46 protein-coding genes (1 of these 46 running past the window's edge) are annotated in these 57671 nt (G+C 46.6%); 12 read left to right on the plus strand and 34 right to left on the minus strand.

Going from position 1 to position 57671, the window contains the following annotated elements; genetic code table 11:
* Positions 1–185: 185 nt before the first annotated feature.
* The gene (locus tag ACSTTG_RS08465) at positions 186–1265 is read right to left on the minus strand and encodes an alcohol dehydrogenase family protein (protein WP_438474477.1); all 1080 of its coding nucleotides are present in this window, start codon (positions 1263–1265) and stop codon (positions 186–188) included.
* An 83-nt stretch (positions 1266–1348) separates the two neighbouring features.
* On the opposite strand from ACSTTG_RS08465, the gene ACSTTG_RS08470 reads away from it, so the two are divergent.
* A complete protein-coding gene (locus ACSTTG_RS08470) occupies positions 1349–1921 on the plus strand; it encodes a TetR/AcrR family transcriptional regulator (RefSeq protein WP_438474478.1) in 573 nt (190 codons plus the stop codon).
* 239 nt (positions 1922–2160) lie between these two features.
* Here the strand turns inward: ACSTTG_RS08470 and ACSTTG_RS08475 are convergent, their stop codons facing one another.
* From ACSTTG_RS08475 to ACSTTG_RS08570, 20 genes are all read right to left on the minus strand, one after another.
* Positions 2161–2553 (minus strand): hypothetical protein, encoded by a 393-nt coding sequence (locus ACSTTG_RS08475; protein WP_438474479.1) that lies wholly within the window; start codon positions 2551–2553, stop codon positions 2161–2163.
* A 642-nt stretch (positions 2554–3195) separates the two neighbouring features.
* The gene (locus tag ACSTTG_RS08480; protein WP_438474480.1) at positions 3196–4191 is read right to left on the minus strand and encodes a transposase; all 996 of its coding nucleotides are present in this window, start codon (positions 4189–4191) and stop codon (positions 3196–3198) included.
* A 583-nt stretch (positions 4192–4774) separates the two neighbouring features.
* Positions 4775–5770: a transposase gene (locus tag ACSTTG_RS08485; protein ID WP_438474481.1), complete on the minus strand. Its 996-nt coding sequence runs from the start codon at positions 5768–5770 to the stop codon at positions 4775–4777.
* 841 nt (positions 5771–6611) lie between these two features.
* Entirely contained in the window at positions 6612–7325 is a 714-nt protein-coding gene (locus tag ACSTTG_RS08490) for a hypothetical protein (protein WP_438474482.1), read from the minus strand.
* A gap of 1217 nt (positions 7326–8542) precedes the next feature.
* Entirely contained in the window at positions 8543–9007 is a 465-nt protein-coding gene (locus tag ACSTTG_RS08495; RefSeq protein WP_438474483.1) for a DUF2059 domain-containing protein, read from the minus strand.
* Between the two features lie 453 nt (positions 9008–9460).
* A complete protein-coding gene (locus tag ACSTTG_RS08500) occupies positions 9461–9736 on the minus strand; it encodes a hypothetical protein (RefSeq protein ID WP_438474484.1) in 276 nt (91 codons plus the stop codon).
* A gap of 374 nt (positions 9737–10110) precedes the next feature.
* Positions 10111–12192 carry a VIT domain-containing protein gene (locus ACSTTG_RS08505; protein ID WP_438474485.1) on the minus strand — a complete coding sequence of 694 codons (2082 nt, stop codon included), beginning with the start codon at positions 12190–12192 and terminating at the stop codon, positions 10111–10113.
* Between the two features lie 166 nt (positions 12193–12358).
* The gene (locus tag ACSTTG_RS08510) at positions 12359–13093 is read right to left on the minus strand and encodes a helix-turn-helix domain-containing protein (protein WP_438460849.1); all 735 of its coding nucleotides are present in this window, start codon (positions 13091–13093) and stop codon (positions 12359–12361) included.
* Positions 13094–13720: 627 nt separating this feature from the next.
* Positions 13721–14533, minus strand: a complete 813-nt coding sequence (locus ACSTTG_RS08515; RefSeq protein ID WP_438460848.1) for a protein-tyrosine phosphatase family protein — start codon at positions 14531–14533, stop codon at positions 13721–13723.
* A 172-nt stretch (positions 14534–14705) separates the two neighbouring features.
* Positions 14706–16013 carry a S41 family peptidase gene (locus tag ACSTTG_RS08520; protein WP_438474486.1) on the minus strand — a complete coding sequence of 436 codons (1308 nt, stop codon included), beginning with the start codon at positions 16011–16013 and terminating at the stop codon, positions 14706–14708.
* A gap of 139 nt (positions 16014–16152) precedes the next feature.
* On the minus strand, positions 16153–16659 hold the full coding sequence (locus ACSTTG_RS08525; RefSeq protein WP_438460846.1) for a P-loop nucleotide/nucleoside kinase family protein: 507 nt from the start codon (positions 16657–16659) through the stop codon (positions 16153–16155).
* A gap of 218 nt (positions 16660–16877) precedes the next feature.
* Positions 16878–17018, minus strand: a complete 141-nt coding sequence (locus ACSTTG_RS08530) for a hypothetical protein (RefSeq protein WP_438474487.1) — start codon at positions 17016–17018, stop codon at positions 16878–16880.
* A gap of 136 nt (positions 17019–17154) precedes the next feature.
* On the minus strand, positions 17155–17802 hold the full coding sequence (locus ACSTTG_RS08535) for a transmembrane anchor protein (protein ID WP_438460845.1): 648 nt from the start codon (positions 17800–17802) through the stop codon (positions 17155–17157).
* Positions 17803–17820: 18 nt separating this feature from the next.
* Positions 17821–18564 (minus strand): HupE/UreJ family protein, encoded by a 744-nt coding sequence (locus ACSTTG_RS08540; RefSeq protein WP_438474488.1) that lies wholly within the window; start codon positions 18562–18564, stop codon positions 17821–17823.
* Between the two features lie 272 nt (positions 18565–18836).
* Positions 18837–19187 carry a DUF3147 family protein gene (locus tag ACSTTG_RS08545; protein ID WP_438460843.1) on the minus strand — a complete coding sequence of 117 codons (351 nt, stop codon included), beginning with the start codon at positions 19185–19187 and terminating at the stop codon, positions 18837–18839.
* A gap of 133 nt (positions 19188–19320) precedes the next feature.
* A complete protein-coding gene (gene copI, locus ACSTTG_RS08550; RefSeq protein ID WP_438474489.1) occupies positions 19321–19872 on the minus strand; it encodes a copper-resistant cuproprotein CopI in 552 nt (183 codons plus the stop codon).
* Positions 19873–19948: 76 nt separating this feature from the next.
* Positions 19949–23086 carry an efflux RND transporter permease subunit gene (locus ACSTTG_RS08555; RefSeq protein WP_438474490.1) on the minus strand — a complete coding sequence of 1046 codons (3138 nt, stop codon included), beginning with the start codon at positions 23084–23086 and terminating at the stop codon, positions 19949–19951.
* Positions 23083–24801: an efflux RND transporter periplasmic adaptor subunit gene (locus ACSTTG_RS08560; RefSeq protein ID WP_438474491.1), complete on the minus strand. Its 1719-nt coding sequence runs from the start codon at positions 24799–24801 to the stop codon at positions 23083–23085. Before ACSTTG_RS08560 ends, ACSTTG_RS08555 begins: the two co-directional genes overlap by 4 nt.
* Positions 24802–24816: 15 nt before the next feature.
* Positions 24817–26163 carry a TolC family protein gene (locus ACSTTG_RS08565; RefSeq protein ID WP_438474785.1) on the minus strand — a complete coding sequence of 449 codons (1347 nt, stop codon included), beginning with the start codon at positions 26161–26163 and terminating at the stop codon, positions 24817–24819.
* A gap of 164 nt (positions 26164–26327) precedes the next feature.
* A complete protein-coding gene (locus ACSTTG_RS08570) occupies positions 26328–26720 on the minus strand; it encodes a hypothetical protein (protein ID WP_438474492.1) in 393 nt (130 codons plus the stop codon).
* A 381-nt stretch (positions 26721–27101) separates the two neighbouring features.
* On the opposite strand from ACSTTG_RS08570, the gene ACSTTG_RS08575 reads away from it, so the two are divergent.
* Together ACSTTG_RS08575 and ACSTTG_RS08580 are read left to right on the plus strand one after the other, a co-directional pair.
* Positions 27102–27995, plus strand: a complete 894-nt coding sequence (locus ACSTTG_RS08575; RefSeq protein ID WP_438460838.1) for a LysR family transcriptional regulator — start codon at positions 27102–27104, stop codon at positions 27993–27995.
* 171 nt (positions 27996–28166) lie between these two features.
* Positions 28167–29657, plus strand: a complete 1491-nt coding sequence (locus ACSTTG_RS08580; protein WP_438460837.1) for an arylsulfatase — start codon at positions 28167–28169, stop codon at positions 29655–29657.
* 237 nt (positions 29658–29894) lie between these two features.
* Here ACSTTG_RS08580 and ACSTTG_RS08585 read toward each other — a convergent pair whose 3' ends face one another.
* The gene (locus ACSTTG_RS08585) at positions 29895–30731 is read right to left on the minus strand and encodes a hypothetical protein (protein WP_438474493.1); all 837 of its coding nucleotides are present in this window, start codon (positions 30729–30731) and stop codon (positions 29895–29897) included.
* Between the two features lie 133 nt (positions 30732–30864).
* Positions 30865–31272: a hypothetical protein gene (locus ACSTTG_RS08590; protein ID WP_438460835.1), complete on the minus strand. Its 408-nt coding sequence runs from the start codon at positions 31270–31272 to the stop codon at positions 30865–30867.
* A 264-nt stretch (positions 31273–31536) separates the two neighbouring features.
* On the opposite strand from ACSTTG_RS08590, the gene ACSTTG_RS08595 reads away from it, so the two are divergent.
* The 6 genes from ACSTTG_RS08595 (at position 31537) to ACSTTG_RS08620 (ending at position 41259) form a co-directional block, all read left to right on the plus strand.
* A complete protein-coding gene (locus ACSTTG_RS08595; RefSeq protein WP_438474494.1) occupies positions 31537–32061 on the plus strand; it encodes a GNAT family N-acetyltransferase in 525 nt (174 codons plus the stop codon).
* A gap of 319 nt (positions 32062–32380) precedes the next feature.
* Positions 32381–34129, plus strand: coding sequence for a right-handed parallel beta-helix repeat-containing protein (locus ACSTTG_RS08600; RefSeq protein ID WP_438474495.1), 1749 nt, complete (start codon positions 32381–32383; stop codon positions 34127–34129).
* 99 nt (positions 34130–34228) lie between these two features.
* Entirely contained in the window at positions 34229–36166 is a 1938-nt protein-coding gene (locus tag ACSTTG_RS08605) for a hypothetical protein (protein ID WP_438460831.1), read from the plus strand.
* Between the two features lie 122 nt (positions 36167–36288).
* On the plus strand, positions 36289–37302 hold the full coding sequence (locus tag ACSTTG_RS08610; RefSeq protein ID WP_438474496.1) for an aldo/keto reductase: 1014 nt from the start codon (positions 36289–36291) through the stop codon (positions 37300–37302).
* Positions 37303–37897: 595 nt separating this feature from the next.
* Positions 37898–39421, plus strand: coding sequence for a DUF1800 domain-containing protein (locus ACSTTG_RS08615; RefSeq protein WP_438474497.1), 1524 nt, complete (start codon positions 37898–37900; stop codon positions 39419–39421).
* On the plus strand, positions 39418–41259 hold the full coding sequence (locus ACSTTG_RS08620; protein WP_438474498.1) for a CBM96 family carbohydrate-binding protein: 1842 nt from the start codon (positions 39418–39420) through the stop codon (positions 41257–41259). Before ACSTTG_RS08615 ends, ACSTTG_RS08620 begins: the two co-directional genes overlap by 4 nt.
* Positions 41260–41386: 127 nt before the next feature.
* On the opposite strand, the gene ACSTTG_RS08625 is transcribed toward ACSTTG_RS08620, so the two are convergent.
* Positions 41387–42277: an AraC family transcriptional regulator gene (locus tag ACSTTG_RS08625; RefSeq protein ID WP_438460827.1), complete on the minus strand. Its 891-nt coding sequence runs from the start codon at positions 42275–42277 to the stop codon at positions 41387–41389.
* A 63-nt stretch (positions 42278–42340) separates the two neighbouring features.
* Between ACSTTG_RS08625 and ACSTTG_RS08630 the strand changes: the two genes are divergently transcribed.
* Both ACSTTG_RS08630 and ACSTTG_RS08635 read left to right on the plus strand, forming a co-directional pair.
* The gene (locus ACSTTG_RS08630; protein WP_438460826.1) at positions 42341–43708 is read left to right on the plus strand and encodes an MATE family efflux transporter; all 1368 of its coding nucleotides are present in this window, start codon (positions 42341–42343) and stop codon (positions 43706–43708) included.
* A gap of 306 nt (positions 43709–44014) precedes the next feature.
* A complete protein-coding gene (locus ACSTTG_RS08635) occupies positions 44015–45187 on the plus strand; it encodes a multidrug effflux MFS transporter (RefSeq protein WP_438474499.1) in 1173 nt (390 codons plus the stop codon).
* Between the two features lie 63 nt (positions 45188–45250).
* Here ACSTTG_RS08635 and ACSTTG_RS08640 read toward each other — a convergent pair whose 3' ends face one another.
* The 5 genes from ACSTTG_RS08640 to ACSTTG_RS08660 all read right to left on the minus strand — a co-directional run bounded on the left by ACSTTG_RS08640 (position 45251) and on the right by ACSTTG_RS08660 (position 51057).
* On the minus strand, positions 45251–46639 hold the full coding sequence (locus ACSTTG_RS08640) for an SLC13 family permease (protein WP_438474500.1): 1389 nt from the start codon (positions 46637–46639) through the stop codon (positions 45251–45253).
* Between the two features lie 168 nt (positions 46640–46807).
* Positions 46808–47902, minus strand: coding sequence for an alkene reductase (locus ACSTTG_RS08645; protein WP_438474501.1), 1095 nt, complete (start codon positions 47900–47902; stop codon positions 46808–46810).
* Between the two features lie 256 nt (positions 47903–48158).
* On the minus strand, positions 48159–48599 hold the full coding sequence (locus ACSTTG_RS08650) for a bactofilin family protein (protein ID WP_438460822.1): 441 nt from the start codon (positions 48597–48599) through the stop codon (positions 48159–48161).
* Positions 48509–49459, minus strand: a complete 951-nt coding sequence (locus ACSTTG_RS08655; RefSeq protein WP_438474502.1) for a M23 family metallopeptidase — start codon at positions 49457–49459, stop codon at positions 48509–48511. The genes ACSTTG_RS08650 and ACSTTG_RS08655 overlap by 91 nt, the downstream gene beginning before the upstream one ends.
* Positions 49460–49863: 404 nt before the next feature.
* Complete coding sequence (locus tag ACSTTG_RS08660) at positions 49864–51057, minus strand: acetate/propionate family kinase (RefSeq protein ID WP_438460820.1); 1194 nt, start codon at positions 51055–51057, stop codon at positions 49864–49866.
* Positions 51058–51375: 318 nt separating this feature from the next.
* Between ACSTTG_RS08660 and cueR the strand changes: the two genes are divergently transcribed.
* Positions 51376–51765, plus strand: coding sequence for a Cu(I)-responsive transcriptional regulator (cueR, locus tag ACSTTG_RS08665; protein WP_438474787.1), 390 nt, complete (start codon positions 51376–51378; stop codon positions 51763–51765).
* An 8-nt stretch (positions 51766–51773) separates the two neighbouring features.
* Here the strand turns inward: cueR and ACSTTG_RS08670 are convergent, their stop codons facing one another.
* The 5 genes in view from ACSTTG_RS08670 to ACSTTG_RS08690 are tightly spaced (at most 23 nt apart) and all read right to left on the minus strand, a layout consistent with a single transcriptional unit that may run on beyond the window.
* A complete protein-coding gene (locus ACSTTG_RS08670; RefSeq protein WP_438460819.1) occupies positions 51774–52244 on the minus strand; it encodes an RNA-binding S4 domain-containing protein in 471 nt (156 codons plus the stop codon).
* An 18-nt stretch (positions 52245–52262) separates the two neighbouring features.
* Positions 52263–53858: an ABC transporter ATP-binding protein gene (locus tag ACSTTG_RS08675; protein WP_438474503.1), complete on the minus strand. Its 1596-nt coding sequence runs from the start codon at positions 53856–53858 to the stop codon at positions 52263–52265.
* Between the two features lie 3 nt (positions 53859–53861).
* Complete coding sequence (locus tag ACSTTG_RS08680) at positions 53862–54908, minus strand: ABC transporter permease (protein WP_438460817.1); 1047 nt, start codon at positions 54906–54908, stop codon at positions 53862–53864.
* Between the two features lies 1 nt (position 54909).
* Positions 54910–55998 (minus strand): microcin C ABC transporter permease YejB, encoded by a 1089-nt coding sequence (locus ACSTTG_RS08685; RefSeq protein WP_438460816.1) that lies wholly within the window; start codon positions 55996–55998, stop codon positions 54910–54912.
* Positions 55999–56021: 23 nt separating this feature from the next.
* Positions 56022–57671, minus strand: partial view of an extracellular solute-binding protein gene (locus tag ACSTTG_RS08690; RefSeq protein WP_438474504.1) — the 3' portion only. Its footprint extends 183 nt past the window's final position; the window shows 1650 of its 1833 coding nt (coding positions 184–1833); its start codon lies off the right edge, out of view; the stop codon is at positions 56022–56024.

Consider the following 57671-nt stretch of genomic DNA (forward strand, 5'->3'; position numbering starts at 1 on the left):
GTCTTGATTGACTTAGCAGCTTCACGAGCAAAAGCTTCAAGTGCTTTTTTATCCATGTTGTCCATCCTTAGCCAGTACGGCTTAAGTGTAGACAGTTACACAGAATTCAGGACAGTCTCCACAACCCGCGTGTACGTTTTTATTTCTGCGTGTTAAAAACTGGAATATCAGTTCAACCAGAGAGTCTATGGAATAAGAACAAATTTCCCAAAATGCTTCTTCTGCAAGAACTCGGTTTGTGCTTGTCTGATTTCCGATAGAGGGAAAGTTTTAGCCACTAATGGCTTAATTTGGCCTTGCTCTATATAACTGACCAAGTTTGGGAACACAGGCTCGTCCCATGCAGTAGTGCCAATTAACGTAATGTCCTTGAGGTACAGCTGGCGTAAATCTATATTCACCATCGGTCCTGCGATCGCACCCGATGTCACTAGGCGCCCTCCTCGCTTTAGCACTCTTAATTGTTGACCAAAGTTTTCACCAGCAACATTATCAATCACCACATCGACACAGCTTTCAGCCAATACTGTGGTCAGATCTTCATGGCGGTCTAAAACCCGATCAACACCTAACGCTCGCAGTGCCGCATGATTCGCTTGTGATGCCACCGCCCAAACCGTTGCGCTGCGACGTTTAGCAAGTTGTACCGCAGCAGAGCCAACACCGCCGGAAGCACCCATCACTAAAATCGTGTCACTCGACTTGACGTTCGCCCTATGCAACATGTTCTCTGCTGTTCCATAAGCACAAGGAATGCTAGCGAGCTCCACATCACTCCACTGAGTTTGCACTGGAAATACTTCACTTGCAGGCACTTTCACGTATTCAGCAAACGCACCATCAAAATCAGAGGCCATCCATATATTATCTAGGTCTTCAAACCCATTGGTTCTCATACATGCTCTAATCAAAACACGTTGATTGATTAGCTTTGAGTCTGCCTCACTCGCTGTAGCGACGACCATACCGCAGCAATCTGTTCCTTGAATGAGCGGAAAAGGTGTCTCCTCACTCCAACCGCCGTCGCTGAGCGTACTGAAATCATCTTGCTCTGCCATGTTATTGGTCGAAGTACTGACATCTCCTGAGTACCAACCCATGCGTGTATTGATCTCAGTGTTATTAACCCCCGCTGCCAAGACCTTTATCAAGACTTCACCCTCAGCAAGCTCCGGTATCGCCACATCTTGGTAGACAAGCTTATCAAGGCCACCTTGAGCGATTGTCACCACCGCTTTCATCGTTTTTGTTTGCTTCAAATTCATCGTCCTCTGCATGCGCTTGCAATACAACGTTGAGTTGTTATGCTTAAGTATAGTGATCACTATACTTTCATTGTGGGAAAAGAATGTCAAAGAAAGATGACTTACTTCAAGCCGCTGAACGCTTGTTTTATCAGGAAGGCTTTCATCGTACCGGCGTTGCAAAAATCGCCCAGCAGGCAAATACAACCCAACGAACGCTCTACAAACACTTTCCTAGCAAAGAGAGCTTAATTTTGGCGATCATGGAGCAAAGAGAAGCTAGATACTGGAAAAGTGTTGAAGAACTGGACAGCACTTTCAACGAAGGTTGGCACTCATTAGTGCCATTTTATGCGCTCAGAAACTGGTTTGAACAACAAAACTGCAATGGTTGTTTTTATTGGCATGCACTTTCTGAATATCAGGGCAAAGATCAACAGATCGTGCAGTATGTTCGCGACAATAAACTGCGCCAAGAACAGGATCTTTGCTCTCGACTTGGAAAAGACGGTATTTCTCAACCCGCTTTATCTAATCTCCTGATGCTCATTTACGAAGGCATCACTGCATCGTCCCCTCTCGACATCTCTTGTGCAACTTGGGAAAGCACTTTCGAGTATGTTTCACAGTTACTCGATGGGGCAAAAGCTAGTAGTGGACGCGAACAGTCATCATAGATGATCAGAATTAGACCAGTTATCGTTGTGTGATTACCAAGAGTTGTAGATTATTTTTGGACAAAACCTTGTCAGTGACTGTACTAAATTGGCATTTGATGGATAATTTTAGGTATTTAAAAACCTCTTGTCGATTGGCTAAATTAACTTATTCATTGCAGTCGGCAAGTCATCTTCTGCGCGAATATCAAACCTGTTTACTGTATAACATTCATTAGGGAAATTTTTTATACCACTATTTAGTCAGTATTTAGCAAGCTCTCAATTTGTTTGCACTTTTCTTCAAGTAAACCCTTCACGTTATGGTCATTAGTCTTGGCAATTGAGACCCATTGTGTCCCAGTACCATCATTATGTTGAAACTCTATTTGGAGTTCATATTTTTTCAGCCCAGCGAGAGCTATCAGAAAGCCAATAACCAAAGCAACAGGAGCCATATATAAGCCCATTGTTGGAGGGGCGATGACCCAAACAAGACTTGAAACTAGTCCACCTAAGAGAAGCACACGCCAAATGTGATTACTAGCAGTATTGATTTTCACACGCACACGATTTATTCTTTTTATTGAATACTCATCACTCTTGAATTTTAGAGTGCTTTCATCTAGTTTGAAGTCTGTATCTCTGATCATTGTGAGCCTCATTACTATAATTATGCAATTTGTGCCAAATTACTCGGTATAGGTTATTACATGTTTAATCAAAGATTCAACTGTTCTAGTTTGTTATATGTCACACCAATTTGTTTAAATGTTGTCGAAATTAAAATTTTAGAAAATTTCATAATACACCCATAATAACTTAAAAAACAATCTTCCCCACGATAAATCGTCAGTAAACACAAATCTTTCAAGTGTGCAGAGTGGAGGTTAACTAAAACCGAGTATCAAAATATGATGTTGGAATCACGGTTTCGCCCACTTTCAGCTTTGTATCGCTACCGACAATACCTCTCCCCACCACAGCTGTCACCGTAGTGAAAAGAAAAGTCAAAAGTGAATTATGCGGCTTTAAAGCAACGCCTTGCGGAAATTACGCCTTTCATTCGCTACTTATAGTAAGACACCCATATTATATTTAAAACAATCGCTCCCATGATAAATCGTCAGTAAATACCAACCTTTCAAGTGTGCATAGCAGAGGTTAACTAAAATCGAGTATCAAAATCTGATGTTGGAATCACGGTTTCGCCCATTATCAGCTTTGTATCGCTACTGACAATACCTCTCCCCACCACAGCTGTCACCGTAGTGAAAAGAAAGGTCAAAAGTGAATTACGCGGCTTTAAAGCAACGCCTTGCGGAAGTTATGCCTTTCATTCGCTGCAAGCCGTGATGCTGCTGATATTGGCGCAGAGACTGTTCACCGCCGATAGGTCCGGTGAACTCCTTTTCAAGCGAAACAATCAAAGCTCCCCAAACCGCTTCATCGATTCCTAGTCTGGACAAAATCGGCAGCTGGAACTCAGCTATAGCCCCACGTTTATCTTCACGTATTGCGCGACCACTGAAATCCACCAGCGACAAGTAGTCTTCAAGTCGGAACGGCAACCCCTCAGGCATCTCCAGCCTAGGGTCACCGACAAAGGGAAATAAGGCTTCAGGTTGGCGCGAGTCGCAGCCGTCAGACTCTCGGAGTGTATCCACCCGAGTCTTGATGCTGGTATATTCAGACTCTTCAGGAGTGGGCGCTATCTGGGCGCGGACTGGGTTTAAGTCGACATACGCCATACAGGCAACTAAGGCAGCTTCGTCAAGTAGCGCTTGCGACTTAAAACGCCCCTCCCAAAATCGTCCAGTGCACCCCTCTTCTTTGTTAGCCTGACGGGCTATGGCCTCATTGAGATTACGCATAAACCAGCTGATGTCATACAGACGCTGGCGATACACCTCAACAATATCCATAACGGCTTTCAATGATGCATCATCGAGCTGCTCTCCACTGAGATAGCGAGTGGTTAGCAACGTTCCCTTGTGCAATTGATGCCAACGCTCCAAGACCTCATTCGCACTCCAACCCAGAGCCATCACCTGATTTACATGCAGAACCACGTGAGTGTGATTACTCATCACCGCATACGAGCAAACATCAATGGCGAACACACGTGCCAACTTGAGCAGACGCGCTTCAACCCAGCCCCGCCGATGCTCATAACTCTTGCCAGTAATCTCATCAAAACCACACAAGTAGGCCCTGCGCACACAGCGCGAAACACAGTGGTAGTAAGCTGTATCATCCAGACTAACTTGTTCAGAGCGAGCTTTGGGCATCGTAATTCTCCTGAGAATTGAGCACTACTTAAGTGTAGGAGAGGGTCGACAACTCGACCAGTATCATGGGTGTCAAGTTAAGTCGTTTTTCATAATACACCCATAATAACTTAAAAAACAATCTTCCCCACGATAAATCGTCAGTAAACACAAATCTTTCAAGTGTGCAGAGTGGAGGTTAACTAAAACCGAGTATCAAAATATGATGTTGGAATCACGGTTTCGCCCACTTTCAGCTTTGTATCGCTACCGACAATACCTCTCCCCACCACAGCTGTCACCGTAGTGAAAAGAAAAGTCAAAAGTGAATTATGCGGCTTTAAAGCAACGCTTTGCGGAAATTACGCCTTTCATTCGCTACTTATACTAAGACACCCATATTATATTTAAAACAATCGCTCCCATGATAAATCGTCAGTAAATACCAACCTTTCAAGTTTGCATAGCAGAGGTTAACTAAAATCGAGTATCAAAATCTGATGTTGGAATCACGGTTTCGCCCATTATCAGCTTTGTATCGCTACTGACAATACCTCTCCCCACCACAGCTGTCACCGTAGTGAAAAGAAAGGTCAAAAGTGAATTACGCGGCTTTAAAGCAACGCCTTGCGGAAGTTATGCCTTTCATTCGCTGCAAGCCGTGATGCTGCTGATATTGGCGCAGAGACTGTTCACCGCCGATAGGTCCGGTGAACTCCTTTTCAAGCGAAACAATCAAAGCTCCCCAAACCGCTTCATCGATTCCTAGTCTGGACAAAATCGGCGGCTGGAACTCAGCTACAGCCCCACGTTTATCTTCACGTATTGCGCGACCACTGAAATCCACCAGTGACAAGTAGTCTTCAAGTCGGAACGGCAACCCCTCAGGCATCTCAAGCCTAGGGTCACCGACAAAGGGAAATAAGGCTTCAGGTTGGCGCGAGTCGCAGCCGTCAGACTCTCGGAGTGTATCCACCCGAGTCTTGATGCTGGTATATTCAGACTCTTCAGGGGTTGGCGCTATCTGGGTGCGGACTGGGTTTAAGTCGACATACGCCATACAGGCAACTAAGGCAGCTTCGTCAAGTAGCGCTTGCGACTTAAAACGCCCCTCCCAAAATCGTCCAGTGCACTCCTCTTCTCTATTAGCTTGACGGGCTATGGTCTCATTGAGATTACGCATAAACCAGCTGATGTCATACAGACGCTGGCGATACACCTCAACAATATCCATAACTGCTTTCAATGACGCATCATCGAGCTGCTCTCCACTAAGATAACGAGTGGTTAGCAGCGTTCCTTTGTGCAATTGATGCCAACGCTCCAAGACCTCATTCGCACTCCAACCCAGAGCCATCACCTGATTAACATGCAGCACCACATGGGTATGATTACTCATAACCGCATACGAGCAAACATCAATGGCGAACACCCGCGCCAACTTGAGCAGACGCGCTTCAACCCAACCCCGCCGATGTTCATAACTGTTACCAGTAACCTCATCAACACCACACAAGTAGGCCCTGCGCACACAGCGTGAAACACAGTGGTAGTAGGCCGTATCATCCAGACTAACTTGTTCAGAGCGAGCTTTGGGCATCGTAATTCTCCTGAGAATTGAGCACTACTTAAGTGTAGGAGAGGGTCGACAACTCCACCAGTATCATGGGTGTCAAGTTAAGTCGTAGAGCGCGACAAGCATATTTGCAAGCCGACGAACAATGAGACTGCTGACAGAGATAATTGATGGCCAAAACCTAAGTTCGGAGATATCGAATGTATAAACAGTCCCGAAAACTGAACCATTGATATAATTATCACAGCGATGCCAATGTAAAACACAAACAACCTCCAACACCATAGGTGCATAACGCATATTAGGATCGCTACCTAACCTACCACCAAAAACAAACTTAGAGCAACATAATTATTACATTTCAGCCAGTTATCAATCAACTAAATCAAACATGCTTCGCAATATAATACACATTGCCATCTACCAATTAGCCAGCGACCTAAACTCCATTTAACCAACGTGACTAGTAAACCCGACGCGAAAACGTTCACCCCTTTTGTGAGAAAATCTAGGCTTTATGCAATCGTATCACTATACGAAAATTTAAATCACCAATGTTGTGGGTTGATATGAACCCGGCTATCTAGACACCTGCAACATATGAATTTAAGTAGTGCAAACCGCACCTCAGTATTTTGAGTAACCGCACGCCCCAAAGTCGTTATGGGGCAAAAGTGAGCTTCATTCCGCCTTGCAACACTAGGCTCCTTTACACTACACTTTTTCTAATTTTACACAGCATTACTTATCTTAATTACGGCCAAATTGGCTTAACCATGTGTCCTAGATTACTAGAACAGGATATATCTAGCTTGTTAAACAATCAGAATTTATAACTGGCTTAGCGGTATTTATTCCTAATTTATCACGTCATTATTTGATTAAATTCCAGATGGATAACCTTGTTGCTTCCATCTAAGGCAACCTGGACAAGAGATTTTGATCCACTTCTAAATGTGACCTCATAAACTAGCACTACTTGTTCTTGAAAACCATTGAACGCTCTATAATATTGAGGTCGAAGGTATTCTACTTGCTCTACTTTTCCTAACTGTGCAGATACCTGACCAGGAATAGCTTGTAGTTGCTGTCCGAACTCGTTTAAAACTAATCTTGATAAGCTATTCATATACTTAGCTTCACCATTATTGTTTAAAAAAACCTTCAACCATTGAGCCTTTATCTTTGATTGAGACTCAAAAACCTCATACTTTGAAGCATGTTCTTCAGCCATAATTGGAATAAAAATCTCGAACTCTTGTTTAATTGCTGCTATGTCAGCAGAGGTAAGCTCACTGTTGTTGAGCACATAAAAAACACGAAAGTTTGAACGACTCAAGTCTTTTGCCCTGACATAACCTACTTGAATACCAGAATAATTTTTCTCTGTAAGGGTAGGTATGTTGCTAACAAAGTACAAAGGAGAATAAAACATTAAAGCCTGTGCTATTTGGTCATTCTTTTCTTTATCGTTAGATACATTAATCTCGATTAGTTGTACATCTTTTGCTTGAAAATTACATCCAGACAAATAGATGAAAGAAATCATTAGAAGAACTGACTTGATCAAACGTGACATTTTCTCTCCTTGAAAAATAACACTTAATACACGGGAAATAGCCACATGTCCTGCTCTCCACTTTGCTGGCTATCCCGATATTCCTTAGTATACCCTACACAGATAAGGAAAAGTATGTCAAATAACCTCACTATGATATGTCGGGTTAACTACCACTGACTCACAATGGGGCAAGAATGATTTAGGACCGTAAAGTCACCGGTGACTTTAGTGACTATCTCGTAAACCAAATTGTTGTTGGTAGCAACTATTCAAACTTGGTAGGAGCTTCCTCCAATCAGAACTGTTCAATTGCCGCGGACATATTGGCGTTGGCCTTACTGACCAACAACTAAATCGAAACCCCCACTCTAGCCCGAGTAATGGATATAGTTTTCCATCTTGCATTACCAAACCAAAGACTCTGCCTTTCCAGTAGAAGTTTTTGTGTGGCAAAATCCCCCAAGCGGGATTATCTCTAAACGTACTGCCACTGGCGTAAAATGGGCAACCTTGAGTCCTAGACTCCTCACTAACGTCTACGAACACCCAAGCCTCATTGTGGTTATCACAAAGCGAGGAGTTCTTGCCGCAATATTGTCTTTGACCATTGGTTTCAACCACGTGTACCCATTTAGTAACGTGACTACAAATTATCTCTATTGCGGGGTACCCAGGTGCGAAACTGGTCTTATCACTCTGACCAACAAAGGATTGCTCGAAAGTCACAGTATCATCAATTTGAGAGCGGAGAACTTCGGCCCTAGCCAAATTGAAGCAAGTATCATAACTACCAAGCTTTATATTTGGTCTCAAAGAAATGATTCTTATAGCAGTTAGCGCTATGTAGAATGCAACAAAAATGAGCGCTCCAATGACTAACAAGTAGAGTAGTAACATTTGCTCATCGCTCTCATTAGATTGCTACCGGCAAGTTAAAGATGATGTTAGTAACTCACATTAGTCAGGTTTGGTCAAATTCCATTCAGGCTTCTGTATCTATCACAGCCTGTAGCGCAGTTTGGGGCAGAATCATGTATGCTACTACCTACCCAAGTCAGTGCGCGTTAGAAAATGTGAGATTCTTTGGTCAGCAACAGTAACGTCTCATTAGTGTGTCAGGGTAAACTCACAACGAGATAATTATATGGGAGCATTTTCTCTTAGCTTTATGGATGATGATACCCCCCCGATACCAGAACCAGAGTTTTAAACCAAGCGCCCTACACACTATTCCCCTACTTTGCTTGTAACGCCTGAATTCGCTTAGCTTCTTCCTCAATCATTACATCTAAAATATACGCGTTATCCATCACTCGCTTTTGCCCGATCGCCGCGCCCTTAGCCATTAATACCGGCGATACCTTTAGGGATTTCTGCCCTACTGGTGTTGCCATAAATGCGGTCATTTCTTCTAGCTCTTCAGTAGTAAAAGCGTCAGTGTATAAACGGACATAGTCCTCACGTAGGCTCTCACCACTCATATAAGTATGAAAGAACTCTCGCATCGTGTGCTCATATGGCGCAAGGTGAGGTTGAGCTTGAATTTGCAGTGCCAACATATGGTTAATCGACTCCGCTGTCAGAGCATTGATGTTCATTGTGTCGAGTAGTTTGTTTGCCGCATCTTCATGTGCTCCCGCAAAAGCACTCGCACAAATCATAGATACACACAGTGCAGCCATACTTTTAAGTTTTATCATTCAATATCCTTATTGTTCTTCACCCAAAACATTTTGGGGCTGAAATGAGTTTAATTGCTCAACTCACATGTTCCGAACAGGGCTTGTTGAACGCTTAAGCGCTGACTGCGCAGCGCCTAACCTCACATTACTGTAGAAACATCATTCAAAGACTTTTACTAAATAAGGCTCCAACGAGCCTTTTCTTTCAGTATATGCTGAATAATATGTATATGTACCAAAGTCTGTGCTGTGAATATACCACTTCGCATTATTCAGTCGTGCTAACAACCTCAGTAAATCGAACATTTTTATTGCGATAACAATCGCGACTATTATTGACACAGCATAAAATGGGGATTGCTTCATCAGCTCTAGACTCTCCAAAATATTATATACTGAAAATGCCATTAAAAAGCACATAATAATAAATTTTGGAACTAGCAGTTTAAGATATGCATTTCTGAGATCTCGTTAGTTTGTAAAGTGTAAGTTAAACAAAGCGTTAGAAACCTCTGTCACCGGAATTCCGTTAATGTTTACATTCCATCGTGTTTCCGATGTTTCAACCAATGCGGAGTCATTTTTTCGCCAACCCTCTACTATCATCGATACTACAAATGCATATAGCATTTTAACGATTAGCAAATAGATTAACAGTGCAGGGGCATTGAGCACCGCTGCACCCATTGTAAATACAATTGAAACTAGAAAAATACTTGGACCAAAAATCAACTTCTTGTTACTCATTGCAAATCCTTTTTCTATAATGAATGACATAGGTTTCTCGCCCAGTGATTCTTCTACACCTTGGAAATCACTATTGAGTATTGAAGGCACTCATATCATTAACTATCGATTACTGTAGGCTTGGTTTATCCAAACACCATTCGCTATCCTTGCGGCCAACTATCTTAAACTAGATCTCATGTACAAGTCTGTTACTCGATCCAACAACCTGATATATATCAAATATTTCTTACTCGTAAAGGCGGCGAAAACCGGCAGCTTATTAGATCTAACAAGCTGGCAGTGTAGATGAAAGTGATGAACTGCAATCGCATAACCCTTAAATCATGAAAACTTTTGATAGGTCATAGGCATAATGTTGCCTTCTTGTAGGCTTAACTGTTTTTGTTCGCTCGGTCTCTCCCCACTCGACCTATCCCGAAAAATATCATGCAAAGCAATGCCAATTTATGCATACTGCCACCACTTCCCCCTGAGTGCGTTGGCGCTGGCTGGGAAAACATCGGTTGATTATTGTCAGCGCGAGTTGGTTTAATCGGCTTGTTCTGTTTAGCCTCTCGAGCGCTTTGCTCTTTCAGTACTCTCGATTGGTTTTTGCGCTCCATTCCTAGTTGCTCAAACACAGCTTCTTCTACTATGAGCAGAGAGGTATAGTCGGTTAATAGTCCGTATTCCAGCGCAATATCTTCAATTGCTTGCTCCTTATCGCTGTCTTTTTGCTCCAGATAATCCATTTGTTCCTGCAGGTCACGAATTGCTGAGAGCGCCCACATTCTCTCCAGTTCCGGATGCTCAATCGCGGTACCCGGCAGCATCACCTTAGTTCGGTATTGGCGGGATTCGCCACCAACATCCATGGTTAGCTTGATATCCGCCTCCCCGCCGTTGAAGTAGTGGCCAAACACGGTCAATTGCTCACCACGATACAGGCTGCTGATCTGCTCTGGTGTCAAGTCTTTAATTTTCACGCCTTTTACATCGATGTTGATATTTCGGTAAGCCTGAAATGTCAGTTTACTGGTGATGTTCATAAGATGGCCGATAATGTCATCCGTGTTAGATACTGAGGTCGCGACACCGTTCGACAACTTGGTCATAGGCTCCAGTAATGGTGTGTTAGCACTGTTACCCATAATGAATGTAAACAGTCGCACATCATGCTTTTCCATCAAGTCGAAGAAACGGCGCTTTTCGGTCACTCCCACATTTGCCACACCATCGGTCACCAGCACAATACCAGTAGGACGATCATCATCGAGTTTACGAATAGCGGCAGACATACCTTTGTAGAGATTGGTGCCATTACTTGGCGTTGCCTGCTCGACTGATAGCAGCGCGTTGCTGACATTAGACGGGTTGACCGCCACAAAGCCGCCAGTTAAATCATAGGTATTGTTATCGAACATCACGATGCGAAATCTGTCTTGCGAAGGCAGGTTAGTCAAGCCTTGACGCACGCCCTCTACTAGCGTCGAATACTTGCCAGACATTGAGCCTGACTTATCCAGCACGAACACCCAATCACGTCCTTGAGCTACTCGGGTCAGATCATCACCCGGTGTAAAGGTCAACTTCACCGTACCGCGCTTAGATGTTTCTGGGTCACGGTAAGCCACCATATCAACACGACCTGGTAAGCCTTCTTGCAAACGCCAGTAGACAACCACGTCTTGATCGAGCCTCATTGTCGCTTGAGTAGTCTGGTGAGACTCTTCTTGCTCGATATTAGCCATATGATTACTGATGCTTGCCTTCCAGGTACTATGTTCTCCATCCGTTTGCTGGGAAATCACCGTCGAGGAATGTCCAGGCATCCTGACGCCATCAATGGGATAGGAGGAGCGTAATGTCACGTTGAATGAAAAATCCTGTTCCACTTTGTCATTTCGGGTCCAAAAGCTGGCTTTGGCTTCATCCACTCCGCCTTCTTCCAAGGGGTAGACATAACGTCCAATACCATGGTCTAACAAGGCGTCCTGCATATATACTAGCCTCACCTTCACGCTCTGTTGCGGTTGCACTGGGTACACCCGAATATCAAAGGTTTTGTATTGGTCTTTTTCTGTCAGTGCTGTAGCGTTGCCCTGCGCTTTTTGGTCATCGTAAATCTGGCGGGCTTTTTCCTTGGAGACGGCCTCAGCAATGATCGGCGAGCCGTTAATCCAATAGATAAACTCGCCCACAACGGCTTTTGGCGGAACGGGGAACGAGTACAAAGCTTCCAACTCTGCATCATTAGGGTTGTAAAACGTTTGTTCAATTGATGTGGTGGCGTAGCCATCCTGAATCACAACATCAACATGGTGGGATTGGATCTGCAGATCTTTATATTGGCTGTTAATGGGTTTGAGTAATCCCGCCGCTAGCGCTTTCGATGAAAGCGTAGCGATAAGCACAATAATAAACAAAACACTCCAAAGGGCCTGTTGTGCATTCATTTTCAGTCGGTTTGACATCATTGCCTCCTTTATCTTCTATCAGCAGAGAGTCTTTCTCCGGTTGCCCAATAGAATGCACGAAGGCTGAAAAGCCCCAAAGCTCAGCAGGCAAAGTGGCAAATAGTAATACTGCCGGTGTTACCCGGTGCGACTTTTCGTTGTGTCGTCTCCAGTTTCGAATTCATCAAACTTCGAATTCATCAAACAAAGGGAAGCTCCAGCGACGTATCGCGACCACCATCGAGGTACCATGCCGCTCTTCCATGGATAAATCGCTGTCGCTGTTGCACGATGCATAGAATTCTTTCACCAGATGCTGAATACGCTGTTGGAACTTATGATTGGTTGGCAAAGACATCAGCCCGGTTGACATCACCAGTTTCTCGTCATTATTGGAAAAGTGCGTGCGGAAGAAGGTGCTTATCACCTGTTGCTGGAAGAATTGCTGGATAGGCCCTCCTGCAATCCACGAAAAAGACGGTGATATTTTTAGTTTGATGCGGTTGCCCGGCATTAGCTCAATCACTTTGATGCGATCAAGATGCGCTAGTTTTTGAATCAATTGAGGCTCATTGAGATTGTATTGAGTCAGGATCTGTTCAAAACGATAACCATTGGTAATACAAACAGCGACGAGCAGTAACGCCTTATCCGCCACTAACTGTTTTTCCTGCTCCCAGGTCAATGAGGAAAGGTTCTGACTCTCTTCTGCGGCTAGTTTAAACAGTGCGGTCATTTCCAGATTAATCAGAGCACACACCGCAGACAAACGCTCCAGGCTCATACTGCCACCATTCGAGAAAAGGCGCTTAACCGAACCCTCACTCAAATCCAGCGCTTTTGCAACATCCTGATAATTCACACCGTGTGATTTTAACTGTTTCTTCAGTGTCTGAATGACCTGTTCACACTCTGACATTTGTCTCTCCTTGATTGACCACTACAACAGCAAAAACACCAGCCCAATCACAACTAAACTGCAGAGGAAAAAAGTATTATAAGCGCCTTTATTGACCTGCAGTGTTTCTCCACAACTCTGCTCAAAGCTGATTAGACTTACACATCAACAGTGCCTCTTTTACCGAGCTAGCTATGATAACTCTTTTCGAGTCTTTCAAAGACTCTAACTTGTTTAGCAGTGAAGGACGCACTCTGTTAGGGAAGCTCCATACAAACTTGATAAAACTCATGTCTATTCGCTCAGGGCAACCCACTGCCATGTCAGGCCGCACTGATGTTGAGAGTGACCTTTTGACAGCCCTAAAAATGCAGACCCATTTATTCACGTTTAGAAATATCACGGTATCACAATGCGCCAGCCTCAGGTCAATCGAGCCAGTATAATTACCGTCTAGGATCCATTTTTCCTGTCGACACAATTCTCTTTGTACTGCCAACCACTCATCTTTGGGTGTCCGAACCCAACCTGGCTGCCAGTACAATGAGTCTAAGTGGTGTACCGGCAAAGCAAGCTCTTTACCCAAAATAATTGACAGTTTCGATTTCCCCGCGCCTCCAGAGCCTATAATTGCGATTTTCTTCATATTTAACTCTGGCTGCAAACCATATCCGATTGACTCTGCAAGTGCTTATTCAACCTGACCAAAGTCTCCATCTGCACCTGAGTTTGGATCATATGGTTGTTTCGGGAAACCCTTAAGTCCCTCACAATGGATGATAGACTCAACTGAGGTCTCTTTCTCATTATCATCGCGGCAATAGTTTGGCCCGTCCTGCCAACACCTGCACGACAGTGTAATACCGGCAACATTCTTTTGGCATCACCGACTGCGCGGCTATTTCTCTGTTCGTAAAAGTTTTTCTTATCACGCACGATCGTATTAATGATATCGACGAGTTCCAGTGTCGCATTCAGATCAATCGTATGATGGTCTGGCCAATTATGCACATGAATTACAGGGACACTGACGGTAGCTTTATAGCCTGAAATTTCCAACTGATAGATTTCCAATCTAGTCGCCATAGCTAAGGAAATTGAACTTTCATGCGTACATCTTGTAGATATTTCGCCATATTTGCCTGAACGTGAAAAATAGCTCGGCAAGTTGTCACTAAAGATGTCGTTACTACTTGCAAGCACGACTAAAGCCGGTGTGCGATTGTCTACCAACAACTGCAGCTGTGCCTCGACTTGATGCGGGTATGGATACTGAGTCGCGATAGCTATATTAAGCCCATCAACGGCAATGAAATTCGCGTTTAAGTCTCTGCGGACGCTTGTCTTAATGCTGTGCGAGAGATTGAATCTATCTCTTTTAAGGTCAAAAAGCAGGCGTTCGGCAGGTCCCTTAATTCCCATTAACAATTTTGCTGTCTCAACACAGTACTTGTCTTGCATATTCATCCTTTGCGCTAAAAGTATCATTTCTCAATTACCTTACAGACACGAGGAAATTTAAGTCAAGCTAGGTTCGTTTGACAGGACGAATTAACCAGCGCTATACGGAATAGAATCAACATTTGTTAAAAGGCTAGTTTGTCCCTCGTTACCAACCTGTTGGAGAAAACATCTAGCTCTCACTGGTTATCTCTTGCAAAATTTGAAGTGCCCTCTCTTTAACTGTGTCAACTTTATTCAAGACATCCTCAAGAGTTTTATCTAGGTATATGTCCGGCTCGATACCAGTCCCGATAAAATTTTCACCATTTGGGTACGTATCGCGCTTGGCGCAAATTCTAAAACACCCACCTCCCGGGAGTTCACCAAAAACAGGTTGACCCGTACTACCACACGTTCTTTCGCCTATCGTTGTCACATTCTGCATTGCGCTCGCATAGATTAAGAAGTCCTCTGCTGCGGAGGCGGTATGCCTGCCTATCAAGATAACAATAGGTAAGTTAGGGTATCCTTTGCCTTGAGGGCTAATTGGACCACTTGAGCCCTCTACCCACGCATCATCTGAAGCGTAAGCCTGATACTCAGTTAAAATGGTTCCCCAGCTTCGATACGCTGCTACATGTTGCCGTGTATACCATTTCGAACCGAGCAACTCACAATCTGTCAGGTGGGATAGTATCTCAGCAGCAACTCGCGTATCTCCGCCACCATTGAATCTGAGATCAATCACTAGCCCAGAGAGGTGCTCCAATTGTGGTAGCAGTGATACAAAATCGTCCACAATTTCAGGCCCATCAAAACGATTTAAACCAACATATGCAACGTCATCGCTCACTCTCTCAAAAGTCACAGCAGTTCCACTTACTGATTGAAGCTTTAGTGACTGATGTTCTCCTTCATAAGTTCGCCCATTGCGCTGAAGCAGTTGCTGCCGATGTGCACCACTTGGAGTAATGAAATTAATCTTTACGCTTGAGCAGGGTTTACCATGTAACGCTCTCAATATTGCCAAATCAACTCGAACATGTGGCGATGATGCCGCTATGTAGCGAAGGATATTTTCCTGTAAATAATCCATCACTTCATGACCATCAATGTGGGTAAGCACCGAGCCCAGCGGGATCAAGTGGATAAGCTCTTCAGCAACACAAATCACCACAGCTTGACCCGCAACCTCTTCTAACTCAATACGTGGCCAGTCTACAAATTGGTTTTCTAGCTCAGGGGGCATGTAGATATTTGTATGTCCATCTTTGAGTAGTGCACAAAACTCCATTAGCAACTGGTAATATTGAAAGGTCGATTGTGGCTCTACTGCTCTGGTTAAATATTCACAATATGCCTTGTCGAAATCCAGTTCTGGCACTTGATGAAAGTAGGCGAAATTATAGCTGGCTTCTTTCCAGAAAAGAGATAAGCCGAATACCCTATCCTTTACGGATAAATCGCCATCGCTTCGTAATAAGACCGTATTGCACATACCTGCTGCTTCCTTTCATTTATCACTATCATGAGGTTAAGGGTATAAAGACAACTAAATCAGAGGATTGATTGACGAAATGGTTTGAAAGCCGCTAACAACTCCGTTTGGGGCAATTTTGGTTCATGCTCCTCCGCCGTTACAAGCCGAGTTTATCAACCAACTCGGTAAATGATGCTTCAATACTCTGGCCCGCGGTATCGATTGTGATTATTTCTTTTTGCCAAACCTCGTAATAACGATTTTGCACATGGTGCCAATCCGGTAATTTCAAGTTTGGGATTTCACATTCACGAGTTTGGACTCTCAGCTTGTGTTCAGCACGGTCAGAGCAACTAATTGCAATGTTGACGAACTTAGCATTTGCAGTTTCCGCCACTTCTTGCCACTCTCGGCGAGTGAGTTCGATGGGGTTACAAGAGTCCGAGATACAACTCATGCCGAGCCTCAAGTTATCCTGAATAATCCTGTAACTCAGTCGATAACCTTCGCCTTCAACTTTATAGTTACAAAGGTCTCGCAGACCTTGCTCTACAGTGTCAATGCGCAGATACATGGCCCCTGCTTTTACTGCTAATAATTTAGCAAGCGTTGACTTTCCAGAGGCTGGTAAGCCTGAAAAAATATATAAGGTAGCAACATTCAAATTGATCCGCCTCTTCTGCACCTAAAGGTGTTCGATTTCCGATAAGCTGATTCCTTATCACAAATGATGAGCGATTCTCTTAAAGGTTTTATTGATAATCAGCAAGGTATATTGGGGTTGTGTGACCATAATTCATCTATTTTTGTCCCCACCTCTATTGGGGTGGTTGATGTTTTAATTCAAGCAACGTGGTTTTTAGCCAGGGTCACAAGATACCGTCAAAGAAACCATGCCCCCTTGATTAATTTGGAAAGGTAAGAGTCAGTTTTGCCTAAATCAAGTTTTGCAACATCATCAAACCAACTCGCTTGATTGAGCATTCTTTCTAGATTGGGGAATACACTCTTTATCTCTTTCATATCGGTTCCACTGTCTGATTTTGGCTAACGGCTCGTTGGAAAACTCGCTCAACCGGACCGACCTGGTTAAGGTTAGCATTGCGCAAGCCACTCGCCGCTCTCTAACGAAAAACACTTTACCGAAGCGAGGGCTAGACTAGAACACACGTTTCACCTCTGAGTATTCGCCGCTGGTGCGAAGAATTACCATCACTACGTTTTCGTTGCGATTTCTAAAAAACCATCCGTGGTTTCCTGTAAACGCAGCAACTAAATCACCTTCGTCATTGGGTACGCCACGTCCTCTCTGATAGCTAATTGAATGACCATTGCCATCACCATGAGCGTCATAGTTCACTGGACCACCTTTCGATACCCACTCAAACTGAGCGATTTGGCCTTCATCCATCACTAGTTTTACTTCAGCGCCAGCGCCAGGTTTGAGAGTAAGCAAAATTTTATCTTTCCACTCAGAGTCCACACCGCTGTCACTCTGCCCCACTGCTGAGACAACACCGGCTTTGCCCTCAACCTTACTCGGGTTTGCCTTTGCTGAGGCTGTCGGAACGACCGCGTGACTCCACTTTTGATCATCCAATGCTTCCTCGGCCAACTGGGCTTTGATTTCACCCATTTTTGTCAAACCAATCGCTTTACCTATACCTGTAGGATCAATCGCATACTCTGCGGGCAGGATCACCGTGACCAACAAAACGATCGCACTGGTGAGTGCGATCACAGTCGAGCGGACCAGCTGTTTGGTTGTCGGCAGCTCATCTTGACTTGGTTTATCTCTGTTATACATGTTTGATTCCTTCTCGACTTATTGAGCGACAACATACCCTGTTAACTGATATCCAATAAGCATAAAACCTAAACTCATCAGAACGATATTGGCTGAATAGGCTTGGCGATAAAAACTTGCCTGACGCCTCCAAAACCCCATCACTATTAGAATGGCGCCAAGGGCCATTAGTTGGCCAATCTCAACACCAACATTGAAAGCAAGCAGGTTTGGGATGAGTCCATCCGGTGAGATGTCATAGTCGATAATTTTTGAAGATAGGCCAAAACCATGACAAAAACCGAATAACAAGGTGGCAAGTTTGGTGTTGGGCTGAACACCAAACCAACGCTGAAAAGCGCCAATATTATCCATCGCTTTATAAACCACAGATAAACCTATGATGGCATCAATGATGTAGCTATTGATGCCAATGTTAAAGTAGACGCCAAAGAGCATTGTTGATGAGTGCCCTAGGGCAAACAGACTCACATAGAGCGCAATGTGTTTCATTTTGTAGAGGAAGAAAATAACACCCAGCAAAAACAGGATGTGGTCATACCCAGTCACCATATGCTTTGCACCCAGGTACACAAATGAGACCAAATTTGTCCCAGTGATTTCTTGTATATAGCCTTTATCACCTTGCGCCACAGCATGTGCAAACGTATCCGAGCTGGTAATCATCAACAGGGCTAGTGTGAGATAGATAAACCCCTTACGCGTTATTTCGTGACACACTAAAGACCACTTGCTACCTTCAGCTATGCATAACACATTCATAGTAACTCCATAATTAGTTACACAATGAATTGGACGCTAAGCGCGGCCATGATTAGACAAATAATGAGGCTCTAGTCGGTGATTCAACTTTGAATAGATTACGGATGAACCACCGCTTGAGTGACCAACACAAACTCACTTCATTTCCACAGCCAAAAGCCTACAGTGTGCCGCTAAGCCTGAGCCATGTTCTGTGTAAGATCCCGGTCAAGCCAGAGCTAAACTACGTTTGTTATAATATAACAAAACACAAACATCAACCCACAGCACGGTTACATTAGTGTCACACCAAACTGTTTCGCTACTGCTGATGTCGCAATGAAGCAAATGAAAGAGACCAAGGCACAGAGCAACAGCGTGATCCAAAATGGGTATCTTGAGATTAATAGGGGAAATAATAGGAACATAGGTAAGGTCGGCAAGACATACCAAAAGGTATAGTAGGCATGGTTGATAAGTTTTTGCTGCCCCTGCCCCTCGAGGTACATCCAGATTAGAGCGAGGATCGTCACTGTTGGTAGAGCAGCAATCAAAGCGCCTGCTTTGTCACTTCTTTTCGCGACTTCAGAGATAAGCACCACAACACCTGCTGTTATTGCATACTTGGTTATAATCCACCACATAAACTCTTTACCTTACTCAAATTGACAACCTTTGAAATCAACACTACTACGGTCAATTGATTGGATCCAACCAATCAATTGACCGTGTTTTAAAAGCATAAACGATGGAGTAAAGGTTAGTTTGAATGAGTCACTACAAATCGATTTTTTTTACCATACCTGCTTCCGCATGCCCTGGAATATTGCAAGCAAACTCAATCTCACTCTCTCCGTGGAAATGCCATAGGAGTTGCTTGGCTTTACCCGGCCCAACCGTCACAGCGTTGCCACTATCGTGCGTGTGATCACCCGACATGTTCTTCATCATTTCACGATGTTCGTGCTGCTCGTTTGGCGAGCCAATCACAAACTTATGATTGACCTTGCCCGTATTCATCACCACAAACTGCACGATATCATTCGGCTCAATTTTCACGTCGCGTTTGAATTCGATCTTCATATCATCGCTCAAAACCACATGGATCACTTTGTCTGGTTTAGCGCCGGTCGCCGGCATTCCAACAGCAGACATGCCTTCCATATTCATATTTGAATGGTCCATTTTACTGTGATCCACACTTGCGTGGTTCATTGTCGAGTGGTCCATGTTTGAATGATCCATCTTACTGTGGTCCATATGGTCTGAGCTTGCCATGACGCTGGCGCTCACCATCGTCAGTGCTAGTGCAATAAGAGAGATTTTCATAGTAGTGTCCTTTTTTGTGAGTATGAAGGCGACAGCCAACACGCCAGCTGCCGCACTAAATTTCTAAAGTCGGGTTTTAATTTGTAGCAGAGGAAGGTGCGATTTCACGCTGTTTCCACAGTTTAAAAATGGCCGGAATCACCACCAGCGTTAACACTAACGCGGAAGCCATTCCACCAATCATCGGCGCAGCAATACGCTGCATTACCTCTGAGCCAGTACCTTCACCGTACATGATTGGAATAAGACCGATGATCACCGTCAGCACTGTCATCATCACGGGCCTCACCCGTAAGCCAGCGCCTTCGCGGATCGCCTCGATCAGGTTTTGTTGGCTCAAAGCTTGATCTTTTTCCAACACCTCGAGTTTTTTGTAATGCCAAGCCTGATTGAGATAAACCAGCATAATGACGCCAATCTCGACCGCGACCCCGGCAAGGGCAATAAAGCCAACGCCAACGGCAATCGAAAAGTTGTAGTTTAAGTGGTACATCAACCACAGCCCGCCAACCAATGCCAGAGGTAGGGTGAGCATGATAATCATCACCTCTCCCACACGGCGGAAGCTGAAATAGAGCAGCAGCATAATGATCGCGATGGTAATCGGAACAACGATACTCAAGCGCTGTTTGGCGCGCTCCATGTACTCATATTGACCAGACCAGTTAAGGGAGTACCCCGCTGGCAGTGCAAGCTCCTCAGCCACTAAACGCCGGGCCTCTTCAACATAAGAGCCTAAATCCCGTCCATCAATATCGACAAACACCCAACCATTCGGTCGTGCATTTTCGGTCTTTATCATCGGCGGACCATCTTCGTAACGGATTTCAGCCACATTGGCGAGTGCAATACGCGCACCATTGGGCGTAACCAGAGGGAGGTTTTGTAGTTTATCGACCGAGTCTCGATAGCTTTGTGGGTAGCGCACATTGATCGGATAGCGCTCAAGACCTTCTATGCTTTCACCGACATTCATGCCACCAATCGCGGTCGAGATCACCTGCTGCACATCCTTGATGTTTAGCCCGTATCGCGCCGCCGCGCGACGATTGATATCAATCGTTACATAACGTCCACCAGCCACGCGCTCTGCATAAACCGAGGCCGTGCCTTCTATGGTGTTAAGCAGCGGTTCAAGCTGTGCGCCAATGCCTTCAATGATTTGCAGATCTGGACCGGCTATCTTGATACCTATTGGCGTTTTGATACCGGTCGCCAACATATCGATGCGGGTTTTGATTGGCATTACCCATGCGTTAGTCAGCCCAGGGAACTGAATAAGGCTATCAAACTCGCGGCGCAATGAATCCGTGGTGACACCCTCGCGCCACTCGTCGCGCGGTTTCAATTGAATTACAGTTTCAATCATGGTTAACGGCGCAGGATCGGTAGCCGTCTCAGCACGACCGACTTTGCCCCAAACAGTTTCCACTTCGGGCACAGTTTTGATTAGCTTGTTGGTCTGCTGTAGCAGCTCTCTCGCCTTGCCTATCGAGACGCCTGGGTAAGTGGTTGGCATATACATCAAGTCACCCTCGTCTAACGGGGGAATAAACTCACTGCCGAGTTTGGAGGCCGGATAATAGGCGGATGTCATTAAGGCTAACGCCAACACAATAATTGTTTTTGGGTATTTCAAACTGGCATTGAGCATCGGCTTATAGAGCGAAATAAGCCCTTTATTGACCGGGTTCTTGTGCTCGGCCAGTACATTACCGCGGATGAAGTACCCCATCAGAACCGGCACTAGCGTGATCGCAAGGCCCGCAGCGGCCGCCATGGCGTAGGTTTTGGTAAACGCCAGCGGAGAGAACATCTTGCCCTCTTGTCCCTCCAGAGCAAATACCGGTACAAAACTCAATGTAATGATCAGCAGTGAGAAGAACAGCGGAGCACCCACCTCTTCGGCTGCCTTGGTGATCACCTGCCAACGGTTGTTATCGTCTAGCGGGGTTCGTTCAATATGCTTATGCACATTTTCAATCATGACGATAGCACCATCCACCATGGCACCAATGGCAATCGCGATACCACCTAATGACATGATGTTGGCATTGATCCCTTGCCAGTGCATGACAATAAACGCCGACAAGATGCCAACCGGTAGGCTAAGCGCGATCACCAAGGAAGAGCGAATATGGAATAGGAACAGGGCGCAAACCAGCGCGACGACGATGAATTCTTCCGCTAATTTTTGCCATAAATTGTCGATAGCAGCATCAATCAAGGTCGAGCGATCATAAGTCGTGACAATCTCGACCCCATCTGGCAAGCTTCGCTGCAGATCCTCCAGTTTGTCTTTGACCTTAGTGATCACTTCGCTAGCATTCTCGCCAAAGCGCATCACGACGACACCGCCAACCGCTTCCCCTTCCCCGTTAAACTCCGAGATACCCCGGCGCATTTGTGGGCCCAGATTGATATCAGCAATATCACCAAGTAAAAGCGGCGTACCCTTCTCCGTCACTTTCAGCGGCAGCGATTGAATATCCTCAACACCCGACAGGTAACCCGTTGTACGCACCATGTGTTCGGCTTCGGCGTTTTCGATCACCGATGCACCGGTCTCCTGGTTGCCATTTTTGATCGCCATATTGACCTGTTGTAAGGTCAGGTCATAGGCACGCAGCTTCGCGGGGTCAATCTGCACTTGGTACTGCTTGACCATACCGCCTACAGTCGCTACTTCTGATACGCCGTCAACTGTTTGCAAATCATACTTCAAGAACCAATCTTGAATACTGCGCAACTCAGCGAGATCGTGACGGCCCGCTGTATTTTGCAAGATATAGCTAAATATCCAGCCGACACCCGTGGCATCGGGCCCCAATATTGGCTTGGCGCTCGGGGGGAGATTTGGCGCTACCTGACTCAAATACTCCAAGACACGTGATCGCGCCCAGTAGATATCGGTATCATCATTAAAGATGATATACACGTAGGAATCACCAAAGAATGAGAATCCGCGCACCGTTTCGGCGCCAGGGACGGCGAGCATGGCGGTAGTCAAAGGATAAGTCACTTGATCTTCGACCACTTGCGGGGCTTGCCCGGGGTAACTGGTCTTGACGATCACCTGGACATCCGACAGATCCGGAATCGCATCCACCGGGGTATTTTTGACGCTATATAGCCCTCCTAGCACTAAGCCTAATGTTGCTAGAATGACTAAAAAGCGATTGCGGATAGACCAACGAATAATGGCACTAATCATTGCTCAACCTCTGCTTTTTTTAGCGCTTTAAGCACATACTCCGCGCCTTGCTTCTCGATTAAAAACTCGACACTATCAGCTTCAGCGTAATCGGCTAGATCAACTCTAGAATCGGCCATGAAGTTCATTTCACCAGCCGCCCATCCCCAGGCTTCCACTTGCTCGTGCGATAGTGTGATCATGCCAAAGTCCGCCATCAGCATGGTAATGTTGCCGCGTACCCATACCTCATTAACGACCGGTGCTTGGTCCGCTTTGAGCTCGATGATTTCATACATCCCATCCGGGGTTTGTTGCATCTCAAACTCTATCGCTTGTCCTGCCTCTAACCCTTCGGCACTGACACTGTCTGCGAGATTAAAATTCATCACCATTCCCGGCCAATTCCATTCAGGTACCGGTTGGTGGTTGATGGTCAACATGGCATGATCGGACATCACATCCGTGATTTCACCCTTGGCCCAAACCGTTTCCATTGGCGCCTCAACACCATTAATTCGTTCAAGGTCTGCGGTTTGCGAGGACTCTGAATCAAGCATAAAGTGAGCGGATGTGACGACTCTGTCTTCCAGTGTCAATCCTTGTGTCACCTCAATACGCTCGCCCGCTTCGCGACCTACCTCAATTCTGGCAGAGCGATACTTACCTGCGCCCTCTGCTAGCACCACTCGCGTCATGCCACCAGAGCGAATCACCGATGAACGCGGTATCGTCAACACCTGCTGTGAAATTTGGGGGCGCAACGCAATATTGGCGAACATATTGGGCTTAAGTTCGCCCATTGGGTTAGCAAACTTAAGTCTGACGCGAAGCGTACGCGTTTTAGGGTCAAGAATGGGGTAGACATAATCGACTTCACCTTGCCACTCCTTGCCTGGTAGTGCATCAAGGGTCATGGTTGCGAGGCTGCCTGACTCCACCCAGTGCGATTGACGCTCAAACACCTCAGCATCCACCCATACCTCTGCCAGAGGTCCAGCGCTGATGGCGACTTGCGCCGGCGAGAGATAACCGCCTTCACGCACATTTAAACTCGCGATGACGCCATCGGCGGGAGCCTTAATCGCTATATTTTGCACCACGCGTCCACGGCGCTTGATGCTCTCAATCTGACTTTTATCCACGCCCAGAGTCATTAAACGTTCCGTTGCGCCCTGCACCAACCCTTTTCGAGCGCTTCGATAGGCGTTAAGCAGTTCTTCTTGTGCTTTAACCAAATCCGGTGAATAGAGGGTAAACAGCGTATCACCTGTTTTGACATGATCACCCACCGCATTGACATTGAGGGTTTCGACCCAACCGGCCACGCGCACGTTGGTCTGCCAAAGTAGACTCTCGTCAAAGGCGACATAACCCACGGTTTCTATTTGTGGTGACAGGGCCTTTTTTTGCACCAACTCTGTTTTCACACCCAGATTGTTTTCAACCGCAGGGTCAATCGTCACGGTGCCAGGCTTATCATTGCCGCCCGCTAAGTCTTCTGCATATACCGGAATAAGATCCATCCCCATGGGTGATTTACCCGGCTGATCGCGTTTATAGTTGGGATCCATTGGCGCGACCCAATAGAGTGGCTCATTACTCGCTTGATCTGCTGGGTTCATCTGTGACATGTCGTGTCCAGAACCAGAAATTGGCAACCAGTGACTAGCGGAGTAACCAATCGCACCGCCTATAATCAGGGCTAAAACTGCAACTTGATGAGTTTTATTCATTTTATTTTGCCTTTTTTACTCTTCAATTTTTACTTGTGGTGATGCGACTTGGTACTCAAACCCGCCCAGCAATGCCGCCAGTGAGCTGTTGACGACACTTAAGTCAGTCATGAGTCTCTGATACTCTAGCTGTAAGGTCAGCTCATCCATCGAAGCCTGGATCACATCACTGTATTGCGCGGTATTATTCTGGTAGCCCCGCTCGACAGCTTGAGTTCGGGCTTGTGATTGGCTTAACAGCGTTGATTGATAGCGCTCTAGACGCTGCTGCAAATTGACACGATCAACAATCAGCGCATTGACCCGAGCATTAAGCTGTGCCAGTAACACATCTTTTTGCGAACGCGCCGCCCCCACCTGGTACTGGGCAGCAGAGAGGTCTCTGTCTTGACGATTATCGGTAAACAGCGGAATGTCCATGGTGAGATAAGCACTCACCAGATCAGAAGCTGGACCAGACATATTGTCTGCTTGACGATAGGCATACATCACCTCCACGCCAAATTGGGGGGTATAGGCCTGCTCGGCGAGCTCCACTTGCGTTTCAGTGGCCGCGATGTTGGCATCAACCATTTTGACCATGGGGTGTTGATTGAGTTTTTGATAATGCTTACTTGAGTTAATGTGGCGCGCGAGATAATCATCAAGTATCGGCCATGCAAGTTGATTACTCGCTTTAAGCTCGCTATTTTCGATCGCCCAATCGTCGCCTAACCACTCAGACAGTTGTGAAAGTAAGCGTCTTTGCATCTGGGCGTTGCTTTGTAGCTTTTCATCCAACTGACTGATTTTCAGCTGGGCGTTCAGCACATCTTGCGCTTCGCTTTTACCTAGGCCGTAGTTAGTTTGTATAAAGCGCTCTAACTCGTTCAACAGCGCACGATTGGCTTTGAGCGTATGTTGAGCATATTGCTGATAGCCGAGCTCAAGCCATAGCTGGGACACACTCTGCGTGACATCGAGCTCTCGATTTTGTACTTGTAGCCCAATCGCATCCGCTTTTTGATTGGCTTGTTTATGACGTAAATCCAACGTTGAGCCACGCTCAAACTGCTGCATCAAGCCGACAGAAATATTGGTCATCGGGTCATCGTCGAACCTGAAGCTATCGACTGGAAGACCACCAAAACCCACCCTTAATTTCGGGTCCATCAATGTTGATTGAGCGACACCTGTCTCTCTCATGGCTTGAGATTGCGCAAAGTACTGTTTGCGCCCATGATCGTTATCCAGCGCTAATTGAACCAGTGAATCTAAGTATGCCTTCGCCTGCGCTTGTTCTTGCACAGACATAGGTTTTACACTTGTATCACTTGCAATAGCGACAAATGAAGCGCAGACACTTAGCACAGCTGCACTCATTGCTAATTGATTTTTCACAACTTATCCCTCGGAATAACATTCCTCGTAATAACGCCGCCTGCAACGCGAACCAGTCAAACAAATTGAACTAATTAGGCAAATGGGGGGCGTCAAAAAATGCTAAGCGAACTCTGTCGAGTTCAACAAATTACGCGTAGGAAAAATTATGCTGAGGGTGGCCGTAACAACGTCTGTAAACGCGTCACCTTGTGGCCGATGATGATGTTACTGTGAAGTGCGAGCGAAGACTCGGCGGGTGCGAGCTCGCTGGTTGGCATTAGCGCAAAATGGACACTGCTGCACGCTGCGGTGCAACACAGATGAACCCCACTGCTGGTACTACAGTGGCTTTTAGTGTCATTGGATTGCTCCACCACCGTGTGATGCATACCTGAATCCATCGAGTGGCAGTCTGTTTGCTGTTGTGAGTCACTTGCCGAATATGAAGTCTCCGGCATGTGCAATGACATCTGCGGTGAGCTCGACGCATAAGCAGACATCAGCATTGCCAAAATGCTAATAAAGGTAACCCAAATTGTCTGCCATTGATTGTTCATAACACTTCCGCTGTCGAAACGGTGTCAAATATAAACTCTACCCCTAGGGTAAGGTCAAGAGTTTTGATTACATGAATTTACTGCAGTAAGTGTAGAAGATTGTCATATTAGTGCACAAATTAAACCGGGCGATACCCTAGGTGAACAACGCCCGAGCTGAGCACTTACTGTAATCTGACGTCAATCAAGAGTGCAAACGAGTCATGTTTACAGATACGTCATCTAGATGAATTTCATTCACTGCACAATCATTCACTTGTACTACGTGAATTCGCGGCCATTGAATTAATGAACTACATTCCCCTTGGGAAAGTAGTAGTTGCATGTGTTTCAAGCCAAGCATTCTATGATTATCGCTCATAACCTATTTGGAGAGTTGAGATGATCGATCTAAACCTACTGAGAACACTGCTCATTATTAATGAGAAGCGTAATTTGAAGCTTGCTGGCGTCAAGCTTGGAATAACGGAAAGTGCGGTCAGTAAACAGTTATCAAAACTCAGAGAAGCCTTTGATAACCCTGTGTTTGAACGGACGTCTTCCGGTCTTAAGCCGACTGCACTGACCGTTTCGATACTCCCCTCAGTAGCACAGTCAATCAAGACGTTGGATAACATATTCCAACCGATAAAGTTCATACCTGAGATGTATGACAAACCGATTTCTATTGCTATGCCATCCATGATGATCGACATCATTGGTATGGAGCTCTACAACTTAGTTACCCGACACTTCCCGAAAGCCAGCATTAACTTTAAGGTGTGGGATGAAAGCTCAACAGCCGACATTATTAACAATCAGATAGATATTGCAGTCCACCTTTGGAATGAGGAGCGCCCAGTCGATGTTTACCAGCAAGTAATATCTGAGGATAAACTCGTGGTGTGTATCTCTCGTGAACACGGCGCCGATCTAGATTGGGAACAAATCCAAAAATGGCCATTTATCCGGCTCAAGTCTCATGGTTGGAGTGAATACAAGCGCCATTACCTTAATTACATCAATAACCTGGATGCCCCTCTAAATTATAAATATGAAACTGAGGCTATCGCTTTTGCTCACTCATTGATGAGGCAAGAACGCGTCGCCTGTGTGCTGCCAAAGCGCTTACTTGACTCTGACTTTTTGTATATTGAATCTCCAAGCTATATTGAGATGGATGTGAAGTTCGCCACCAGTGTTAGCGTAGTGAATCGTTCTAATCCTCTATACCAATATCTATTCACTCTACTCAAGCAAAGTCGGCTCGGAAAAAGGTTTCGCCTTGAATCTTGAATCTGAAGCAAGCACTGAATTCCTACCTTTCCCATAACTATTGATACCTTGAGTTCGCACGGTGGTAATTACTCGATCTGAGTGGAATTGTCACTAGCTAAGGATTCGCGAAGTGCCGTTTCATCGTGTGACACAAATGTAGGGAAAAATAAATAGATTCAGGGCTTAACCATGAATAATTTCGATTTAAAGGGCACAAGCTTCAAGCTTAGTGTTCTTGCAACTGTCTTAACTGCTTCAGCGTCACTCGACGCTGAAGCAGCGGCATCAAAAGCGGCTATCAACCCAAATACATCACAACCAAACGTCGTCATGATCTACATGGACAACTTGGGTTATGGCGAAGTTGGAATCTACGGTGGTGGCGAGTTGCGCGGTGCACCGACTCCAAGAATCGATGCACTTGCCAGTGAAGGCATGATGCTGACCAACTTTAACGTTGAGGCTCAATGTACACCAAGTCGCTCGTCTCTGATGACAGGGCGTTACCCAATCCGAAGTGGTACTGCATCTGTCCCTGTGACAACCCCATTGTATGGCTTAACACAATGGGAATACGCAATGCCAGAAATGTTTAAAGATGCTGGCTACGCAACGGGGATGTTCGGTAAATGGCACCTAGGTCACACAGAAGGTCGTTACCCAACTGATCAGGGCTTTGACGAATGGTACGGCATTCCAAACTCTTCTGATGAGAGTCTGTGGACTGAAAGCGCTCAGTTTATGGAAGTGTGGCAAGAAGGCGTCAATGACTTTGCCAAACCTCAATATGTTAAGCATGCTTTTGCCAATCAAAAACCTGAGGTTATTGAAATCTACGACCGTGACGTTCGTCATGAACTCGATGGTCAACTTACAGAGCGTGCAATTGAATTTATTCAGAAAAATGCCAAAGAAGGTACTCCTTCATTCACATTCATCCCATACACTCAAACTCACTACCCGGTAGAACCAAGTAAAGAGTTTGCAGGAAAGAGTGGCCGTGGTCGCTGGGGTGATGTGCTAATGCAGATGGACGCATACACAGGTCAACTACTTGATGCGGTTGAAGAAGCTGGCATTGCTGATAACACGATCTTCATTTTTACCTCAGACAATGGCCCTGAATTCCTACCAGGTCAACAAGGCTGGGGCGGCCCGTGGCGCGGCAGTTACTTCACTGGACTCGAAGGATCATTGCGTGTTCCATTCATCGTTCGCTGGCCAGGCCAAATCGAAGCTGGTAGCCGTTCTGATGAAATTATCCACAAGATGGACCTCTTCCCAACCTTTGCAAACATCGTAGGTGGTAAAGTACCGACAGACCGCATCATTGATGGCGTCGACCAAACTAACTTCTTCCTTGGCAAACAGCAGAAGTCTAACCGTGAAGGCTTTATGATCTATGTGGGTAGTGATGTCTTCGGTATCAAATGGCGCAACTGGAAAATGATGTTTAAAGAGGTTGATCTTGGATCTGACGTGAAACGTGAGTTTGACTTCCCACGATTCTACAACCTGTACGAAGACCCTAAAGAAATGTACCCATACACGGGCGATACGATGGGTAACTTCTGGGTTCGCTGGCCGATGAGTGATATTCTCGCCGAGCACGTCAAGTCTTTCGCAATTGAACCGCCAATCGCACCTGGTACGCCCGATCCGTACGTGCCAGCGAAATAAAACAACATCAAGTTGTTGTGATGAGTAGCTTAGCTAACACTAATGCTATTTAGCATGTAAAATTAATCGCCCTGCATATAATGCAGGGCGATTTTTATAATCAATTAACAGAATAACTCGCCGCGCTTGCTATCTTAGGCAAACTTAACCAATTTAACGTTCACTTCATCCTAATCCTCTAACTGCTTGTCAAAGGCTATGTTGCACTACCACCAGTCAGTTTAGGCACCCAAATGTTCAATTGGGTATATCAATATAGCTGTTAATTGGCCTGACAGATTTTAGATCTTCATAGCTGATGGCATAGTCGGGAAATAGCTGATCGATGACTTGTGAGAAGGTAACAAAATTATCGTCACTCCCTCCATACACGCTCTCGCTCGGCCTGAGAATGAGTAACTGGCTATATTTGGGCAGGTTTTCTATCCCAAACCAGTTGATCACAGTGGCAAGTTCATCTCCGTAAACTAATCCAAGATTTTGTTGGGCCTGTGCGAGCATCTGTTCGGGTGATTGCCCTGTGCCATAGCTCTGGTGATATTGGTATTGCAACATCAATTCTTCAGCGAGTAATTGATATGTTGCGGCATGAGGCAGTGAATAAAGGTAATCATGCTTGCCATGCGCATCTAAAGCATGACGCAATTCTAACAAGGCAAGCAGCACAACCTCCGGGACATGCGGCTGATAAAACTCAATGATATTAGCTTCAGAATAGGTCTGCTCAAGGTAGCGTTGATAGTCATCAATTAATAGAAGCTCTGAGGCTGCGGCTTTATCGGCCTCTAGTTTTGCTTGTTTGGCAAAGATAATATCGTTGCCAAACTCAACCGGTTGCGACACCGATATTAATTGCTCACGCTCTGGCTCAATAGGGGTAACCTGATGTTCTAGGTTGAAGTCCGCCACCTCGTGGCTGGGTATCGGTTTTTGGCTGTCAACGGTATCGCTGTAATTTTCGGTTTGCGGCTGTTCAAGTGATACACCCTTCCACTCAGGTTGTGGACGGTAAGTAAAAAATAGACTTACAGCAATAAATCCACTCAGACCAATTAGCCAATAGTAATGACGCATAATTTGCCCCTCAAATCATACTCCCGCTTTAAGTGTAGTGTTAATTTTTCTCAGCGAGATTGAGGCAACAAAGATTGTGGTAAATACATTGAGGGATCGTCATTATGTTCAAAGACTACAAGGTGTATAGAAACTAAAATTGATAAGTTATGCCAACGCCCACGCCTATCTTAAACTTGGTTTTATCTTGAATTTGTAACGCAGGGTTTAATTGACCGGTGAGGTTCCAATTGGGAGCAAAACGCCAGTCTAAGCCTAAAGGCACGCGCACACCAAAGTCATCATCCCAGTCTGTCCAACCGCCAACACCAACAAAATAGCGAACTGGTTCACCACTTGAAAATACACCGGTTTTAAAATGGTAGTCTACGGCAAATCCATCATTACCAATAAAGACATTGACCTTGTCATCAACTTTCAGATTTAGCCCGAGACCAAGATCAACACCCATCCCCAGCTTTACTGACGCACTAGCAGGAACTGCCGCAAGTCCAGCTGAAAGAAGCGAAACAAACAGCGCTAGCGGACTTAGTTTACCCATGCTTTATTCCTCAATTATCTTGTCATGCTGGTGCCCGATAACTCGAGCCCCTTGTTGTGGCTTCGATATCTGGCTTTCAGCGAAAAATCTTTTCACTTCTTGCGTTTGGCTGTGCTTACACAAAACCTTAGAAGTGTTTTTCCGTTCCTTCAAACTCTCACATGATTAATGCCAAACTTAGTCAGTCCAAAGGTGCTAGGTTATTGATAGCTAGTATGCAATATCACGCAAAGCCTCTTTCTAATTGCCCACAGCAATGGTTAAATGTCTGTATTAAAGTACATCCAGCCAAGTATCGGTATGCCCCGTAAAAATATCCACTTTCGAGAGATCACCGCCGGTGACGAAACGTTGCAAAAAACCATGCTGCTCGTCGCACTTTGGACGCCAGACGATCAGCCCGACCATGATGTCTCGATACTCGAACTGCCGACGATTAAAGAGTATTACCACGACTGGGGTCGAGAGGGCGATTTTGGTCTGTTTGCGCTAAATATTGATCAACAGCCAATAGGCTTGGTGCAAATTCGTTACAAATCCTGTCCGACCAAGCAGTTTTCAAGCTTCCCAGAGCTTGCCATCTCTGTTCTACCGGAATATCAGGGGCAAGGCGTCGCCTCGGCATTATTGGATGAGCTTTTGGTCCGCACGCGTTGCTTGGATACAGGGATAAGACTCGGTGTACATCCGGACAACCACTTGGCAATTTCACTGTATAAACGCTTTGGTTTTTCGGTCTATGAGATAGCATCAAGTTCCTACCCCCAAATGATAAGACTTAGTCAATAAAACTCTTTGCCCCACCCTACTACCATTAACAACCAATGGCATTACTCCGCTTCATCCGTTAAATCAAGTCGCAGTCTATATACCATATTGACCGTGGTTTACCCTTTTCCCTCTCGTCGATAAAAATATTAATTACGCCTACCCGGCTACCGAAAGTGTGAACAGAGTCATCGACACCACCGCCAATATCGTCTAAATTCTTAACCAATTAAGATATTGGTTAACAAATAACAATAAACTCCCTACTTAATAGCTAGATTTGGTCAGCCACTGCTGCGAGTTTACGCTAGATGAATCCAATACCATCAAGGAAAGTCGCATGAAAAAATGGCTCTGTTGTTTAACGGTATTTTTGATCATAGGCTGTCAATCGGACGATAAACACTCCTCTGTGGTGACTAAAACACTGACCGCCGATGATCCCAACCCTAAAACAACTCTTGTTAACTGGATTAGCGACGAATCCGTTGATGAAATTCACATCGAAGCTGGCACATACAACGCGTTAGGAACGATCACCGTTAACCGTGACAACCACTTACGTATTCGAGGCACCAGCTCTGGGTACAATGCCAATGATGCCAGTGCTGGTGTTCAATCGATTGAAACTACCCTTAATGACACACGTTTTCGCTTTGAAAACCGGCCAAGTAACCTCACTTTCCAGAACCTAAAGATCACCGCTGACACCCAAGGCAGCATTATTATCTATGATGACACACAAACAGCTCGCGAAGGACAGGTTAACCTAATCAATGTCCACCTGGAAGGCGGCATCTATGGTGTGATTGGTCGCGCGGGGCTTGGCGGGACGATCCGCCACAGCTATATCAGTAACTTCAAAAACATTGGGGTGTTGTTTGACAGGCACGGCAAAGAGAAACTTGCCAAACCCATTTTGATTGACCGTTCAAAGTTCTCGCCTGATACCAGCAACGGTAAGCTGTCGTGGGAAAACCGCTCTGTTTCGTTCGATGCTGGTAACTCAGAATTTCCTTATCTTTGGGATTACCAGTGGTCTAAAATTATCGATTCGCATTTCGTTAACTCCGGCTTTGCCTGCTCGCGTTGTCAGAATTTGACCATCAGTGGTAACACCTTTACCTACAGTGAAGGCATTGATGGCATTCAATCGATGGAGTCGATTCATTTAGAAGAGTTCTCATCTAACTTTGAGATTCACAACAATACGTTTGAATTTAATAGCTCTGGCGGCCGTGGGATTTATATGGATCTCGAGCTGCAAACCGCACACGATGTCAACATCAGTGGCTCAATTATTCATGGGCGCTATGGTCGATTTTTTATGGCTGAGAGCGCACAAAATGTTTCCATCACCAAGACAACCCTGACTTCTACTGCCAGCGGTGACCACTTTATTCACAACCAATCTTCGTTCCATCATCGCGGCGAAGGTCTTGAGGATCAAATTGGCACAAAAGGCGATATTACCTTCGAGTTGCCTAGTAATTACGATGAAACTATACATGGAGCTATTCATCACGCTTATGACCAAGACTGGGTTGAAGACGGTTTTATCCCCACTGAAGGGGTTTATTACATTGAGAATGTTGAGACTGGTAAGCGCGCTTACGCAAACTTAAGTGCTCAACATATCGCCCTTGGAGACGCTATCGACAGTGCAGCCAATTACAAGTGGCAACTAACTAAGGTTCACAGTGCACATCGCTTCTTTAATTTCACCATCAATAACGTGGCCGACTCAGATATTTTCTGGGAAGTCGATCAAGGCTTTACTGCCAACCACTACCATCAAGATGACTTCCCGAAATTTTCAATTAAAAACTACACCTATGCTGATGGTGAAATAGATGCTGGCCATATTAATGCCCCCTCTTGGGTCATTCGCAAAGCAGCGCACACCAATGCAGATGGAATATTCTACCTCCATCCCGGAGGTAACGAGAGACGTTCACGAGTGGGTTATGTCGACAATGAACTGATATTACAACCCGCAATGGCCTACGACGATAACAATAGCCTGATGTATGTTGATTTAGAGTCTGAACATCAAGACCAAAAGTGGCGCCTCGTCCCTGCTAGTTAATCAACACTTAAATTACTGGGCTCAAGTTATCTCAACCCTCTTGGGCTCATATCATTGTAAGCAATGATATCCGATCAATTTGAAGATAGTGATGCACCTATGACCAATATTATTCATGTTGCCAAACACGGTAGTGACACCAACTCAGGGTGTGAAGACGCGCCATTTGCCACCATTTCACACGCCGCTCGCATTGCCGAAGCTGGCGACACCGTCCTTATCGATGAGGGGGTATATCGTGAGTGGGTTCGCCCACAAAACTCGGGTACGACGCCGTGTAATCGCATCACCTATCAAGCAAAAGACGGTGCAAAAGTGGTGATTAAGGGCTCTGAAGTGTTTGATGATTGGCAACATGTTGAGGGCTCAGTATGGAAAACTCAGATCTCAAATCAACGCTTTGAGCATGAAAATCCGTACGAAAAACGCATCTTTGGTGATTGGTTTGTCTACCCGCAAGACTTTGAGGTGCATACCGGTGATGTTTATCTGAATGGCCGCTCTCTGTTTGAGGCGCGCTCACTAGAAGAGGTCAAAAATCCGCAGGTAAGAACTAGCTTCAATATGCCGCTGAGCGATCGTGTTGAGCAGATACATCAGCCTGAAACGACCATTTATGTCTGGTATGTCGAGGTGGACGACGAGTACACCACTATCTACGCCAATTTCCACCAGTACGATCCCAACCAAGAGTTCGTTGAGGTCAACATCCGGCCTTGCTGTTTTTATCCCGATAAGCGCGGTGTGAACTACATTACCGTATCTGGTCTGGAAATGTGTCATGCCGCGACGCCATGGACACCGCCAACGGCCGATCAACCAGGCCTTATCGGTACTCACTGGAGCAAAGGCTGGGTCATTGAAAACAACATTATTCATGATTCTAAATGCAGTGCCATCAGCCTAGGTAAAGAATCAAGTACGGGTGATAACTTCTGTGCCCGTTACCAACATAAATCCGGCTACCAAAATCAATTAGAATCGGTATTCAAAGCCATTCAGTTAGGCTGGAGCAAAGAAACCATTGGCTCCCATATCGTGCGTAATAATACCATCTATGATTGCGGCCAAAATGGTATTGTTGGGCATATGGGCTGCGCGTTTAGTGAAATCTACGCCAACCACATCTACAACATTGGCACTAAGCATGAATTTTTTGGCTGGGAAATCGCCGCCATCAAATTCCACGCCCCGATCGATACCGTGATAACCAAGAACCGCATCCACGATTGCACCCTCGGGATCTGGCTTGATTGGCAGGTACAGGGAGCACGTGTCAGCCAAAACCTTCTGTATCGCAATGACCGCGACTGCACCATTGAGGTGACCCATGGCCCGCTGTTGGTAGACAACAATATTTTTGCCTCTGAATACAATCTAGATAATCACGCTCAAGGTACCGCGTTCGTTAATAACCTCTTTTGCGGCGTGATGAGCAACGTCAAGGTTCTCGATAGAGCGACGCCTTATCACTTCCCTCACTCTACCTCTGTTGCCGGTTACGCCTTTACCTATGGCGGTGATGATCGTTATTACAACAATATTTTTGTTGGTACTGAAAATAACGTCGATAAATTAAATCAAGGCACTTGTGGCTATAACCAAAATCACTCTAATTATGAGTCCTACCTCAATGAAATCATCTCTAAGGGCAATCTAGACGAAGAGAAGTATGTCTCGACCCAGCAGCCGGTCTATATCGACAATAATGTCTACTACAACGGCTCAGCTAGCTACCAATTAGAGCGCTCCAAACATGTTTGTGCCGATTTCAATCCTGACGTGACGGTGATTGAAGACAACGACAATGTCTATCTTCAATTTGATGCTGATAACGGCTTACTCGGTCTCAAAGGCGCGATCCATTCTACTTACACGTTAGGACAGACGCGATTATCGGAAGGCTTGTTTGAGACAACCGATGGCCAAGCGTTGACGCTTGATAGCGACTTTTTCGATAACGCACGCACACCAAATAATGCGATTGGACCGTTCGCAACCCTCACTTCAGGCATAAATCGATTTAAGGTTTGGTAACAGGCTGGGTTTGATAACAGATTGTGTCATGGCTCATATCAATGAGTCATGACAAACCGTATTCTGGATTTAGTTGCCTTCCTTCTCGATCTATTTGACTCAATGACAACAGGGATTAGTTTATGCGAATTAATGATCACGCACCCGTTGAAATGTATCACGCCAAAAACGAGCGTTACGACTCCCTTCCCTTTCGCCGCTGCGGCAAAAGCGGCGTGCGCCTGCCTGCCTTTTCTTTAGGGCTGTGGCAAAACTTCGGTCAACATGACAGTTTGGCCAATGCCAGAAGCATTCTGCGCACCGCCTTTGACCTTGGCATTACGTATTTCGACTTAGCGAACAACTATGGCCCACCGTACGGATCTGCAGAGGAGACCTTTGCTCAACTACTGCGTATGGACTTCAAGCCGTATCGAGATGAGCTACTTATCGCCACCAAAGCGGGTTATGATATGTGGCCAGGGCCTTATGGTAATGGCGGTTCGCGTAAATATCTCGTTGCTAGCCTTGAGCAGTCACTGAAGCGAATGCAGCTTGATTACGTTGATATTTTCTATCACCATCGACCAGACCCAGACACACCGATTGAGGAAACCGCACTAGCACTGGATCACTTGGTTAAACAGGGTAAGACGCTTTACGTCGGTGTATCTAACTACAGCGCTGAACAAACCGCTGCGATTTCCGCGATATTTAATGATCTAGGGACACCTTTTATCATTAATCAATCTCGCTATTCGATGCTAGAGCGAAAGCCCGAACGCCAACTTCTTGATGAGCTGCAAGCTGAAGAGCTTGGCATGATCGCCTTCTCCCCCCTCGCCCAGGGCATGCTCAGCGGAAAATACTTATCCGGCATTCCCGCTAGCTCAAGAGCGGCAAACCAACGCTCATATCTCGCACCCGAGCAAATTGAGCCACACCTAAACAAGCTCAATCAACTCGCTGCGATTGCTGCTGACCGAGGGCAAAGCTTAGCCCAAATGGCCTTGGTATGGTTACTGCGTGACCCTCGTGTCACATCGGTTCTGCTTGGCGCCAGTTCGCCTCAACAATTACTCGATAATGTGAGCGCATTAGACTTTGCAGAATTCTCTGATGAAGAGCTAACGGCCATCAATAATATTCTTGCCTAAATGTATCACTCTTTTTGGGGGAGCAACGACGGAAAGTCCTTCTCTCCCTAGCCTGTCCTGTTTTGTTGACGCTTTATGCCACTTCTTGATTTTAATAACACGGCGTGTTGATTATTTATTCTTTTGAATAGTGGTTTTATTTAAACCTAATAATAAAGACACCCTGACTTTCTTTGGCATCACCAAAATCCATTATCACTTAAATAGTAAAGTTTGCGAGCCTATTTTTATTTATTAATGATTTTAATATTAAGATGCTTGTTTAATTATCAATAGCTCGCATATTAATTCTTTTTCACCATCAAACCGTACTTAATACCAAAAAATAACCGTAGGGAATACTATATAACTCTATGTGATATTGGTTCCATATTATTTTGTCCAAATTTGTGGATGTGTCTCATTTGACCAAACTCAGCTTCGTAGCACCCCACTTAAATCAGGTTCTGCGCTGACTCGCGAGAATCAAACAAAGCGGACATAGACACAGCAGGCACGGCCTCTAATAAGGCACGGGGAGGTTAACATTTACGGTTAATGCTCGCCCCGAATCTAAGTGTACCTCGCCCCTCGCTCCTAAAATAAGGTGAATGTTATGGAAAACTTAACTTACCGCCAGGCGTCTCGGTTTCTCGATATGGCGACAATGGGGATAAAAGATGGTGAAATTGAATCCCTCCTAAATATCGATGACCGAACGGCTTGGATCGATGATCAAATTAGCCAAGCTTATACCTCTCACGAAAACCAAACTCTTTACCAAATGCAGCAAAGAGGAGAGTCTCAACCGAGCCAAGAAATGCGCGTGTGTGCTTGGTTCGATATTGCGCTATCCAGTCCAGCCCAACTTCGTCAGAGGGTTGCTTTCGCGCTTAGCCAAATAGTGGTGGTTAATGATCGCGATAGCCAACTGAGCCCTTACCCAGTTGAGCTTGCTCACTACTATGACCTGCTTGCTGAGCATGCGTTTGGTAACTATCGCACCCTGCTTTACCATGTTACTCGCTCACCAATCATGGGGCACTTTCTGACCATGGCGGGTAACCTGCCACGCTCTATAACAGGCGTCGACCCTGACCAGAACTACGCACGAGAAATTATGCAGCTGTTCTCAATCGGCCTGGAAGTATTAAATATCGACGGCTCGCCTCAGTTGGACGAGAACGGACAAGCTATCGCCACCTACGACGATGATACCATTCGTAATGTAGCGCGCATCTTCACTGGTTGGTTTTTAGACAACAACGGTGCGAATGGTGTTATGTACGATGCCATGGTCGCCGATGATGAATACCATGACCTCGATGAAAAGGTGGTTTTTGATGAGGTTTTCCCAGCTGGTATTGGCGCCGAGGATGAGCTCAACCATTTTCTCGACCTTTTGATGGCGCACCCAAGCACGGCGCCCAACATTAGCCAACTTTTGATAAAGCGCCTAGTGACGTCCAATCCAAGCAGCGCGTATATCGCCCGAGTCGCCAGCGTATTTAACCAAACCAATGGTGACCTTGCAGCCGTGATCAAAGCGATCCTCACCGACAGTGAGGTACTCAAGGAAAACAGCAATCAAGTTGCCAAAGTCAGAGAGCCCATTCTGGCAATGACCTATGTTTATCGCGCGCTCAATGCCTACCCAGGACAAAGCAGTGATATTGTTTACAACTCGATGCAGTATCAATCTACCTTTAATCAGTACCCCCTCGGTGCACCGTCTGTGTTTAACTTTTTCTCGCCTACTCATAGCCCAGAAGGTCCACTGCAAGAGGCTGGGTTGACCGCCCCTGAACTAGAGCTGATAGATTGGAACCAATCGATAAAATTCGCCGATATTGCCTACAAACTAGTGTGGACCAACGGACAGCACCGCAACAAAAGTAATACCAAGCTCGAGATGTACGTTAATACGTCAGACCTTGAAACGCTCGCCAACAACGATGATTTTGCCGGGATTGTCAATCTGCTCCAGAACCGCTTCCTTCATGGTCAGATGTCTGAGCAACTGACCGCACACTTGCAGAAAATCTACGATGTGCATGCCACGCCTGTCTATTCAATACCTAAGCTATTGTTCTTCGTCATCATCTCACCCGACTTTATGATACAGGAGTCAGTCTCATGAAAATTTCACGTCGCAGATTTCTCCAAGGCTCCGCTGCCGTCAGTGGTTCATGTCTAGCACCACTGAGTCTCACTCTTCCTAGCTCTGCCTTCGCGGCTGAGGATGGTGATTACAAAGCGCTGATTTGCCTCTTCTTATACGGGGGCAATGACTCCTTTAACATGGTGGTGCCCACCACAGGCGCTAACTATCAAAACTACCTAGCCTCTAGACCGGATATTGGCCTTGTCGAGAGTGCAATGGCAGCTCAATCTTTCGTTGACGACCAAGGGCAAACACTCAAAATGAACGCTGCGATGCCAGGCATTGCGCAGTTAATTCAAGATGGTGTCGCAGCGCCAGTCGTCAATGTCGGCACCCTACTTGAGCCTACCAATAAAAGCAATTACAGCTCGGTACGCAGGCCCGCCAATATCGGCGCGCACAATAAACAGCAACTCGCCTGGCAATACAGCTGGAATACCAGTGAGTACCACCCCTATGGTTGGGCCGGTTTGATGATGGATATTCTTGGTGACTTGTCCTCTCCCATATCGGAAAAGCTCGCGTTCAGTAGTAACGAATTAATGACGGGCTCGACCCGTACAGCGCTGCAAGTATCAAGTGGCGGTATCAAGGCGATGGATGCCATGGGTCACTCTGGCGTCATTACAACCACATTTGAGGATATGGTTTCATCACCTTATGGCTCAGAGTTTTCACGCGAGTATCTGGCTAGGCTAAAAGGTGTGGTCGACTTCCAGCAAACGCTCGAGTCGATATTCGATGGTTACCCAGTCGACACCTCGATCCCAGATAGCTCGCTTGGCTCACAATTGCGCGCGGTCAAACAACTAATGCAGGCCAGTCAGGATCTTGGCCACAGCCGTCAGGTATTTTTCGTCGCAACCGGTGGCTATGATACCCACCGTAATCAGAAAGGACGTCATGAGGGCTTGCTCTCAGGTGTCGACCAAGCCGTAACGGCTTTTTATCAATCCCTTGTCGCAGAGGGCATGGCTGACCAAGCGGTACTGTTTACCATGTCAGACTTTGGCCGTACGATAGAAAATAACAGTAATTTGGGTACCGACCATGGTTGGGGTAGTAACCAACTGATTGTGGGTGGTCCGGTTGCGGGGGGTAAGGCCTATGGTCGCTATCCTGAGTTTATTCGTGACGGTAATGATGCGATTGGTAATAAGTTTATCCCTTCCACCTCTTCTGAACAGATGGCGGCGACACTGTGTAAGTGGTTTGGCCTAGGCGATAGTGGTATTGACCTGATATTCCCAAGTCTTAACCCGAACAACGCCAATGCATTCCCGAGCCGGTATTTAGGTATCCTCGGCGATGCGGGACCACAAACTAGCACAGTAGTGGTCAGTGAGGACAGTTATGTGCGCAGTGGAACGCACGCGGATACCAATTTTGGTTCCGATGCTCGTCTAACCGTTAAATTAGATAACGGAGCCTACGAAAGGGAGACGTTACTTAAATTTGACCTAGCAACAGCATCAATCAGCACTGCAGTACTGCGTTTATATGTGAGCTATTGTAATACAGCGGAGTCACGGACGGTTACACTCTATCGCAGTGATGATATCAGCTGGAGCGAGTCGACGGTGACATGGAATACCAAGCCAGCAAAAGGCGCTGCGGGTAACAGCTTTACGGTCTCACCTTCACAGGTGGGAAGCTGGATAGACGTGGATGTGACGGACTTACTGGCTGGAAGCAGTGGTACTGTCTCCCTAATACTGGCGCAAACCAGTGCGAAAAACAGCAAGGCGGACCACAGCTATGCAAGTAAAGAGGACTCGGTTGATTTAGCGCCTCATATTATCGTTACTGCGTGACACACATTTGTAAGTTGCAGCTTATGTATCTTAAGGATATTAGGCAACCCTGCCTGATATCCTTTTTGTTTATTGAGTTCAACAACTTTTCATTGGCAAGCGCCACGCTTTGAAGCTCACCTTCGCACTATTTTACAACGGCTTTGGTACGAAACTGCTTGGGCGATATGCCGTGATACTTCTTAAACCGATGGGAAAAGTTGTTTGGGTCTTGATATCCCAATCGGCCACTGATCATTTTTATTGACCAATCAGTGTGCTCGAGCAATGCTGCAGCTCGAGTCATTCTTAGCATTACGATGTATGAGCGTGGGTTTAAATCATACAGTGACAACGTCACTCTATTAAGTTGCTCCTCGCTGAGAAAACAGCGCTTGGCGACCTCAGAGACTCGCCAATCCAAGTGAAGTTGGGATTCAACTAGGTTGTAAACCGCCATAACGCGGGTGGGTGTATCGTAATCGCTTGGCTCAACCTGGTTTAGCACCCGTACTAGCTCGGCCAGTAGGAAGCGACGAAAGCTCTTTCTTCCGCCAATTTCAGCGTGCAGCAGTTGAATCGTAGACCAAGTACGTTCTGCATCTTCAAAATTGGTGACCCTTTTGATTTGCTGATGCCAGCTTGACCAAGACTTGGTATCTTTCAATAGTATCCAGATCATTTTCCAACCCGCCGCCAGCGGGGCCAATTCAAATCGAAATGGCAGATTGGCAGGCAAAATGGTGATGGTCGATGGGTTGATCTGCTCAGCCCCCTGCTCTGTAAGCAATTGCCCCTCGCCTTCCACCGTGATCAAAATCGTATGAGTGTCGGGCTTAGTTCGTTCAACCCAGTAGGCCTCTCTCAGCTCCGACATCCCTGCCATATGAATGCCAAATTCCTGCATTTCAGGAATGTCCGCGTCAACCAAGAACCTTTCATAGCATGCAGGGCTAAGAAACAGGTCATCTTTCCATTCTCGATTAAGCTGCTCTTGGGCAATGACAGATTCGCACAGATTTTTTGGTTGTTTGAACATTTCAGTTGCTCCTAAAAAGCTTTAGAGTTGACGCCCTCACTATTAGACAGGAGATGTACCTTTATGAAAAGCTTTTCACTCACATCACAGTCTCGTTCTTTAATCAGCCGCACACTTAAGCTCGGGATCCCTGTCGCGATTCAAAGTGCTTTAGTATCAATACTTGCACTCGCTGATGTCTTAATGGTGAGTAGCTTTGGTGAAGCCGCAACAGCCTCGGTCGGCATTGCGGCGAAGTGGCACTTCGTTGCTATCATGGTGATGGCTGGGCTTGGAATCGCAAATGGGATCTTGATCGCACAATACTGGGGCAAGTCTGATGTGATTCGATGCCGGAAAATAACACGTTTTGCCATTTACGCCGGTATCCTACTACTGATCCCAATTTCAATTGCAATCGTGGTGTTTGCCGACTGGATTATGCGCCTTCAAACGCCGGATCTGAACGTTATTGCCTTGGGTAAAGAGTACCTAATTTATGCCGCACCAGTCCTACTGCTCACTCACGTGATCATCATGTTTGAGTCCAGTATGCGCTCAACGGGCAATGCGGTTACGCCGCTTAACATTGCCGCGGTGACCATTGCAGTGAATATTTTCCTCAATTTCTGCTTAATCCAGGGTAACTTCGGCTTCCCTGCAATGGGCGTGGCCGGTGCTGCCCTTGCGACGACCATTGCGCGCGTTTTCCAACTGGCGGTATTCATTGTCTATCTTGCTAAGCGCAATCACTGGCTTAAGGGCTGGTCGAAGGAAAGCCGTGACCTTCCGGTTGAGCGCTCGTTTGTCAAACTCGCTATCCCTGGTATCGGTAATGCCGTGTTATGGGGTAGTGGCACGCTGGTGTACCAGATTATTTTTGGTCACCTTGGCACCACAGAGCTGGCGGTATTTAGTATGTTTGGTCCGTTTGAGTCACTGTGCTACTCCATCTTCTTTGGGCTGTCAGTCGCAAGCTCAGTGATCATTGGTCAGTCACTTGGGCAGCGCAACTTTGAGGAGGCTAAGGATAATGCTCAGCGCTTTTTAAAGTTCAATCTGTTTGCCGCGTTCAGTGTCTCATCGGTGATGTTTTTGTTACGCGATCAGATCTTAAGCTGGCTAAGCCTCGATGGCCCCGAATACATCGCCATTTCGGGCCCCGCCATCGTGGTCATCTGTATAGGCCTTGGCATTAGAATGAGCAACCTAATGATTATCAACGGCGTGCTGCGTGCCGGAGGCGAAAATAGCCACTGTTTGCGTATCGATTTTATCTCGATGTGGCTGGTTGGCCTTCCATTTACCGCCATTGGGGCATTTGTCATCGGCCTGCCGTTTCATTTGGTCTACACCGCCATGCTATGCGAAGAGGTAATCAAGCTGTGCTTGTGCTACCACCGCTACCGCCAATTTATCTGGGTAAAAGACCTCACCCTAGCGACGGAATAAATTCCGAGGTACGAGGTGCGAGTGCGGGCTTTGCCCTACGGGGTTCGAGGAGTATGACCTAAACGACAAACTCCTCACACCTCGGAACGAAGTGTAACCCGCACCTCACCCCTGATTTAGCTACAAGGGTTTGGGTATCAGTACAACTCTAAGAGGCTCGAGGAATATGACCTAAAACGACAAACCCCTCGCACTTCGGAACAAAGTGTAACTCTCTCCCCGCCCCCTTATTTCTCGCCCCTTTTTTTTAGGGTTGTGAGAGGATTAGTGTTATTCTACGACAAATAGTTATTATGCAAAAAATCAATGAGCTCCCAAGTTAATAAACGTGTTCTTCTTCTCGCCTGCTTAATCATTAGTGTCGGGCAAATTAGTATGGGGCTTGTGATCCCATCTCTGCCGTCAATTGCTAACGACTTTGGTGTGTCTCTCGACCAAACTCAATTGCTTGTGAGTGTCTATTTGTTAGGTTTTGGGCCTTCTCAGTTTCTTTACGGTCCGGTTTCTGATGCGTTGGGAAGAAAGAAGGTACTGCTGTTTGGTCTTGCTATTGCCGCGGCCGGTCTTGTGAGTATTCTGCTGTTCCACCATTCGCTGGAAGCCTTGGTACTTGGTCGCTTGCTGCAAGGAGCCGGTACGGGTTGCTGCGCGGTTCTTGCTCGAGCGTCTATTCGTGATAGCCATGGTGGCGACCAACTGGCGAAAGCGCTTGGCTATATTGCGATGGCGGCTTCAATCACGCCACTGTTTGCTCCGGTACTCGGCGGCTTTATTAACCATCACTTTGGCTGGATGATGGTCTTTGCTTCCTTGTTTGCCTATGTCTCCGCGGCTTGGTTGTTGCTGCTTATTTTCTTTAAGGAGACGTCACACCAGCGCTCAAGAATTCCTTCACCAAAAGCGATGGGCTTGCAATATAAAACCCTGTTGCAGTCGACCTATTTTGTCAGCTTCGCCTCGATTAGTTGGCTAAATTTCAGCCTGATGATCACCACCATCTCAGTTATGCCGTTTATCATGCAAGATCAAATTGGCATGAGTTCTGACGAGTTTGCTTTGTGGGCGCTCATTCCTGCCATGGGAATGTTGATTGGTACTAGCTTGTGTAACCGTTTTCGACCGAAGGTAGGGACCAAAGCCATGCTGTACTGGTCACCCGCTTTCCATCTTTGCGCCGCATTTTGGTTAGCATTTTGCCCGCTTGAGCCTTTGATGATGATGATTGGGCACCTATTGATGATCCTTGGCAATGGTATCGCCTTGCCATGCGCTCAAACTATGCTACTCCAGCCATATAAAAAACAAGCCGGAGCCGCTGCCGCGATGGCCGGGGGCGGCCAAATGATTATGTCGGCACTGGTCAGTATGGGATTAACTCAAATGGGTCTGCAGTTTGCGTGGCAATTGGCAATCATTATTGCTGTTTTCGCCTGTATATCGGTAATTAACATTACTCGTGGTTTCAAAGCCCAGCCTTAAACGAATTAGCCGCCTATTAAGGCGGCTAATGAATGGTTCATAATGGTTATAACGCTAGCGCCTCTATAGCCAGAATAGCATCGCGATAATAGTCAGTGCCCCGATACACATAATATTAAGGATGATCCCCACGCGCATCATATCGCTTTGCTCTATATGGCCTGAGCCATAGACAATCGCATTGGGTGGTGTCGCCACCGGAAGCATAAAGGCACACGATGCCGCCACAGCAATGAGCACCGATAGCACAACAGGTGATACACCAAAGGCTTCAGCAACGGTCGCGAACACGGGGATCAGTAGCGCGGCGCTCGCGGTGTTACTGGCAAATTCAGTCAAGAACACCACAAAGATTGCTACTACCGCGATGATAAAGAAGATGCCTAAGTGGGCGATCAACTCACTTAACTCATTGGCAAGAAAGACACTAGTGCCTGTGCTGCGCAAAACATTACTCAGACAGATACCACCACCAAACAGCAACAACACACCCCAGTCAGCGGTTTTTTCGATATCTTTCCAATGTACGACACGGGCAAAGCTGACCGCAATAATTGCGCACAGGGCAATGATGGTATCGAAACTCTTAAGGCCCCCTAGCATGCCATTGATAGGTTTGCTGAAGATCCAACAAAATACCGTTGTAGCAAAGATCGCTAAGGTGACGACCTTACCTTTGTCCCAATCAACCGGCTCATAATTAAGTTCAAAATTACCTTTCAGATCGGGCTTCATGGTGAAATAGAGCACCATCAGGGCGATAGGTAAGATAATCAATGAGGTCGGCAGACCAAATGCGAGCCAGTCACTGAATGTTAGGCCAACCTCTGCTGCGGCAATCGCGTTCGGTGGGCTACCGACCAGTGTTGCTATCCCACCAATACTTGCACTATACGCAACGCCAAGTAACACGAAGACATAGGTTTTACGCTCACTTTTCGCATCGACTTTACTCAAGATCCCGAGTACAAGTGGCAGCATCATTGCCGCCGTTGCCGTGTTACTGATCCACATCGATAAGCCAGCTGTCACGCCAAACAGCATAAATACCGCCACGCTCATCTTACCCTTGGCTAACACCAACACCTTATCCGCAATGACCTTATCGAGTCCTTGTCGGTGCATCGCTGCCGCTAGCGCAAAGCCGCCCAAGAATAAGAAAATGATCGAGTTTGAGAAGTTGTTTAGTGCGGTTTGGGTATCGAACACACCCAACACCACCGCAAGCACTGGCACCAAGATAGCCGTGATGGTGACATGCAGTGCCTCGGTGAGCCATAGTACCGCGATAAATGCGAGAATACTCAGACCCAACACGACGTCAGGTTCAAATGGGAGGGTAAAATACAGGGTGAGAAACAGTGCTATATCCGCCAGCACAATCATACTATTTCGGTTAAAAAACCACTCTCTGGTGTTGGTGGGGAGTGGATAGAGGTCATTTCTATGCATGATTCCGATCCTTGTCGTTGCTATTGACCTGTTTATAATCCCACAATGAACCTGAGGGAATACTAGACCTTGGTCGCAATTGAAGCACAATTTTTCCAGTTTGTGATTTTCATCAGATACAAAAAAGCCGCTAGTACATTAGCGGCTTTTTTCAACAAAATCTGTTATTTATGCGAAGGTAGGATAATCAATCAGGCCTTTTTCACCACCACCAAACAGGGTTTCTGGGTCGTGTGGCGCCAGAGGTTGCCCTTGTTCGATACGCGCAGGTAAATCTGGGTTGGCCACAAACGGACGGCCAAAACCAATCATATCAGCAACCCCAGAGTCTAGTGCTTGCTGAGCTTTATCCGCATCGTATTTACCCGCCCAAATCAACACGTTTGAGAACGAGTCACGCATATCGCGCTTGAATTGCTCCGGAGTCTCTGGCGCATCTTCCCAATCGACTTCCGCAATATGTAAGTACGCGATGTTGTGTTTATTGAGTAGCTTAGCGGCAGCCGGGTAGGTTTCCAGTGGATTAGCATCAACGGTACCATTGAGGGTTGTCAAAGGCGCAAGGCGCACACCGACCTTGTCTGCACCAATCGCATCGACCAATGATGCAACCACCTCATCCAAAAAGCGCAGACGGTTCTCTAGGCTACCACCGTATTCGTCAGTGCGTTGATTCGACTCCGAATCAATAAACTGATTGACCAAGTAACCATTAGCGGCATGCAATTCGATACCATCAAAACCTGCTTCGATCGCGTTAAGCGCCGCTTGGTGATACTCGCCGATCACCTTATCGATGTCTGCTTTGGTCATGGCGCGTGGCTCAACAACGTCAACGAAGCCCGGCTCATCACTGCCATTATCGATGAAGACTTTCACATCCTTGGCTTTGATTGCCGAAGATGAGATTGGTTGCTCGCCACCAATATTGTCCGGATGTGTTACACGACCTACATGCCAAAGCTGGGCAAAAATGACGCCCTGCTGCTCATGAACCGCGTCAGTTACCTTTTTCCAGCCAGCGATCTGCTCTGCGCTATAGATCCCCGGTGTCCAGGCGTAACCTTGACCAAGCGGTGAAATTTGAGTGCCTTCGGCAACAATCAAACCAGCGCTGGCACGCTGAGCGTAATACGTTGCCATCATATCGTTAGCGACATTACCAGGTTGAGTGGCACGAGAGCGAGTCATGGGCGGCATCACAATGCGATTGCTTAATGTGTGCTGACCAAGTTTTAGAGTTTGAAAAAGTGAGCGGCTCATAAGTTACTACCTATTTATCTGCTGATGTTCGCTGTAAGGTTATGATTTTTATCATCTCAACAGCCAGTTAGCATCAAAATACGCCGAACTTGGAAGATAATAAAATTATTGATTTTTATGCTGTCGATAACATTTTGTTATTCTTAAGGCAGGTCGCCATCATTAGTTCAGATTGGACTAATACGGAAGAGAGAAGTATACCCAAGTCACCTCAAGATACCTTGTTGGTACGCTGAGGTGACTTGGGTATGGAGTATTATGCGGTTTTAGTGGTCTTTTTCGCAGCCATCGCTGGGCTTTTGTCGACCTTCTCGTTGGTGCTTTTGAGCTGAACGACATCGTTACCCGGTAACTCAGAGTTTTCACCGATGAACTTACCACCAGGTTCAATACACAGATCGTTACTGCGTACCTTGCCGTTCACTTTGCCTTTACCCAGCACCTGCATGTGCGGAGCATGACACTCACCCTCAACGATGCCGTTGACGATCAATCGCTCAGCATGGATTTCACCTTTAACTCGACCAGTTTCAGAAATGATCAAGGTGCCTTGTACGTTACACTGCCCCTCAATCACACCGTCAACCTGAATATCGCCTTCTACTTTTAGTTGGCCACTCGTGTAACAGCCTTTGGCGATGAGGGTTGCAACAGTTGTGCCACCCGTGTCTCGACTGTCTCGACTAAAGATTCCCATGGAACTCCTCCTTCATTTACAAAAATCGACTCAAAATCGTCCACACCCCACGCGACAAAACGCGCAGGATCTAATGCGCGACCGACATAGCGCACTTCGTAGTGCAGATGTGGACCGCTTGATAATCCGCTGTTGCCTGAGGTGGCGACTAGGTCTCCTTTACGTACAAACTGCCCTGGACGTACCTTAAACTCATGCAGGTGCGAATAAGAGCTGGCAAAGCCAAACGCATGTTGAATCCGCAAAAAGTTACCAGAGCCCTGATCACTTTTTCGCGTCACCTCAATAACCCCATCGGCTGGTGCAAACACTTTGGTGCCGGTATTGACGGCAAAGTCGATACCACGGTGCATCGTTTGCGCTTTAGTGATTGGGTGGGTGCGCATACCAAACTTCGAAGACACACGCTGGTTACCGGCAACCGGTGAACCGTTTGGAATTTGTGACAACATCATCAAACGCGTGCTGAACGCAATGTTGGCAGCATCGAGACGAAACTCCAGTGACGTTTGCTCGTCCAACTTGTCCACATTCAACAATTGCTCAATATCAGCCAATCTGTCGGAAACAAACTCAACCCGCTCCTCGCGCTCAATCAAGTCGTTTTCTAAATCATCTTTAAGTTGATTAAGCACATCAAGCTCGGCAGCAAGCCCTTCGGAGCGACCAATAAGCTCAGCATTACGCAGCTGAAAATCGTCTACCGTGTGATACAAATACGCTAGGGTTAATATCGTAAAAGTGGCAACAGTAAAAATGGCATAACAGAAGGCTTTAAAACGAACTCGCGCTCGCTTACTAAAATGCCAATGTTTGGATCCATTAATGGAAGAAATAGATATGGTAAGCTGGTCTTTCATTACTACTTGGCGGGTCTACAACATTACTGCTTATAGGGTTGACTGTACGCTATAAGCATGTCAGGAAAAAGCCATTATAACGTGAAATGTCGCGGTATGTGACGTTGTTTCAGATATTTATAATAAAAAGGGGGCGAGTTTCGGGGACGGGCATAGCCCTACGAGTAGCGAGTAATACCTTGGAGCTTGCAACTATCTGCGATATCTCATAGTTGATCACCATCTCGCTTCTCGCAGCGCAGCGATCTCGACTCTCGCCTCTTTCCGCAAGGAAAAAAAAACCCGAGCAAAATGCTCGGGCAAGAATAAAAAATAATAAAAACTATCAATACTAAATCGAGGTATAACCAAAGGGGAGCATGACTTCCCCCAGCGGGTTATGGCGCATGGCGCAGTAGGCGAGATTAAAGAAGCTCTACAGACTGCTGTGCAATTACAAACTCTTCGTTAGTTGGGATAACCATAGCTACCGCATCCAACATTTCCGATTTTGCAATAATGCCTGCTTCACCGAAACGAGCCTGCTCGTTTCCTTTTTCATCTTCAACAAAACCTAGAAGTTTTAGGTTTTTCAAGATTTCACGGCGAATTGGTAGTGCGTTCTCACCGATACCACCAGTGAAGATCACTGCATCAAGGCTTGATAGTGGGATTAGGTAAGAACCAATGTATTTAGCAACACGGTAAGTGAATACCTCAAACGCTAGACGAGCACCTTCATGGCCCTCTTCCATCGCTTCTAGGATACCGCGCGCATCAGAAGTTAGACCAGAAACACCCAAGAAACCAGACTTCTTGTTTAGTGCTTCAAATACTTGCTCAGTTGTCCAACCTTTCTTGATTAGGAACTCGATGATGCCTGGGTCAAGGTCGCCAGAGCGTGTGCCCATCATTAGACCCGCTAGTGGCGTAAAGCCCATAGAGGTATCAACTGATTCACCGTTAGAGATAGCACATACCGATGCGCCGTTACCTAGGTGAACTGAGATGAAGCTTGACTCATCGATTGACTTGTTCAGCATCTTAGCCGCTTCGCGAGAAACGTAGTAGTGGCTAGTGCCGTGGAAACCGTAGCGACGGATACCGTATTCTTTGTAAAGCTCACCAGAGATTGCACCAGTGAATGCTTTTTCAGGCATAGTTTGGTGGAAAGCGGTGTCGAATACAGCAAATTGTGGCAATGCAGGGAACGCTTCCATTGCAGCGCGGATACCGATAGCACCTGCTGGGTTGTGAAGCGGCGCTAGGTCAGCCAGCTTTTCAATCTCAGCGGTCACTTCTTCAGTGATGCGAACTGTCTTAGTGAACTTCTCGCCACCGTGTACGATGCGGTGACCGATTGCAACGATGTGCTCAGAGAAGCCCAGTTGCTCAGTTAGACCAACCAGCTTGCCAATAGCAATTTTGTGGTGGCTGTCGTCACCTTCGATAGCGATTTCAGTCTTCTCGCCGTTGAACTTCCAGCTCATGCGCGATTCAGCAAGACCGAAGCACTCGCCTAGACCTGTTAGGACATCGTCACCTGTTGCTGCATCGATTACAGCGAATTTAAGAGATGAGCTACCAGAGTTGATAACCAGTACAAACGATTTCGACATGAGTATAATCCTGTAATAAGAGAAGGTATGGAGCACCCTGTTTACGTGTGCTCATTATTCAATAATTTTTGAGCGTTTCAACTTTTTTTTACTCATTCAACAAAAGTTAACGCGCTTTTTTGATGCAAATCAATTTTATTGACTGAATCAACAATTGTCTTGCCACACTCTTGCGCAAACGGTTGCGTTTTTGACCACATTGATTTGTGGAACAAAATCAGTCAAATCGCTTACAATTACATTGCTCAACAAAATTTGAGTTGTATGACAATTAATCCAAGTGACACCATCATAACATTTAAGGGCCAGATTAGAATGATGAATATTGGTGAAATCGCGAAATTGACCAATTTATCGGCAAAGTCGATACGACTCTACGAGGAAAAACAGTTGATTACGACACCTGAGCGCACAGATACCGGCTATCGCATCTACAATCAGCAGCACGTTGAGCAGCTTCATTTGATTGCTAAAGCTAAGCGCGCCGGGTTTTCACTACTGGAATGCAAGCAATTTGTTGACTTGGCAGGCGACCCCAATCGCACCAGTAAACAGGTGCGCGACTTTGCCGAGCATAAGCTGGCTGAGGTAGAGAGTAAGATTGCTGAGTTGACCTTGATCCGTCGTCAACTTGAGGCTTGGGTAAGCCGCTGCCCTGGCGATGAGGGCAGTGACTGTCCAATCATTGATGATTTGACTAAACGCTGATGATGTAACTAGAAAAAGTTAATTTCACCGCGGCCGCCGCCAGAGCCTTTGTTTGATTTAGGCTTATCCATGATAGGCGCATCTTTAGACTGAGCTTGGCGCTTGTTGCGGCTGCGCTGCTTACTACCCTTTGCCTGTGAGCTCGGTTTTTGTTGATTTGGTTTCGGTTGCTCTGCTGGGGTTTCAATCACCTCAACGGGCGGTGTGTCACAAACCACCACGTAATACTCCTGATTGAACTCAAGGAAGTCGCCGTCGTACATCTTGCGGCGCTTACGCACCTCGAGCTCACCGTTGACCGCAACATAACCCTCCGAGATCAGGTGCTTAGCCTGACCACCGCCATCAACAACGTTGGCCAGCTTAAGCACCTTGTATAGCTCGATCGGCTGAGATGAGACCTCAACACCAATCGCCTCAATCTCAATTTCTTCTTGATCAAACTCTTGTTGATCAATATCTTCTGGGAAACCTTCCACCAAAACCTCTAATAACTATTATGACACCGCTGAAAGCGATACAAGTGTCTTAGTGTAATCGTGTTTGGGGGCGCTAAACAAGCTCGCTGTTTCACCCTGCTCCACGATCTCACCCGCTTTCATCACAATAGTATAGTGGCAAAGTGATTTGACCACGCTCAGATCGTGGCTGATAAACAGATAGGTTAAGCCATATTTTTGCTGCAATGACTTGAGCAAATCAAGAACTTGGGCTTGCACGGTTCTGTCTAACGATGAGGTAGGTTCATCGAGTAAGATAAACTCTGGCTTGAGGATCAAGGCCCTTGCGATCGCGATCCGCTGACGCTGACCACCCGAGAATTCATTCGGATAGCGATGTCGGGTACTTGGATCGAGCCCAACCTCAAGCATCACTTCTTGGATCTTGTTATCCAGCTCTACCTCATCAAGCTCAGTATGGACAAGCATCCCCTCACCGATCACCTGTGCCACTGACATGCGCGGATTAAGTGCCGAGAACGGGTCTTGAAACACCACCTGCATCCGACTGCGATAAGGGAGCATGCCTTTTCTATCCAGCGGCTGAATATCGGTGTCTCGGTATTCGATCAAGCCCTCCGATTCAACCAGCTTGAGGATAGCCAATCCCGTGGTTGATTTGCCCGACCCCGATTCACCGACAACCCCAATCGTCTGGCCAGATTTGAGGGTGAAGTGCATATCGGTCACTGCTTTTACATGTGAGGTGACCCGTTTAAACAGTCCAGTCTTGATTGGAAACCACACCTTGAGTTTATCAACCGCCAGCAACTTACGTGCATCCTCACGCATCGCCACCGGCTCGCCGCGAGGGTCGGAGTTTATCAACATCTTGGTATAGGGGTGAGTTGGCGCCGAAAACAGCGTCTTGCACTCGCCGACTTCAACCAGCTCACCACTTTTCATCACCGCAACTCTGTCGGCAATTTGCTTAACGATACTCAAATCGTGGGTAATAAACAGCATAGCCATGCCCATCTCACGCTGGAGTGACTTGAGCAAATCCAGGATCTGTGCCTGTACAGAGACATCCAGCGCGGTCGTTGGCTCATCAGCAATCAGCAGCTCTGGCTCATTGATCAGCGCCATGGCAATCATCACCCGCTGGCGCTCACCACCGGATAACTCATGTGGATAGGCATCGATTTTTTGCTCTGGGTGACGAATACCGACTTTATTTAGCCAATCGAGCGCCAATTGGCGCGCCTTGCTGGCGCGCATACCGCGATGGAGCTCCAAGGTTTCGACCAACTGCTTACCAATCTTGTGCAATGGGTTGAGGGACACCATCGGCTCTTGGAATATCATGCCGATTCGCCCCCCCCGGATCCCGCGCAAGTGGCGCTCAGAGCAATTGAGCATATCAGTGCCATCAAAGTTGATGTGACCGCCCTGATAGCGAGCAGAGTTTTTCGGTAGCAGTTTTAAGATTGAATTGGCAGTCACGGACTTGCCCGAACCACTCTCCCCGACTAGCGCCAAGGTTTCGCCCTTGTTGATTGAGAGAGAGACATCCTGAGTTACCGTGCGCACACCTGTTTTGTCTTTAAAGCCGACCGTCAGTTCTTGAATGGTTAATATGGTTTCACTCATGGCCTAGCGTCCTTGTTGATGTGGGTCAAAGGCATCGCGGACCGCTTCGCCAATAAAGACTAACAGGGTCAGCATAATGGATAACACGGCAAACGCCGATATGCCGAGCCATGGCGCCTGTAAATTCGCCTTGCCCTGTGCGAGCAGTTCACCTAGTGAGGGCGAGCCTGCCGGTAAGCCAAAGCCAAGAAAATCAAGTGACGTTAAGGTCGTCACAGAGCCCGATAGGATAAAGGGCATCATAGTAAGCGAGGCCACCATGGCATTGGGCAGCATGTGGCGCCACATGATGCGCTTATCATCCACGCCCATGGCTTGAGCCGCTCTGACGTAGTCAAAGTTGCGGCAGCGCAAGAACTCTGCACGCACAATACCCACCAGCCCCATCCAGCTAAACAGCACCATAATCCCCAGCAGCCACCAAAAGCTCGGCTCGACAAAACTCGAGAGGATGATGAGCAAGAACAGGGTCGGCATGCCCGACCAGACCTCAATAAACCTCTGACCGAGCAAATCTAGCCAGCCACCGTAATAGCCCTGGCTAGCGCCTACGGCAACCCCAATCACACTTGAGATAATGGTGAGAATAAAGCCAAATAACACCGATATGCGAAAACCATAGATGATCCTCGCCATCACATCACGGCCTTTGTCATCGGTACCAAGCCAATTGACCTCAGACGGCGGCGACGGCACTGAACCTACCACATCAAAGTTGATTGACGAGTAGCTGAATCGAATCACCGGCCAGATGATAAAGCCCTTGTCTTCAATTAAATCGACAACAAACGGATCGGTATAGTCAGCTTCAGTCTCAAACTCTCCGCCAAACTCAGTTTCAGCGTATTGAGTGGCAATAGGAAAATACCAGCCGCTGTCATAGCGCACCACCAGCGGCTTATCGTTGGCGATCAGCTCGGCAAACAGGCTCAAAATAAACAATATGGAGAAGATCCACAGTGACCAATAGCCGCGCTTGTGGTTACGAAAGGTGGTCCACCTCGCGGCAATCATCGGATTCTTATGTTTTTCCTTATTCTTGGTTAGCATCTTAGCGTGCCTCAAAATCAATGCGTGGGTCGACCCAGGTGTAAGTAAGGTCGGAGATGATACTGAGTATCAGCCCGAGCAGCGTCATTATGTAGAGTGATGAGAACACCACTGGATAATCGCGCTGAATGGTTGACTCAAACCCAAGCAGTCCAATCCCCTCTAGTGAGAACATCACCTCAATCAGCATCGAGCCGGTAAAGAAGATGCTGATAAAGGCACTTGGAAAGCCGGCGATAATAATCAGCATCGCGTTACGAAACACATGACGGTAAAGAATCTTCTGATCATCGAGCCCTTTAGCCCTAGCTGTTACCACGTATTGCTTGTTGATTTCATCCAGAAACGAGTTCTTGGTCAGCATACTCAAGGTGGCAAAGCCGCCAATCACCATCGCGAGGGTTGGCAAGGTTAAGTGCCAGAAGTAATCGATGACCTGTTGAAAGGTGCTCATCTGATCGAAGTTATCCGACACCAAGCCCCGCAGTGGGAACCAACTGAAATAGTTACCGCTAGCAAAGAAGATGATCAATATGATGGCAAATAAGAAGCCAGGGATCGCGTACCCCACTATCACCACCGCACTCGACCAAATATCAAACCGTGAGCCATGGTGAATCGCTTTCATTATCCCAAGCGGGATTGAAACCAGGTAGATGATCAAGGTACTCCATAAACCCAGCGATATCGACACCGGCAGTCGCTCGACAATCAAGTCGATAACGTTGCCCCCACGAAACAGGCTATCGCCAAAATTAAAGCTGGCGTAGTTCTTGAGCATGTCCCAATAGCGCTCAAGGATCGGCTTATCGAAACCAAACTGCTTCTTGATCTCTTCCACCACCTCAGGGTCTAGGCCACGTGAGCCCTTATAACCAGTTGGTGTGGTATCTTGACCACTAGGGATATCAACCTCACTACCACCGCCTGAAAAGCGCTCCATAATGCCGGACGAGTGGCCCTCAAGCTGAGCAATCGCTTGCTCAACCGGGCCCCCTGGGGCAATTTGAATGATAAAGAAGTTAATGGTGATGATTGCCCACAACGTCGGAATAACGAGCAGCAATCGGCGAAAAATATAGGCAGCCATTATTGTCTATTAAAGTCCTTTTATTACTGACGCTTTTGTGGAAGTTTTTGTGCTTTGGTCTTTGACACCCACCAGGTATCGACGCCTAGGTCATATTTAGGCGTGATCTCTGGGCGCTCGAACTTGTCCCAGGTAGCAACACGATATAGGTTACTGTGCCACTGAGGAATGATGTAAAAGTTCCACTGCAGGTAACGGTCAAGCGCGCGGCCTAAAGACAGCAGCTTCTCTGGATTTTCTTGGTTTTGCGCAATCTCTAGCGTAAACGCGTCAACCACCGGATCTTCAACCCCGGCTCGATTGTAGGTTGAGTCAATATACGACGAGTGCCAGACAATCATCATGTCAGGACTTGGGTGAGTAAACGCCGGGTAAGCCGATGACACCATATCAAAGTCTCGCTCACGCAAACGCTTGATGTATTGCGTGGTATCTATGGTGCGAATGCGCATCTCGATCCCCATCCGCTTGAGGTTCTTTTGCACTGGGATTGCAATTCGCTCCGTGGTTGGGCTGTAGATCAGCAGCTCAAAGCTCATCGGCTCGCCCGTCTCAACGTTGGTCATTACCTTGTTCTGTAGCTCCCAACCGGCTTCTTTTAGCAAAGCAAATGCAGCGCGCATCTGAGCGCGAATACGCCCCGTACCATCTGTCACCGGCGGCTGGTAGATATCGCTATAAACGCGTGGAGGGATCTTGTCACCAAACGGCTCCAACAGGGCTTTTTCTTCGGCAGACGGTAAATCGGTCGCCTCATAGTCGGTGTTTTGGAAATAGCTGCGGGTGCGCTGATACTGGCTGTAGAACATGTTGCTGTTCATCCACTCAAAATCGAGTGCGTAGTTAAGTGCTTCACGAACTTTCGGGTCAGCAAACATTGGTTTTTGAATATTAAACACCAACGCCTGAGTGCCGGTGGGCTTTGAATGTGGGATTTCCTCTTTCTTGATGTAGCCACGGTCAAAATTGGCGCCGGTATAAGAGTTGGCCCAGAATTTTGCCGACGACTCTTCGCGGAAGTCAAACTCACCCGCTTTAAATGCTTCTAGCATCACCGTCTCATCACGGTAATAATCGTATTGGATTTGCGCAAAGTTATAGCGGCCCACATTGACTGGAAGATCTTTTGCCCAGTAGTCTGGATTAAGGCTGTAGGTGAGTGACTGACCTGATTTATAATCGGTGATCAAATACGGACCACTACCCACAGGTGGCGTGTCCAAAGGCTCTGAAAAGTCTTTCCCCTGCCAAAAATGCTTAGGCAGTACCGTCATCGATTGAGCCAGACTAAACAGCTTCTCACGATTTGGGTTATCCATCTCGATACGAGCGGTGCGTTCGCTTAACGCTTTAACGCTCGAGATATCTTGATAGTAGACACGATATTGCGGTACCCCTTGGGTCATAAAGGTCTGGAAAGTAAACTCGATATCTTCAGCCGTAATTGGCTCACCATCTTGAAACACCGCTTTAGGGTTGATATCCACTTCTAGCCATGAAAAATCGCTAGCGTATCTTACCTTTTCGGCAATCAGTGGATAATACGCATCGACCTCATCAGCGGGGCTGAACATCAAGGTATCGTACAGCTGCCCAGTCGCTGCAGCGGCCACGCCTCGCGAAGCATAGCGGTTAAAGTTATCGTACGTACCGACTTGACCGTAGGTCACTTT

Origin of the sequence: Vibrio glycogenivorans (genome assembly GCF_051660965.1) — a bacterium.
GTDB lineage: Bacteria > Pseudomonadota > Gammaproteobacteria > Enterobacterales > Vibrionaceae > Vibrio.

Coding starts and splice junctions, on each gene's coding strand:
- ACSTTG_RS08465 (WP_438474477.1), bottom strand. CDS start 1,265: ATGAATTTGAAGCAAACAAAAACGATGAAAGCGGTGGTGACAATCGCT.
- ACSTTG_RS08470 (WP_438474478.1), top strand. CDS start 1,349: ATGTCAAAGAAAGATGACTTACTTCAAGCCGCTGAACGCTTGTTTTAT.
- ACSTTG_RS08475 (WP_438474479.1), bottom strand. CDS start 2,553: ATGATCAGAGATACAGACTTCAAACTAGATGAAAGCACTCTAAAATTC.
- ACSTTG_RS08480 (WP_438474480.1), bottom strand. CDS start 4,191: ATGCCCAAAGCTCGCTCTGAACAAGTTAGTCTGGATGATACAGCTTAC.
- ACSTTG_RS08485 (WP_438474481.1), bottom strand. CDS start 5,770: ATGCCCAAAGCTCGCTCTGAACAAGTTAGTCTGGATGATACGGCCTAC.
- ACSTTG_RS08490 (WP_438474482.1), bottom strand. CDS start 7,325: ATGTCACGTTTGATCAAGTCAGTTCTTCTAATGATTTCTTTCATCTAT.
- ACSTTG_RS08495 (WP_438474483.1), bottom strand. CDS start 9,007: ATGATAAAACTTAAAAGTATGGCTGCACTGTGTGTATCTATGATTTGT.
- ACSTTG_RS08500 (WP_438474484.1), bottom strand. CDS start 9,736: ATGAGTAACAAGAAGTTGATTTTTGGTCCAAGTATTTTTCTAGTTTCA.
- ACSTTG_RS08505 (WP_438474485.1), bottom strand. CDS start 12,192: ATGTCAAACCGACTGAAAATGAATGCACAACAGGCCCTTTGGAGTGTT.
- ACSTTG_RS08510 (WP_438460849.1), bottom strand. CDS start 13,093: ATGTCAGAGTGTGAACAGGTCATTCAGACACTGAAGAAACAGTTAAAA.
- ACSTTG_RS08515 (WP_438460848.1), bottom strand. CDS start 14,533: ATGCAAGACAAGTACTGTGTTGAGACAGCAAAATTGTTAATGGGAATT.
- ACSTTG_RS08520 (WP_438474486.1), bottom strand. CDS start 16,013: ATGTGCAATACGGTCTTATTACGAAGCGATGGCGATTTATCCGTAAAG.
- ACSTTG_RS08530 (WP_438474487.1), bottom strand. CDS start 17,018: ATGAAAGAGATAAAGAGTGTATTCCCCAATCTAGAAAGAATGCTCAAT.
- ACSTTG_RS08535 (WP_438460845.1), bottom strand. CDS start 17,802: ATGTATAACAGAGATAAACCAAGTCAAGATGAGCTGCCGACAACCAAA.
- ACSTTG_RS08540 (WP_438474488.1), bottom strand. CDS start 18,564: ATGAATGTGTTATGCATAGCTGAAGGTAGCAAGTGGTCTTTAGTGTGT.
- ACSTTG_RS08545 (WP_438460843.1), bottom strand. CDS start 19,187: ATGTGGTGGATTATAACCAAGTATGCAATAACAGCAGGTGTTGTGGTG.
- copI (WP_438474489.1), bottom strand. CDS start 19,872: ATGAAAATCTCTCTTATTGCACTAGCACTGACGATGGTGAGCGCCAGC.
- ACSTTG_RS08555 (WP_438474490.1), bottom strand. CDS start 23,086: ATGATTAGTGCCATTATTCGTTGGTCTATCCGCAATCGCTTTTTAGTC.
- ACSTTG_RS08560 (WP_438474491.1), bottom strand. CDS start 24,801: ATGAATAAAACTCATCAAGTTGCAGTTTTAGCCCTGATTATAGGCGGT.
- ACSTTG_RS08565 (WP_438474785.1), bottom strand. CDS start 26,163: ATGAGTGCAGCTGTGCTAAGTGTCTGCGCTTCATTTGTCGCTATTGCA.
- ACSTTG_RS08570 (WP_438474492.1), bottom strand. CDS start 26,720: ATGAACAATCAATGGCAGACAATTTGGGTTACCTTTATTAGCATTTTG.
- ACSTTG_RS08575 (WP_438460838.1), top strand. CDS start 27,102: ATGATCGATCTAAACCTACTGAGAACACTGCTCATTATTAATGAGAAG.
- ACSTTG_RS08580 (WP_438460837.1), top strand. CDS start 28,167: ATGAATAATTTCGATTTAAAGGGCACAAGCTTCAAGCTTAGTGTTCTT.
- ACSTTG_RS08585 (WP_438474493.1), bottom strand. CDS start 30,731: ATGCGTCATTACTATTGGCTAATTGGTCTGAGTGGATTTATTGCTGTA.
- ACSTTG_RS08590 (WP_438460835.1), bottom strand. CDS start 31,272: ATGGGTAAACTAAGTCCGCTAGCGCTGTTTGTTTCGCTTCTTTCAGCT.
- ACSTTG_RS08595 (WP_438474494.1), top strand. CDS start 31,537: ATGTCTGTATTAAAGTACATCCAGCCAAGTATCGGTATGCCCCGTAAA.
- ACSTTG_RS08600 (WP_438474495.1), top strand. CDS start 32,381: ATGAAAAAATGGCTCTGTTGTTTAACGGTATTTTTGATCATAGGCTGT.
- ACSTTG_RS08605 (WP_438460831.1), top strand. CDS start 34,229: ATGACCAATATTATTCATGTTGCCAAACACGGTAGTGACACCAACTCA.
- ACSTTG_RS08610 (WP_438474496.1), top strand. CDS start 36,289: ATGCGAATTAATGATCACGCACCCGTTGAAATGTATCACGCCAAAAAC.
- ACSTTG_RS08615 (WP_438474497.1), top strand. CDS start 37,898: ATGGAAAACTTAACTTACCGCCAGGCGTCTCGGTTTCTCGATATGGCG.
- ACSTTG_RS08620 (WP_438474498.1), top strand. CDS start 39,418: ATGAAAATTTCACGTCGCAGATTTCTCCAAGGCTCCGCTGCCGTCAGT.
- ACSTTG_RS08625 (WP_438460827.1), bottom strand. CDS start 42,277: ATGTTCAAACAACCAAAAAATCTGTGCGAATCTGTCATTGCCCAAGAG.
- ACSTTG_RS08630 (WP_438460826.1), top strand. CDS start 42,341: ATGAAAAGCTTTTCACTCACATCACAGTCTCGTTCTTTAATCAGCCGC.
- ACSTTG_RS08635 (WP_438474499.1), top strand. CDS start 44,015: ATGAGCTCCCAAGTTAATAAACGTGTTCTTCTTCTCGCCTGCTTAATC.
- ACSTTG_RS08640 (WP_438474500.1), bottom strand. CDS start 46,639: ATGCATAGAAATGACCTCTATCCACTCCCCACCAACACCAGAGAGTGG.
- ACSTTG_RS08645 (WP_438474501.1), bottom strand. CDS start 47,902: ATGAGCCGCTCACTTTTTCAAACTCTAAAACTTGGTCAGCACACATTA.
- ACSTTG_RS08650 (WP_438460822.1), bottom strand. CDS start 48,599: ATGGGAATCTTTAGTCGAGACAGTCGAGACACGGGTGGCACAACTGTT.
- ACSTTG_RS08655 (WP_438474502.1), bottom strand. CDS start 49,459: ATGAAAGACCAGCTTACCATATCTATTTCTTCCATTAATGGATCCAAA.
- ACSTTG_RS08660 (WP_438460820.1), bottom strand. CDS start 51,057: ATGTCGAAATCGTTTGTACTGGTTATCAACTCTGGTAGCTCATCTCTT.
- cueR (WP_438474787.1), top strand. CDS start 51,376: ATGAATATTGGTGAAATCGCGAAATTGACCAATTTATCGGCAAAGTCG.
- ACSTTG_RS08675 (WP_438474503.1), bottom strand. CDS start 53,858: ATGAGTGAAACCATATTAACCATTCAAGAACTGACGGTCGGCTTTAAA.
- ACSTTG_RS08680 (WP_438460817.1), bottom strand. CDS start 54,908: ATGCTAACCAAGAATAAGGAAAAACATAAGAATCCGATGATTGCCGCG.
- ACSTTG_RS08685 (WP_438460816.1), bottom strand. CDS start 55,998: ATGGCTGCCTATATTTTTCGCCGATTGCTGCTCGTTATTCCGACGTTG.